Origin of the sequence: Ureibacillus sp. GCM10028918, assembly GCF_042666115.1 — a bacterium.
Classification (GTDB): domain Bacteria; phylum Bacillota; class Bacilli; order Bacillales_A; family Planococcaceae; genus Ureibacillus.
The window spans coordinates 1-46,314 of the sequence record NZ_JBHTFK010000013.1; the positions used below are offsets into that span (position 1 = coordinate 1).

The 46,314-nt window shown below is 37.2% G+C and carries 32 protein-coding genes, 15 tRNA genes, 1 rRNA gene and 1 riboswitch; of the genes, 42 read left to right on the plus strand and 6 right to left on the minus strand.

Translation table 11 applies throughout. The features are described 5' to 3' along the window. The first annotated feature begins 195 nt into the window (after positions 1–195). The 37 genes from rrf to ACFQU5_RS12430 all read left to right on the plus strand — a co-directional run bounded on the left by rrf (position 196) and on the right by ACFQU5_RS12430 (position 31,879). Positions 196–309 (plus strand): 5S ribosomal RNA (rrf, locus tag ACFQU5_RS12250). Beyond that, a tRNA-Asn gene (locus tag ACFQU5_RS12255) sits at positions 310–384 on the plus strand. A gap of 8 nt (positions 385–392) precedes the next feature. After that, positions 393–484: transfer RNA gene (locus ACFQU5_RS12260), tRNA-Ser, on the plus strand. 15 nt (positions 485–499) lie between these two features. After that, positions 500–574: transfer RNA gene (locus ACFQU5_RS12265), tRNA-Glu, on the plus strand. A 24-nt stretch (positions 575–598) separates the two neighbouring features. Beyond that, positions 599–674, plus strand: a tRNA-Val gene (locus tag ACFQU5_RS12270). Between the two features lie 42 nt (positions 675–716). Next, positions 717–791, plus strand: a tRNA-Met gene (locus tag ACFQU5_RS12275). A gap of 3 nt (positions 792–794) precedes the next feature. Beyond that, positions 795–870 (plus strand) — tRNA-Asp (locus tag ACFQU5_RS12280). Between the two features lie 24 nt (positions 871–894). Continuing rightward, a tRNA-Phe gene (locus ACFQU5_RS12285) sits at positions 895–970 on the plus strand. Between the two features lie 11 nt (positions 971–981). Continuing rightward, positions 982–1,054 (plus strand) — tRNA-Thr (locus tag ACFQU5_RS12290). Between the two features lie 10 nt (positions 1,055–1,064). After that, positions 1,065–1,148: transfer RNA gene (locus ACFQU5_RS12295), tRNA-Tyr, on the plus strand. Positions 1,149–1,158: 10 nt separating this feature from the next. Continuing rightward, positions 1,159–1,232 (plus strand) — tRNA-Trp (locus ACFQU5_RS12300). A gap of 26 nt (positions 1,233–1,258) precedes the next feature. Beyond that, positions 1,259–1,334, plus strand: a tRNA-His gene (locus ACFQU5_RS12305). Between the two features lie 30 nt (positions 1,335–1,364). After that, a tRNA-His gene (locus ACFQU5_RS12310) sits at positions 1,365–1,440 on the plus strand. Between the two features lie 37 nt (positions 1,441–1,477). After that, positions 1,478–1,552, plus strand: a tRNA-Gln gene (locus tag ACFQU5_RS12315). An 83-nt stretch (positions 1,553–1,635) separates the two neighbouring features. Continuing rightward, positions 1,636–1,709: transfer RNA gene (locus ACFQU5_RS12320), tRNA-Cys, on the plus strand. A gap of 41 nt (positions 1,710–1,750) precedes the next feature. Next, positions 1,751–1,831 (plus strand) — tRNA-Leu (locus ACFQU5_RS12325). A gap of 608 nt (positions 1,832–2,439) precedes the next feature. Further along, positions 2,440–3,480, plus strand: a complete 1,041-nt coding sequence (locus ACFQU5_RS12330) for an autoinducer 2 ABC transporter substrate-binding protein (protein WP_390288157.1) — start codon at positions 2,440–2,442, stop codon at positions 3,478–3,480. Continuing rightward, positions 3,440–5,299 (plus strand): cache domain-containing sensor histidine kinase, encoded by a 1,860-nt coding sequence (locus tag ACFQU5_RS12335; RefSeq protein WP_390288159.1) that lies wholly within the window; start codon positions 3,440–3,442, stop codon positions 5,297–5,299. The genes ACFQU5_RS12330 and ACFQU5_RS12335 overlap by 41 nt, the downstream gene beginning before the upstream one ends. Continuing rightward, a complete protein-coding gene (locus tag ACFQU5_RS12340) occupies positions 5,280–6,917 on the plus strand; it encodes a response regulator transcription factor (RefSeq protein ID WP_390288161.1) in 1,638 nt (545 codons plus the stop codon). The genes ACFQU5_RS12335 and ACFQU5_RS12340 overlap by 20 nt, the downstream gene beginning before the upstream one ends. Before the next feature lie 316 nt (positions 6,918–7,233). After that, the gene (locus tag ACFQU5_RS12345; protein ID WP_390288163.1) at positions 7,234–8,745 is read left to right on the plus strand and encodes a sugar ABC transporter ATP-binding protein; all 1,512 of its coding nucleotides are present in this window, start codon (positions 7,234–7,236) and stop codon (positions 8,743–8,745) included. Positions 8,746–8,775: 30 nt separating this feature from the next. After that, positions 8,776–9,810: an ABC transporter permease gene (locus ACFQU5_RS12350; protein ID WP_390288165.1), complete on the plus strand. Its 1,035-nt coding sequence runs from the start codon at positions 8,776–8,778 to the stop codon at positions 9,808–9,810. A 3-nt stretch (positions 9,811–9,813) separates the two neighbouring features. Beyond that, positions 9,814–10,854: an ABC transporter permease gene (locus tag ACFQU5_RS12355; protein WP_390288167.1), complete on the plus strand. Its 1,041-nt coding sequence runs from the start codon at positions 9,814–9,816 to the stop codon at positions 10,852–10,854. Between the two features lie 73 nt (positions 10,855–10,927). Continuing rightward, positions 10,928–11,983 (plus strand): rhamnose ABC transporter substrate-binding protein, encoded by a 1,056-nt coding sequence (gene rhaS / locus ACFQU5_RS12360; protein ID WP_390288169.1) that lies wholly within the window; start codon positions 10,928–10,930, stop codon positions 11,981–11,983. A gap of 148 nt (positions 11,984–12,131) precedes the next feature. Next, on the plus strand, positions 12,132–12,458 hold the full coding sequence (locus ACFQU5_RS12365) for an L-rhamnose mutarotase (protein ID WP_390288171.1): 327 nt from the start codon (positions 12,132–12,134) through the stop codon (positions 12,456–12,458). A 53-nt stretch (positions 12,459–12,511) separates the two neighbouring features. After that, positions 12,512–14,014 carry an L-arabinose isomerase family protein gene (locus ACFQU5_RS12370; RefSeq protein ID WP_390288173.1) on the plus strand — a complete coding sequence of 501 codons (1,503 nt, stop codon included), beginning with the start codon at positions 12,512–12,514 and terminating at the stop codon, positions 14,012–14,014. Between the two features lie 336 nt (positions 14,015–14,350). Then, a complete protein-coding gene (locus ACFQU5_RS12375) occupies positions 14,351–16,420 on the plus strand; it encodes a bifunctional aldolase/short-chain dehydrogenase (RefSeq protein ID WP_390288175.1) in 2,070 nt (689 codons plus the stop codon). Positions 16,421–16,530: 110 nt separating this feature from the next. Further along, positions 16,531–17,943 carry a rhamnulokinase gene (rhaB, locus tag ACFQU5_RS12380; protein ID WP_390288177.1) on the plus strand — a complete coding sequence of 471 codons (1,413 nt, stop codon included), beginning with the start codon at positions 16,531–16,533 and terminating at the stop codon, positions 17,941–17,943. A gap of 78 nt (positions 17,944–18,021) precedes the next feature. Next, positions 18,022–19,278 (plus strand): L-rhamnose isomerase, encoded by a 1,257-nt coding sequence (gene rhaA / locus ACFQU5_RS12385; RefSeq protein WP_390288179.1) that lies wholly within the window; start codon positions 18,022–18,024, stop codon positions 19,276–19,278. Positions 19,279–19,436: 158 nt separating this feature from the next. Further along, on the plus strand, positions 19,437–20,195 hold the full coding sequence (locus tag ACFQU5_RS12390) for a DeoR/GlpR family DNA-binding transcription regulator (RefSeq protein ID WP_390288181.1): 759 nt from the start codon (positions 19,437–19,439) through the stop codon (positions 20,193–20,195). A gap of 27 nt (positions 20,196–20,222) precedes the next feature. Further along, positions 20,223–20,978 (plus strand): (Fe-S)-binding protein, encoded by a 756-nt coding sequence (locus tag ACFQU5_RS12395; protein WP_390288183.1) that lies wholly within the window; start codon positions 20,223–20,225, stop codon positions 20,976–20,978. Then, positions 20,959–22,386, plus strand: coding sequence for a LutB/LldF family L-lactate oxidation iron-sulfur protein (locus ACFQU5_RS12400; protein WP_390288185.1), 1,428 nt, complete (start codon positions 20,959–20,961; stop codon positions 22,384–22,386). Before ACFQU5_RS12395 ends, ACFQU5_RS12400 begins: the two co-directional genes overlap by 20 nt. Beyond that, a complete protein-coding gene (locus tag ACFQU5_RS12405) occupies positions 22,386–23,105 on the plus strand; it encodes a LutC/YkgG family protein (RefSeq protein ID WP_390288187.1) in 720 nt (239 codons plus the stop codon). The genes ACFQU5_RS12400 and ACFQU5_RS12405 overlap by 1 nt, the downstream gene beginning before the upstream one ends. 38 nt (positions 23,106–23,143) lie before the next feature. Next, the gene (locus tag ACFQU5_RS12410) at positions 23,144–23,422 is read left to right on the plus strand and encodes a phosphocarrier protein HPr (protein WP_390288189.1); all 279 of its coding nucleotides are present in this window, start codon (positions 23,144–23,146) and stop codon (positions 23,420–23,422) included. 1,009 nt (positions 23,423–24,431) lie between these two features. Next, positions 24,432–25,490, plus strand: coding sequence for an LLM class flavin-dependent oxidoreductase (locus tag ACFQU5_RS12415; protein WP_390288191.1), 1,059 nt, complete (start codon positions 24,432–24,434; stop codon positions 25,488–25,490). A 158-nt stretch (positions 25,491–25,648) separates the two neighbouring features. Then, entirely contained in the window at positions 25,649–26,242 is a 594-nt protein-coding gene (locus tag ACFQU5_RS12420; protein ID WP_390288193.1) for a nitroreductase family protein, read from the plus strand. 291 nt (positions 26,243–26,533) lie between these two features. Continuing rightward, positions 26,534–29,743: a DEAD/DEAH box helicase gene (locus ACFQU5_RS12425; RefSeq protein WP_390288195.1), complete on the plus strand. Its 3,210-nt coding sequence runs from the start codon at positions 26,534–26,536 to the stop codon at positions 29,741–29,743. Positions 29,744–30,193: 450 nt separating this feature from the next. Next, positions 30,194–31,879 carry a methyl-accepting chemotaxis protein gene (locus ACFQU5_RS12430; protein WP_390288197.1) on the plus strand — a complete coding sequence of 562 codons (1,686 nt, stop codon included), beginning with the start codon at positions 30,194–30,196 and terminating at the stop codon, positions 31,877–31,879. 286 nt (positions 31,880–32,165) lie between these two features. Here the strand turns inward: ACFQU5_RS12430 and ACFQU5_RS12435 are convergent, their stop codons facing one another. Further along, complete coding sequence (locus tag ACFQU5_RS12435) at positions 32,166–33,740, minus strand: sensor domain-containing diguanylate cyclase (RefSeq protein ID WP_390288199.1); 1,575 nt, start codon at positions 33,738–33,740, stop codon at positions 32,166–32,168. Positions 33,741–34,042: 302 nt separating this feature from the next. Continuing rightward, a riboswitch (cyclic di-GMP riboswitch) is annotated at positions 34,043–34,124 on the plus strand. Between the two features lie 69 nt (positions 34,125–34,193). On the opposite strand from ACFQU5_RS12435, the gene ACFQU5_RS12440 reads away from it, so the two are divergent. Together ACFQU5_RS12440 and ACFQU5_RS12445 are read left to right on the plus strand one after the other, a co-directional pair. After that, positions 34,194–35,591, plus strand: coding sequence for a DUF5667 domain-containing protein (locus tag ACFQU5_RS12440; RefSeq protein WP_390288201.1), 1,398 nt, complete (start codon positions 34,194–34,196; stop codon positions 35,589–35,591). A 291-nt stretch (positions 35,592–35,882) separates the two neighbouring features. Then, positions 35,883–37,022, plus strand: coding sequence for a SpoIIE family protein phosphatase (locus tag ACFQU5_RS12445; RefSeq protein ID WP_390288203.1), 1,140 nt, complete (start codon positions 35,883–35,885; stop codon positions 37,020–37,022). Between the two features lie 146 nt (positions 37,023–37,168). Here the strand turns inward: ACFQU5_RS12445 and ACFQU5_RS12450 are convergent, their stop codons facing one another. Together ACFQU5_RS12450 and ACFQU5_RS12455 are read right to left on the minus strand one after the other, a co-directional pair. Next, positions 37,169–38,026, minus strand: coding sequence for a CheR family methyltransferase (locus ACFQU5_RS12450; protein WP_390288205.1), 858 nt, complete (start codon positions 38,024–38,026; stop codon positions 37,169–37,171). After that, entirely contained in the window at positions 38,023–40,845 is a 2,823-nt protein-coding gene (locus ACFQU5_RS12455) for an ATP-binding protein (RefSeq protein WP_390288207.1), read from the minus strand. Before ACFQU5_RS12455 ends, ACFQU5_RS12450 begins: the two co-directional genes overlap by 4 nt. A gap of 248 nt (positions 40,846–41,093) precedes the next feature. On the opposite strand from ACFQU5_RS12455, the gene ACFQU5_RS12460 reads away from it, so the two are divergent. Further along, on the plus strand, positions 41,094–42,005 hold the full coding sequence (locus ACFQU5_RS12460; protein ID WP_390288209.1) for a S66 peptidase family protein: 912 nt from the start codon (positions 41,094–41,096) through the stop codon (positions 42,003–42,005). A 254-nt stretch (positions 42,006–42,259) separates the two neighbouring features. Here ACFQU5_RS12460 and ACFQU5_RS12465 read toward each other — a convergent pair whose 3' ends face one another. Further along, positions 42,260–42,775, minus strand: coding sequence for a DIP1984 family protein (locus ACFQU5_RS12465; RefSeq protein ID WP_390288211.1), 516 nt, complete (start codon positions 42,773–42,775; stop codon positions 42,260–42,262). An 11-nt stretch (positions 42,776–42,786) separates the two neighbouring features. After that, positions 42,787–43,476 (minus strand): B3/B4 domain-containing protein, encoded by a 690-nt coding sequence (locus ACFQU5_RS12470; protein ID WP_390288213.1) that lies wholly within the window; start codon positions 43,474–43,476, stop codon positions 42,787–42,789. Between the two features lie 80 nt (positions 43,477–43,556). Here ACFQU5_RS12470 and queG point away from each other — a divergent pair, with 80 nt between their 5' ends. Next, positions 43,557–44,690: a tRNA epoxyqueuosine(34) reductase QueG gene (gene queG / locus ACFQU5_RS12475; RefSeq protein ID WP_390288215.1), complete on the plus strand. Its 1,134-nt coding sequence runs from the start codon at positions 43,557–43,559 to the stop codon at positions 44,688–44,690. A 94-nt stretch (positions 44,691–44,784) separates the two neighbouring features. Beyond that, positions 44,785–45,258 carry a tRNA (uridine(34)/cytosine(34)/5-carboxymethylaminomethyluridine(34)-2'-O)-methyltransferase TrmL gene (trmL, locus tag ACFQU5_RS12480; RefSeq protein ID WP_390288217.1) on the plus strand — a complete coding sequence of 158 codons (474 nt, stop codon included), beginning with the start codon at positions 44,785–44,787 and terminating at the stop codon, positions 45,256–45,258. A gap of 47 nt (positions 45,259–45,305) precedes the next feature. Here the strand turns inward: trmL and ACFQU5_RS12485 are convergent, their stop codons facing one another. Then, the gene (locus tag ACFQU5_RS12485) at positions 45,306–45,719 is read right to left on the minus strand and encodes a VOC family protein (protein ID WP_390288219.1); all 414 of its coding nucleotides are present in this window, start codon (positions 45,717–45,719) and stop codon (positions 45,306–45,308) included. Between the last annotated feature and the right edge of the window lie 595 nt (positions 45,720–46,314).

Here is a 46,314-nt window from a genome sequence, read left to right on the forward strand (position 1 = left end):
GGTGGAAGTGTGGTGACACATGGAGCTGACGAATACTAATCGATCGAGGACTTAACCAAATAGATTTAAATCTTGAACGCATTCAATGTCTTTATCCAGTTTTGAAAGAATAAGAAATTCGAAGAAATTATTACTAAAATAGTATTGACTTTCACATCGAATATGGTATAATAAATCTTGTCTTTCGATAAAGTCTAGTGATGATGGCAAAGAGGTCACACCCGTTCCCATACCGAACACGGAAGTTAAGCTCTTTAGCGCCGATGGTAGTTGGGGGCTTCCCCCTGTGAGAGTAGNCCATAAAATTATTCCGAAGTAGCTCAGTGGTAGAGCAATCGGCTGTTAACCGATCGGTCGTAGGTTCGAGTCCTACCTTCGGAGCCATGCTTCTTGGAGAGTTGTCCGAGTGGCCGAAGGAGCACGATTGGAAATCGTGTAGGCGGTTAACACTGTCTCAAGGGTTCAAATCCCTTACTCTCCGCCAGATACATAATTAATTGGCCCGTTGGTCAAGTGGTTAAGACACCGCCCTTTCACGGCGGTAACACGGGTTCGAATCCCGTACGGGTCACCATTTGAATTTATAAGATATCCAGTCGGAGGATTAGCTCAGCTGGGAGAGCACCTGCCTTACAAGCAGGGGGTCGGCGGTTCGAGCCCGTCATCCTCCACCATATCAATTTTATGGTACAATAGAGGAAATACAATATTATTATCGCGGGGTGGAGCAGTGGTAGCTCGTCGGGCTCATAACCCGAAGGTCGCAGGTTCAAATCCTGTCCCCGCAACCAAATGGTCCCGTGGTGTAGCGGTTAACATGCCTGCCTGTCACGCAGGAGATCGCCGGTTCGATCCCGGTCGGGACCGCCATTTTTATGAATAGATAATGTATATGGGTCAGTAGCTCAGTTGGTAGAGCATTAGATTGAAGCTCTAAGTGTCGGCGGTTCGATTCCGTCCTGACCCACCATATAGATAAATGCCGGTGTAGCTCAGTTGGTAGAGCAACTGACTTGTAATCAGTAGGTCGAGGGTTCGACTCCTTTCGCCGGCATCATTTATCTGGAGGGGTAGCGAAGTGGCTAAACGCGGCGGACTGTAAATCCGCTCCTTCGGGTTCGGCGGTTCGAATCCGTCCCCCTCCACCATTCCTTTTATAGGGGCATAGTTTAAAGGTAGAACTACGGTCTCCAAAACCGTCAGTGTGGGTTCGATTCCTACTGCCCCTGCCAATTTTTAAATAAATATTAACATTATGGCGGTTGTGGCGAAGTGGTTAACGCACCTGATTGTGGTTCAGGCATTCGTGGGTTCGATTCCCATCAGTCGCCCCATTTTTTCTTGAAATTATATATAATATTATGGCGGTTGTGGCGAAGTGGTTAACGCACCTGATTGTGGTTCAGGCATTCGTGGGTTCGATTCCCATCAGTCGCCCCATTTTTAATATAATAAATCACAATAGTCTTAATAATATTGGGGTATAGCCAAGCGGTAAGGCAACGGATTTTGATTCCGTCATGCCCTGGTTCGAATCCAGGTACCCCAGCCATTTTAAGTAGTGTTCAGCGGTAGAATTCCATCTACAGATGGGGATTGCAGTTTAGAACACAATCTTTCGCTCTAAAAGATAATGGCGGCATAGCCAAGTGGTAAGGCACAGGTCTGCAACACCTTTATCACCGGTTCAAATCCGGTTGCCGCCTCCAATTTTTTGATCGGGATAACCGATTTTTTTTATATTTAATATGCCGAAGTGGTGGAATGGCAGACACGCCGCACTCAAAATGCGGTGCCGCGAGGCGTGTGGGTTCGAGTCCCACCTTCGGTATCATTAAAAAAGGCTTCTCACTTTGTGAGAAGCTTTTTTTATGTTTTTTTTAGATAACAAAATTAAAATACTCTACTATGTACATTGTCGCTGCTTAGTCTGAATTCACTATAATTAAAACGCAATTATCCCCTTTTACGGATAGTGTATTCATTTACCGTTAGCTGGAAAAATATAGGGAAATCAAGGGATGTCATAGTAATATGAGAAAAGCAAACTTCTAGCAAATTAGCGATGACTTTTTGCATCTTAAAAACGGGTTCTACTGGCGTATCTATTCGACTCCGACCCGGTATTAAATTTTAAGAAATTCTATTATCATCAATAACAGTAGAATTGAATAATATCAACTATTGAACATCTAATTAAAGTAATATAATTAGACGTTTTTTTTTATTTGTTTTCAATTTACCGAAACTGTAATCAGGAATGGCACTCCTTTTATTTGAAAGCTATAATAGGTCACGATCAGGATTGAGCATCAGAAAGATGATAAAATAGTAACGCTTTTTTTGGAATAATCTGATAAACTAGAGAATAAATATTAGCGTTTTCGAAGTTTTACATTCTTTATACCTACTAAGAACTGAAAGGAGAGTGAATAGAATATGAGATTGTGTTTCACTCTTTTTTGTTTAGTATTACTTGTAAGCGGTTGCAATATAGATGGTACAGAAAAAGGAAAATTTGAAGTTGTTTATACGATTGACGATAACCAGTTGGAAGAGACGGAGAAAAGCAAAACTCAACAAATGACGGTAGCTATTGTACCTAAACAGATTAATATACCCTATTTTAATGCAGTTGAGGAAGGAGCTCTCGAAGCAGGGAAGGATCTAGACGTTAATGTCATATATACTGGACCAACTTTTACTGATGCATCTCAACAAATAATAATTATAGAAGAGTTGATAGCACAAGATGTTGACGTAATTGCTGTCTCAGCTAATGACCCTAAAAAGCTTGCTCCAATATTATTGGAAGCAAAAGAGAAAGGTATTAAGGTGATTACATGGGATGCTGATACGCTCCCAGAAGCAAGAGATTTTTTTATAAATATGGTTGATCCTGAGACGCTTGGAAGACATTTAATGGATATTCTTGCTTGGAACACAAATGAAGAAGGAGAATTTGCTGTTTTAACTGGACCTCTATCGGCAGCAAATCTAAATGAATGGCTCCATTGGATTAAAGTTCAGCAACAAGAATATTATCCTAATATAAAACTGGTTGATATAGTCACACATGATGATGATCCACATCGAGCGTATATGTTAGCAAAAGAATTATTAATATCACATCCAAACTTGAACGGGATTATTGGGAGTTCATCCGAAGGTCCTCCTGCTGCTGCACAAGCGGTTAAGGAAGCAGAGAAGGAGGGACAAGTGGCAGTTGTTGGATTATCGCCTCCCAATCAGATGAATGAATACTTGAAAGATGGCTCTGCCCAAATCGTGACATTATGGAGTCCGAAAAAATTGGGTTACTTAACGGTTGCCCTTGCCAAAAATGCCCTTAACAATATTGCCCCTTATGATCACCAAGAGGTTGCTAAAGTAGGGAAAATTCGAGTGAATGGTGACATGGTAATTATGGGAGAACCGATTGATTTTACGAAAGATAATGTGGATCAATATGATTTTTAAAAAGCTAAATTTTAAAAACTACCGTCTTAGATCTAAATTGATTGTATCCTATGTTTTACTAACAGTAATTCCAATGTCTTTGTTAGGGTATATTGCCTATAGCCAATATACGAAATCAATTGAGGAACAAGTGGGAGAGTATATTCCCAAACTATTGGAACAAGCGAACGAAAACATAGCCAATCAAGTTAATGAAATAAATCATCTACCAGATTTACTTTACAATTCAAGTCAAGTAATTGGTGTTTTAAGAAAAGATGCCCACCAAAATCGTTCGTCACTATTACAAGACGAGTTTGCGATCAATAGTTATTTGTCCAGGACATATATTAATGGGGGGAATCTCGATATTTTAGGGGTATTTGTTCTGTCGAAGAACCGTATTTATGAAAGTGTGAAAATACCCTATAAAAATTTTGACCTTACCAATTATTCTATACCTTATGGTCAAAATATTGAGTTGCAAGGGACAGAGGGAATGTACATTCTTCCTAAACAAACAACTCTTCAGTTTGAAGGAAATCCACCTTTTATCCTGCTTATGAGACAATTGACCGACCTTGAAAACCGTACGAATTTAGGAACAATTCTGATTGCTGTTGAAGTAACATTTTTGGAAGATGTTATTACAAAACTTACTGATAAAGGCGAAGCCAATTTATGGTTGATGGATTATAAGGGACATATTATTTATCATACAGATCCGAACTTGATTGGAACAATTGATAACGAGGTTAATAACTACCCAATATTAAAAGGTAGTTTTCGAACGACAAGTGAAGAAAAGAATAAATTAATAAGCATACATCATATAGAAGAAACTGGATGGACTTTAGTACATAGTATCGAAGCGAAAAATTTAACGGAACGAACAGATCTAGTTCGAACCGCAACAATTATTGTCTTTTTGGGTTTTGTAGTTTTCAGCACCATCATATCCATTTTCTTAGCTTGGAATGTATCCAGTCCTCTAAATCGTTTAATTAAGTTAATGAAGCATGTTGAAAAAGGAAATTTTAATGTAGATTTACCAATAGAAACGAAAGATGAAGTAGGTATGCTTGCGAATAGCTTTAATTCAATGGTAATTGAAATTAAAGACTTGATACGCGATAAATACCAGATTGAATTGAAGCAAAAAGAAGCCGAATTATACGCTCTTCAATCACAAATAAACCCTCATTTCATGTACAACACACTTGAGACAATTGCCATGGCTGTTGAAGATGATGAGAAGGAAACAGTTGTACAAATGGTTACTTTATTAGGCAGGATGCTCAGATTTTCTATTAGTAATAGGGAGTCGCTTGTTTCAATTTCGGAAGAACTTATGCATACGGAGGATTACTTAACTATCCAAAAGATTCGCTTCGAGGATAAATTTGACTTTGTCGTTCATGAAGAGATCGATACAAAAAAATATTATACTCCAAAGTTTATTCTACAACCCATTGTTGAAAATGCAATTAAGTATGCTTTTGTATATGGACGTATCACGACTGTCGAAATTACCATAAAGATGGTTGAAAATCCAGAAACAAGGGCGGAAGAGATAGTGTTTCTCTTAAAGGATAACGGTCCTGGCATAAAAAAAGAAGTTCTAGATAAAATTCAGTTATTGCTCCAATCAGATCCGATGGCCAAGCGTGATTCGCGTTTTGGTTTAAGTAATGTACATGCACGTATCACAATGAATTTTGGAAATGGATTCGGTCTCCGAGTTTCAAGTATTACTGACCAAGGGACTGAAGTAGAAATTAGGATTCCTATTCTTAAAGCTGGAAATGAGGGAGATAACAATGAGCTTAAAACAAATTAAGACAATCATTGTTGATGATGAGAATCGAATTCGTCGGGGAATTGAGAAGTTGGTTCTCTCATGTGGTGAAGAGTGGAATGTTGTAGCTACATTTGGTGATGGTCAAGAATTATTGGATTCTTATCAGGCAGAGCCAATTGAGTTTGATATTCTAATAACTGATGTAAGAATGCCTATAATGGACGGCCTTACGCTTATCAAGGAAATGAAAAAGCTTACTTCTTTTAGTCCGATGGTTATTAGTGGCTTCGATGATTTTTCTTATCTTCAAACAGCACTACGTGAAGGGGCGCTTGATTATTTGATCAAACCCATCGATCGAGAAGAATTTAGAATTCAATTAGAGACTTTAAAAGAAAAGATAATGATTAAATGGCAGAATCAAGAAGAGCTTGAAATCATGGAGAAACAATCTTCGGAACTAGCGTATATGAAGCAAGTCAAAATACTTAATGAGATTACAAATGGATATGAAATTGATGTTTCGATAATGGATTGGACAAATGACTTCCCAGCAGGAATATATACATTAATGTATATTACAATTGACCAAGTATTAAGTCACTCTCGGTCAATGGAAAAGAATGAGTGGAAAACATGGATACTTGCTCATGAAAATATTTTTAATGAAATGCTCAGTGAGTATAAACATAAATATTGGAAATGGAAAGGGGAAGGAGCTGCATTTTGGATTCTAATCTGTAGTTCTAACGATAATAGTAATAATTTCAAGAATGAAGTGTATGAATTTGCTATTTCACTTAAGAATAATGTAGAAAAGTATACACTTTTTTCTAATACTATAGCGATTAGTCATGTTTTTACTGATTTATCTCTTTTATCAACCGTTACCAAAGACGTCTTAGCTCTTATGCAATACCGTCTTATTTACGGGGAAAATCAGATATTGCAGCAAGACATGGAACAACAATTAATACTTGAAAAAAGTGAAACAAAACATGCAAACGAATTACAACAAGCAATTCATAGGATCATTCAGTCATTAGAGCGTATGAACGAGGGAGAGTTAATAAAAAACGTGACAATGTTTGCAAAAGAACTTCAAACCCTTCGTGTACCTAGTGAAATTAAACTTTTTGTGCAGTCACTAAGCATTCAAATGATTAATTATCTTATTAAGCATACACCACGATTGAGTAATGATCTTTTGGATATTCAAGATACTTCTAGACTATTAAAAAATATAGGGAACTTTGCGGAATTGAATGAAGAGATTAAAGAATGGGTTATGGCTGTTTTCAATAAACTTGTAATTGTTAACGAGGAGAAAGTTCTTAATCAAGTTGAAGTAGCTCGATCATGGATTGTTGAAAATATGAAAGAAAGTATTACAATTGAAAAAATTGCGAGACAAGTCTATATGAATCCGACGTATTTTTGTGAATACTTCAAAAATCAAACTGGTGAGACAGTCCACGAGTTTGTTACAAGTACTCGAATAAGCAAGGCAAGAGAGCTATTACTTACAACAAACTTAAAAGTCTATGAAATTTCTGAACTAGTCGGCTATGCTGATACAAAGTACTTTAGTAAACTCTTTAAAAAGTATTACGGAGAACTTCCATCAAAATACAAAGAAAAAGTTAAAGCCAAATAACGCAGAAGATTAAACCTCCATCTAGATGGAGGTTTTTTTAAATTACGAAAACTGTAACGAACCCCCTATTGATAAATTCAAATCTTAAAACAAGTAGAGACTCTTTTAAGAAGTAATAAAGTTCTCTGCCTAATGGTGAAAAAGTTGTTGAAAAGGTCAGATTCTTCTTTAACAATATTTTGCATAACAGAAAAATCACCCCCCATAACCGAAAGTTCTCTCCTTTTTGATAAAAGGGAAAAAACGTAAACTTAGTGTAAGCGTTACCAACACCGAACGGAAATTTGTTGAAAGATTATAAGTTAGGAGTGAGGATATGTCAGAGTATGTTCTTGAGTTAAAGGGGATTACGAAAAGGTTCCCAGGCGTTACAGCTCTAGACAATGTACATTTTAAACTAAGACCTGGTGAGATTCATGCATTAATGGGGGAAAATGGAGCAGGAAAATCGACATTTATAAAAGTTATTACAGGCGTCCACTCTCCAAATGAGGGAGAAATGATTTTAAATGGTCAAAAAGTAGAATTTACAAACCCAAAAGAAGCACAAGCAATGGGAATAGCGGCCATTTATCAGCATGTGACAAATTATCCCGATTTAACTGTTACAGAGAACATATTTATGGGTCATGAAAAGGTCCAAAAAATAACAGGGCGTCTACTTTGGAAACAAATGCATGAAGAAGCGAAGGAAATCCTTCAATCACTTGGATCTTCACTGGATCCGAAAACTGAAATGGGATCCCTAAGTGTAGCGCAACAACAAATTGTAGAAATAGCAAAGGCAATCTCTACAAACGCCAAAATCATCATTATGGATGAACCAACAGCAGCACTAACTGCCAGAGAGAGTGAAGAGCTATATAAAATAGCTGAAAGTTTAAGAGACCAAGGAGCATCTATTATTTTTATTTCACACCGTTTTGAGGATATGTATCGATTGGCAAGTCAGGTGACGGTGTTAAGAGATGCAAAGTACATTGGGTCTTGGGGCGTCAACGAAATATCAAATGATGACCTGATCGTTGCAATGGTAGGAAGAGAAATTACGCAAGTCTTTCCTGAAAAGAAGGGCAAAATCGGTGAAAAGATATTACAAGTTGAAGGTTTGGGGAAAATCGGGTTTTTCGCTGATATTTCCTTTACTCTTCATAGAGGAGAAATATTAGGCCTAACTGGTCTTGTCGGTGCAGGTAGAACAGAAGTTTGTCAGTCGCTTTTTGGAATCATGCCTTACGACAAAGGGAAAATCAAAGTGAATGGTCAAGAGGTTAGTATTCGAGACCCTAAGGAAGCAATGAAACTTGGAATTGGATATTTGCCTGAAGACAGACAGCTGCAAGGTCTTGTCCTGCAATGGGGGATAGGGAGAAATATCACTTTACCAACATTGACAAGTATCGGTAAAAAGGGTTGGCTAGATGACAGGAAAGAAGCAGATCTAGCAAAGAAATTAGCTGAAAAGGTCCATGTGAAAGCAAATAGTATCTTTGACTTAGTTAGTTCTTTGTCTGGAGGTAATCAACAAAAAGTTGCTGTTGCAAAATTACTAACAGCTGACCTTGATATTATTATCCTTGATGAACCAACAAAAGGCGTAGATGTTGGCGCTAAATCAGCTATTTATGAAATTATTAACGATTTAGCATCTCAAGGATATGGAATTATTATGATTTCATCAGAAATGCCAGAGATTATAGGTATGAGTGATCGGATTGCGGTTATGCGTTCGGGTAGAATAACAAAGTTCCTTGATAGAGAAGGCGTAACACAAGAGGCGATACTCGAAGCATCAATGTCCGACCTTTCAAAGAAAGATGCAGGGTGAGAGCCGGGAAAGGAAATGAGGTGAACTAATATGGCTGAAAGTGCATTAGGAAATTCAACCAGTGTACAAGTGGAAAAAAAATCTTCGAAACTTGCAACAGTTTCAAAGTTTCGTGAATTAGGATTGTTAGCTTTTATTATTCTTTTATGTGTTGTAGTGCAAGCTCGAAACTCAAGCTTCTTAACAATGGAAAATATTAATGACATGGTAACTAATACAGCAATTTTAAGTATTCTTGCACTCGGGATGATGCTTGTATTAATAACTCGAGGGATTGATTTATCAATAGGGGCTACGTTAGCCCTTTCTGGTATGATTGCAGCTCAAACGGTTAGTGCGAATCAAGGGCTGCATCCCATTCTTGCTATATTGCTAGGTACCATCATTGGTATTGTTTGCGGGATTATTATTGGTTTCCTTGTTTCTAGGCTTGGAATTCTCCCGATTATTGCAACACTTGCTATGATGAATATTTTTAGAGGCTTAACGTTTACTGTAAGTGATGGACAGTGGATTAGTTCCTATCAAATGCCTGAAAGTTTTGTTTCAATTGCAACAAGCAAGATCCTTGGGATAAATACGCTCATAGTTATAGCGGTAGTCATCTATCTAATAGCATTCTATTTCATTAATCACACTAGAACAGGCAGACAAATTTATGCAGTTGGCAGTAATCCTGATTCTGCTAAGGTAAGTGGAATCAGTCAAACGAAAATCTTGATGCTAGTTTATACGATCATGGGTGGATTAGCTGGGCTATCAGGTGTTTTATGGGTTTCAAAATTCGCTTCTGCCCAAGGAGATACAGCTTCTGGCTACGAGTTAACGGTCATTGCAGCATGTATTCTTGGGGGCGTGAGTATTGCAGGGGGGGCAGGGAAACTCTCTGGTGTCATTCTTGGCTCTTTGCTTCTGGGGCTATTGAACAATGCATTACCGCTATTAAACGTATCACCGTTTTGGCAAATGGCAATACAGGGTTCAATTATTTTAATTGCCGTCATTATTAACACACTTGTTAAGCGAGGTGTGGTTCGAAATAACCTGCTGAGGAGGAAAATTTAAACGATGGAACAGAGAGTGGTTAATCAAAATGAATATGTTCAAAGAACACTGACCAATAAACAAGAATTCTCTCTGAAGAAATTTTTCCTTCAGTGGGAATGGCTGTTAATCTTAGTATTTTTACTAGTGTTGATCATTAATACGAATCTATCTCCCTACTTTTTAAATGGTGCTGGATTACGAGATGCAACAATGATTTTTTTAGATAAAGCGTTCATCGTATTTCCAATGGTCATGATTATGATCCTCCGGGATATTGATATTTCTGTAGGTTCAACAGTTGCACTATCATCAGTTGTCATGGCAACGCTATATAACAACCTTGGTGTGCCAATGGAAGCAGCGATAATAATTTGTCTCTTAGTGGGCGCATTGTGTGGATTGATTAACGGTTTATTGATCATCAAGTTTAAGGAGTTATCCGCTGTAATCGTGACACTTGGAACAATGATTCTATATCGCGGTCTTGCCTATGTTATTTTGGAGGATCAAGCATCCGGTAATTTTCCAGAGTGGTTTAGTTTCTTCGGTTGGGGACATGTAGCTGGTATTCCGTTTATCTTAATTATCTTCGCTCTATTTGCAGTAGGGTTTACTTTACTACTTCATAAAACGACTTTTGGAAGGCAAATTTTTGCCATGGGGAACAATCCAACAGCCAGCCGCTTTTCAGGAGTTCAAGTTGATAAAATAAAAATCATTGTCTTCGTTCTCGCAGGTTTAATGGCAGCAATTACAGCAATCTTCCTAGCTTCTAGAATGGGAAGCACTAGACCCAACATTGCAACCAGCTATGAGTTAGATGTAATAGCGATGGTAGCACTAGGTGGAATTAGTACAGCTGGAGGAAAGGGCAGAATGCTGGGAGCAATTATAGCTATTTTCATCATCGGCTATCTTCAGTACGGCTTAGGTTTAATAAACATTGCATCACAAACAATGCTTGTCATCGTTGGGATTCTGTTAATTGTTTCAGTCGCAATTCCAAGATTGAATTTAAAGGGATTATTTAGTAGGTTCACAAAAAAGAGGAGTACGAACTAATTACTAACAGGTGAATACACACTATTCAACCTACAATGTATATAAATTTATTCATGAAAAGGGGAGAAAGAGAATGAAAAAGTTTTTATCTAAATGGGCTGTAGTAGGACTAACGTTGACAATGCTAGCTGCATGTGGGGATCAAGAAACAAATCAAAGTGCAGAGGCAGAGGGTGGCGAAGCAGGTACTGATGGCGGAACTCCAAAATATGCGATGGTTTTTAAGAACACTGGTAACCCATATGGTGAAAAAATGATGGATGGTTTTCAAGAAGCAATTGAAGAAGTTGGAGGAGAAGTCATTCTTCGATCTCCTGACCAACCAACTGCGGAAGGACAAATTCAAATTATCGAACAGCTTATTACACAACAGGTTGACGCTATTGCAATTGCTGGAAATGATCAAGATGCATTAGAGCCAGTTCTGAAAAAAGCAATGGATCAAGGTATCAAAGTTCTTTCTGTTGATTCTGCCGTAAACACTAACAGCCGTATTGTGCACATCAACCAAGCGGATCCTGAGCGTATCGGACGCAGTCAAATTGAAGCTGTTTCGGAGATGATTAATGGAGAAGGTCAAATTGCCATCCTAAGTGCAACGTCTCAAGCTACGAACCAAAACCTTTGGATTGAATGGATGAAAAAAGAACTTGAAGAGCCAGGCTATGAAAATATTGAACTTGTAAAAGTAGCATATGGTGATGATTTAAGAGATAAGAGTGTATCAGAGACAGAAGCGTTATTAAAATCTTATCCTGATTTAAAGGCGATTATTGCACCTACAACAGTAGGGATTGCAGCGGCAGGTAAAGTAATTACTGATAAAGGGCTAAATGGTCAAGTTATTGTTACGGGTCTTGGACTTCCAAGCGAAATGGCTAGCTATATTGAAAGTGGTGTATCTCCGGCAATGTTCTTATGGAACCCAATTGATGTTGGATACGGTGCAGGTATGGCTTCATACGCACTTGTCCAAGAGGAAATCACGGGTAAAGTTGGCGAATCCTTTGAAGCAGGTAGACTTGGTGAGAAAGAAGTAGTTGAAGATGGCGATGGAACACAAATTATGTTAGGCGACCCATTCCGCTTTGATGCTGAAAATATTGATGAATGGAAAGAAGTTTACTAAATAAATAGAAGCATAGCAAGGGTCTGCCCTATCAAAAAAATGTTGAATGGTGAGAGGATAATCACATCATTAACATTGAAATCAAGGTAGGGACAGATCCTTTTGCAAACTAATTTCGGTGACCCTAATAATTGGAGGTTTATTTATTATGAACAATAGCAATAAATTCGCCTGGACGTGGACGATAAAAAAAGAATGTCTGGATGAGTATGTCAAGATGCACGAAGAACCATGGCAAGATATGTTAGCGGAACATTCAAAAGCTGGAATAAGAAATTACTCAATCTTTCAAAATGGAACTCAATTCTTTTATTGCTTTGAATGTGATGATGTTGATCAAGCTTTTTCCTATATCGCAAAAAGTGATGCTTGTAATAAGTGGAATGCTCTTACTTCGAATATGGTAGAAGGGTCATTTGACTTTAATGAAGTAGAGCCGATTAAACCGTTACGAGAAGTGTTTTATTTAAAATAACCAACATTTGAATTAGGAATTATTTTCATATTTATATAAGTGAGGTGGAAAGAATGAATAAACTATTACCACTTAAAGATACTGTAAAACCTAGAATAGGCTTGTACACAATTGGGTTACAAGCCTATTGGAATCAGTTCCCTGGACTAAGAGAAAGACTTATAGAATATGGGGAATTTATTGAAAAGAAAATGTCTGCATGGGGTGAAATCTATAATTATGGATTAGTAGACACCGTAGGAGAAGGTCGTAATGTGGGGGAATGGCTAAATAGTAATAATGTAGATTTAGTCTTCTGTCATGCAGCCACGTATAGTACTAGCTCAACAGTTCTGCCAATCCATCAGATTTGTAAAGCACCTGTGATTTTCTTGAATTTGCAGCCGTCAGCACGGATCAATTATGATCAAACCACAACTGGAGAATGGCTAGCACATTGTGGAGCATGTCCAATTCCAGAATTTTCGAATGCGTTCAATCGAGCTGAAATTCCATTTCATGTGGTGAATGGCTTATTAGGGTTAAATTACACACCTGCTATTTCTTTAACGAATGAAATAACTCATGAAAGGAAAGAAGCGATTCGTGCTTGGAAGGAGATAAGCGAATGGATTCGAGCGGCAGCTGTTTCCCGTACGCTACAATCTAGCCGTTTTGGATTTCTTGGGAATACTTATAGTGGCATGCTCGATATGTATAGTGATTTTACTATGCTTCAAGCACAAACGGGTATTCATATTGAAGTTTTAGAAATGTGCGAATTGAATCAGTTAGTAAGTGAAGTTTCAGAGTCAGAAATTAGTGAGAAAATGGATGAAATATTTGAGATGTTTGAAATTAGTGGCGATTCACCTTCAGATCCGATTGCTAAAAAACCATCCCAGGATCAAATGGAGTGGTCTTGTAAAGTAGCCGCAGCGCAGGAGAAATTAGTCCGAGAGTGTAATTTAGATGCCCTTTCCTATTATTATCACGGGTCACCTGGTGGGGAATATGAAAAACTTCAAAGTGGTTTTATCGTGGGACATTCACTTTTGACAGCACGAGGTATACCATGCGCTGGAGAAGGTGATTTGAAAACGGCCTTAGCTATGAAAATTTGTGACATTTTGGGAGTAGGGGGAAGCTTTTCAGAAATTGTAGTCGTAGATTATGAGGATGAAACGATTCTTTTAGGTCATGATGGTCCGTTTCATATTGCAATCTCTGAAGGAAAACCAATTCTTAGAGGAATGGGATTATATCATGGCAAACAGGGGACGGGTGTTTCGGTAGAGGCTAAGGTGAAATCGGGCCCACTCACTACTTTAAACGTTACACAAACGGGGAATGGAAAACTAAAGCTCATCATTAGTGAAGCTGAGTCTACAAACGGCCCTACGATGAAAATCGGGAATACACAAACACCAGTGAAGTTCAAAAAGCACCCGGATGAATATATGACACAATGGTTTGCGGAAGCTCCTACTCATCATTGTGCAATATCTATTGGTCATAATGCCTCACTGTTTGAAAAAGTAGGGAAATTATTGAACATACCTACAGTTACTTTATAAGATTTATAGCAAAAATTAATAATTTATTACTAAAACAACGCTAATGTCTCACAAGTGATTTCTGAATCTTCAGTTTTAGTTATCTTCTTTTTTAGTTGCGAAAAAGTCAGAGTTAAAATTTGTGTTGAATTATTTTAATGCGACACAAGTGAAATAATCGAATTTCATACTAGTAACAATGGCACTTTGATTTCGAAACGGAAAGATATTATATGACATAAAACAAACAGAAATAAAACAAAAAAATATAAAACAAAACATTTTACTGTATATACAAAAATAAACAAAGATGATATTCTGAAAACAGAAGTAAATAAAAGTAAAATGGAGGTAAATATGGTAATGAATCTATGGGATATCGAAAAAGCAAATACATTAACTGCAGGTCTTGGTGAACTTGTTTATCGTTCTAATTTAATAGGGGCGAATCGTGCTGTTTGTAACTGGGGTGGCGGAAATACATCGATGAAAACAGTTGAAAAAGACTTTCGTGGCCGTGATATAGAAGTGATGTGGGTAAAAGGAAGCGGCTCGGATCTTGCGACAATGACGTCGGGAAATTTCACCGGTTTAAATCTTGAAGATATCCTTCCTCTTATCGAACGTGATGAAATGCCAGATGAAGAGATGGTAGAATACTTATCTCATTGCATGATTAATAGCAAACATCCACGTGCTTCCATCGAAACATTGCTTCATGCATTCTTGCCATTTAAACATGTTGATCATACTCACCCAGACGCAATTATCAGTATTTGTTGTGCAGACAACGGAAAGGAAATAGCAAGAGAAATTTTCGGGGATCGTTTTGTATGGGTACCTTACGTTCGCCCAGGGTTTACTCTATCCAAGATGATAGCTGAAGGTGTACGGAACAACCCTCAAGCTGATCTAGTTTTAATGGAAAAGCATGGCTTGGTTGTCTGGGGAGAAACAGCAAAAGAAAGTTACGATAAAACGATCTCTGTTATTAATGAAGCTGAAGAATATATCAATGCTCGTATTGATGAAAATGCGACTTTCGGTGGGAAGAAATATGACTCTTTAAATGAAGCAGATCAAAAAAGCATTTTAGCTAAAGTATTGCCTGTTATTCGTGGGGCAGTTAGTGATGAAAAGAAGATGCTGTTAGCCTATGACAATGCTGACGATGTACTAGAGTTTGTGAATAGCAATGACGCAGCTGAACTTTCTCAAGTCGGTGCTGCTTGCCCAGATCACTTGGTACACACGAAGATGAAGCCTTTATACATCGATTGGGATCCTTCTACAAAAGATGTTGATCAGTTGGTCGAAGCCATCAAGAGAGACGTTGAGAGCTTTAAAGAAGATTATAGAGCATACTTCCAAAGGAACAAAAATGAAGGGGATGTGATGTTCGAACCTGCTCCGCGCGTCATTTTGATTCCAGGAATCGGTATGGTCAACTCGGGTAAAAATACCGCCATGGCCAAAGTAAGTGGTGCTCTCTATCACCGTGCGATTGCAGTTATGAAGGGATCGACAGCTCTTGGACGATTTGTTTCATTAAGTGAAAATGAATCTTACAATATTGAGTACTGGCCACTTGAGCTTTATAAACTATCATTGGCACCAGCTGAAGCGGAGTTTTCTAGAAAGGTGGCATTTGTGACAGGTGGAGCAGGTGGTATAGGAAGCGAGACTTGCCGTCAATTTGTTGCAGAAGGTGCACATGTCGTTCTAGCTGACCTGAACCTTGAAGGTGCTGAAAAAGTAGCTGCAGAAATCAACGAGCAGTACGGTGAGGATCGGGCAATTGCTCTGAAAATGGATGTAACAAGTGAGGAGCAAGTGCAGGCTGCGTTTGAACAAACCGCTTTAACCTACGGTGGGGTGGATATTATCGTCAACAACGCAGGACTAGCAACGTCAAGTCCATTCGATGAAACGACTTTAAAAGAATGGAACTTGAATATGAATGTACTTGGAACAGGCTATTTCCTAGTTGCGCGTGAAGCGTTTAAGCTAATGAAGAATCAAGCAATCGGTGGAAGTATGGTCTTTATTGGATCTAAGAACTCACTATATGCTGGTAAAAATGCAGCTGCTTATAGCTCTGTAAAAGCGCTAGAAACACACTTAGCTAGATGTATAGCGGCTGAAGGTGGAGAATACGGTATCCGAGTAAACTCAGTTCTTCCTGATGCTGTTCTTCAAGGCTCTGCTATATGGGGATCTAGGTGGCGTGAAGAACGTGCAGCTGCTTATGGAATTGAACCAGACCAATTAGAAGAGCATTATCGTAAACGAACAACGCTATTGGTAAATATATATCCTAAAGATATTGCGGAGTCTATTTTATTCTTTTCTTCTTCAAAAGCCGAGAAGACAACAGGCTGTATGATTACAGTTGATGGTGGGGTTCCTGCAGCTTTCACCCGTTAACTTTTTGCAATAGTTAAACTCCTGACCCTTATTAAACAGCTTAATAATATAGGGGTCAGATAATTAATTTAGTTAGTGAGAAGTGCTTACGTTGTTTTAGGAGGTTCTAAATGGAAAAGAATTGTCTAGCTGTTGATATAGGAGCTTCAAGTGGCAGACTCATTCTGGGAAATCTTAAAGAGGGCAAATTAAACTTAGAAGAGATACATCGCTTTGAAAACTGCATCATTGAGAAGAATGGTCACTTTTGCTGGGACATAGATGCTTTATTTAATGAAATTAAAGTCGGCATTAAAAAGTGTTATAACAGGGGAATTGAACCTGTTAGCATCGGAATTGACACGTGGGCAGTTGATTTTGTTTTACTCGATGAGAACGATCTACTATTAACTGATGCAGTTGCTTATCGTGACCCTCGTACAGATGGAATAATGGAAGAAGTAGCTGAACTCTTCTTGAAGGAACGTTTATATCTAGAAACCGGAATTCAATTTCAAAAATTTAATACAATTTACCAGCTATATGCATTAAAGAAGCAAAATCCGGAAGTATTAAAAAAAGCAAAGACGTTTCTGATGATTCCTGATTATCTACATTATTTATTAACAGGTAAGAAAGCAAACGAATATACAAATGCAACATCAACCCAATTAATTAATGCATTTACAAAAAAATGGGATAAAGATATTATCTGTAAGTTGGGGTTGAACATGGAAATCTTCCAAGAAATAAAGATGCCTAAACAAACTTTGGGAAATTTAAGAGAAGAGCTTGTAAAGGAACTCGGATTTGATATGGAAGTTATTTTGCCAGCAACACATGATACAGGTTCGGCTGTATTATCTGTACCTGAATTAGAAGATACCATCTATATCAGTTCAGGAACGTGGTCTTTGATCGGTGTAGAAAATCACTTTCCGATTTGTGTGACGAAAGCTTTAGATTACAATTTCACAAATGAAGGTGGAATGGATTATCAATTTCGTTTTCTGAAAAATATCATGGGACTTTGGATGCTTCAAGAGGTGAGACGAAATTACAATAATAAGTATTCTTTTGCCCAACTAGCAGATCTGTCGCGGGACTTCCCTCAGTTTATGTCGACTGTAAATGTAGATGATCAACGTTTTTTGAAACCGGATAATATGATTGAAGAAATTCAAAAGTATTGCTTGGAGACAAATCAAATTATACCTAAGCACCCTGGAGAAATTGCAAAATGTGTATTTCATAGTCTTGCAAATAGTTATAAAAAGGCAGTCTCTGAAATAGAAGATATTTTTGAAAAAGAATTTAGCAAAATCAATGTTATTGGTGGTGGTTCCCAAAACGAATTACTAAATCAATTAATTTCGGATATAACGAAAAAAGAAGTGTATGCAGGTCCAGTGGAAGCAACAGCTATTGGAAATCTGGTTGCACAGTTTATTGCATTAGATGAAATTGAAGATATCAAGAGTGCCCGGAACATTATCAAGCAGTCTTTTGAAGTCAAAAAGTATGTCTATAATTCTAGTGATTGATTCCTAATTTAGATTTCTAGAAGTAATATTCCATAAGGGTTCTGAAAATTGAAATAAATGATTTGAGGAGGCAAAGCTATGAGTTTAAAAAGTCAATTTGATCTAGCAAAGAATGAATATGAGCAATGGGGCATTAATGTAGAGGCTGTCCTTGAAAAATTGAAGAATATCCCAATCTCTATACATTGTTGGCAAGGTGATGATATTGGAGGATTTGAGGTTAATAAAGCCGAATTATCAGGTGGAATAGATGTTACTGGCAACTATCCCGGCAAAGCTGCAACACCAGAGGAATTGCGTATGGATCTCGAGAAAACGCTTTCTCTTATCCCCGGAAAACATCGTATAAATCTGCACGCACTTTATGCTGAAACTGATGGTGAGGTAGTAGATAGAGATAAGTTAGAGCCAAAACATTTTATGAAGTGGGTAAACTGGGCAAAGGAACAAGGACTTGGCCTAGATTTCAATCCAACGGTTTTCTCACACGAGAAAGCTGCGGATGGGTTAACTTTAAGCCATCCAGATCCAGAAATCCGTAAGTTTTGGATTGACCACTGTATTGCTAGTAGAAAAATTGGTGAATACTTTGGAAAAGAATTAGGAACACCATGCTTAACAAATATTTGGATTCCAGATGGCTATAAAGATGTTCCAAGTGATCGACTGACACCCAGAAAACGATTAAAGGAGTCTCTCGATGAAATTTTTGCAGTAGAAGTCGATGATACTTACAATATCGATTCAGTAGAAAGCAAGCTCTTTGGTATTGGTTCAGAGTCATATGTCGTTGGCTCCCACGAATTTTACTTGAGCTATGCACTAAAAAATAACAAGCTTTGCTTACTTGATACGGGACATTTTCATCCAACAGAGACGGTTTCAAATAAAATTTCCTCTATGCTATTGTTTAATGAAAAATTGGCTCTTCATGTATCGAGACCTGTTCGTTGGGACAGCGATCATGTCGTTACTTTTGACGAGGAACTAAAGGAGATTGCTTTAGAGATTGTTCGGAATGATGCGATTGATAAAGTAATGATTGGTCTTGATTTTTTTGATGCAAGTATAAACCGTATTGCAGCATGGACAATTGGTACACGTAACATGGTGAAAGCATTACTTTATGCAATGTTGATGCCGAATGAGCAGTTGAAAGAGCTACAGGAGAACGGAGATTATACTAGGAGACTTGCTCTACTTGAAGAGTTTAAGACATATCCCTTTGGAGCAATTTGGAATTATTACTGTGAACAAATGAATGTACCTGTAAAGGAACATTGGTTGGCAGATGTTGCCAAATATGAAAAAACGGTTTTATCTCATCGGAAATAAATCAGGCCAAAAGAAGAACAGGGACTGACTGAATTTACTTCCTATTATTGTATTTGATGCTACATTTATTTGTCAGGTAATGTTAATATTTACAGACAAACAAACATAAACAAAAATATGAAAATAGTTAATAGATAAAGATTATCAGAGGTGACAAAATGCTTGTAGCAGAAAGACACGAAAAAATTACGGCACTAGTGAATGAAAAAGGAAGCATTCGGGTTTCCGAATTAAGCCAAATCTTTAAAGTAACAGAAGAGACGATTCGTCGTGATTTAGAAAAATTGGAGAATGATGGGAAACTCCAAAGGAGCCATGGCGGTGCTGTAAGTATAAAGGAACATGATTTTGAGACTCCATACTTCGAAAGAGAAATTAGAAATGTTAAGGAAAAAATGACAGTAGCAGAGGAAGCAATTAAATATGTATCAACAAATGATCGTATAATTTTGGATGCTAGCACTACTGCCTGGTATATGGCGAAAAAACTGCCGGATATCCCTTTAACTGTATTAACTAACTCGATGAAAGTAGCGATGGAGTTAGTTAATAGAGAAAAAATTTCCGTAATTACTGTAGGTGGCTCCCTCCTCCACAAATCATTATCATTTGTCGGTCCACAAACAAATAAAGCCTTGGAATATTATCATGTTAATAAAGCATTTATTTCATGCCAAGGGATTCATGTAGAGCGGGGCATTAGTGATTCGAATGAGATGCAGGCTCAGGTCAAAAAGAAGATGATTGAAATATCGGATGAAGTGTACTTGCTGGCAGATTATACAAAATTCGGGGTACAGGCTTTTTCGCGTGTAGCTACTATGGATGCAATTCATTTTGTTATTACGGACTCAAAAACAAATCAGGAACAAATTCAACAGTTTATAGATTTGCCAATAAAGGTTATTCGATCATAGTGCATTAATTTTAAAATGGGGGATGTTATGAAAGTTTCTTTATTTATTACATGCTTGGCTGATGTATTTTATCCGGGTGTTGGAAAAGACGTTGTTGAGATTCTTGAACGGAATGGTTGCGAAGTGAGTTTCCCGGAGAATCAGACTTGCTGCGGGCAGCCGGCTTACAACAGTGGTTATCACAAAGAAACGAAAAACGTTGCAAAACATATGATCAAAACGTTTGAATCAGCTGATTATGTCGTTACCCCTTCAGGTTCATGCGGTGCAATGATTCATGAATATGTGCATTTGTTCGAGAATGATAGAGAATGGCAGAAAAAAGCACAGGCTTTAGCAGGAAAGACATTTGAGTTTACCCAATTTCTAGTAGATGTTTTAAAGGTTGAGAATTTAGGAGCAGCATTTCCTAAAAAAGCAACGTTTCACACATCTTGTCATATGACACGTTTATTAGGAGTAAAAGAAGCACCTATTAAACTATTGGAAAATGTAGAAGGTTTAGAGTTTGAAAGTCTTCCAGGTAAAGAAACCTGTTGTGGTTTCGGTGGAACTTTTTCGGTCAAGATGGTACCAATTTCAGAACAAATGGTAAATGAAAAAATTGAACATATTGAGGAGACGCAGGCAGAGGTGTTAATTGGCGCTGATTGTGGGTGTCTAATGAATATTGGCGGGCGAATTGAACGGCAAGGAAAACCAATCAAAGTGATGCATATCGCACAAGTATTAAATAGTAAAGAATCCAAGGGGGTGACGCAAAATGGCAATGAAAATAGGTGATGATAAGTTTTTTGGCCGTGTGGAAAAAGGGTTGAAAAATGACTTTATGAGACAAGCGGTCAGCTCTGCTCAAGAAAGGTTAAGAGGTCGTAAGCTAGTTGCTCAAGAAGAACTTGGTAATTGGGAGGAGTGGCGAAATTTATCTGAAGAAATTCGTCAACATACTTTAGAAAACCTAGATTACTATCTAGAGCAGTTTGCAGAAAACGTTACTAAACGAGGGGGACATGTCTTCTTTGCAAAAACTGCAGAAGAAGCTAACGAATACGTTGCAAAGATTGTGCAAAAAAAGGAAGCAAAAAAGATCATAAAAGCGAAGTCTATGGTAACAGAAGAGATTAGCTTGAACGAAAACCTTGAAGGACTTGGCTGTGAAGTTATTGAATCGGACTTAGGGGAGTATATTCTACAATTAGATGATCACGACCCACCTTCCCATATTGTTGCTCCTGCCTTACACAAAAACAAAGAACAAATTCGCGACACATTTCAAGAAAAGCGGGGGTATACTAAGTCCTCAAAACCTGAAGAACTCGCATTATTTGCAAGAGAGCAATTACGGGAGGAATTTTTAAGTGCCGATATTGGCATTACTGGCTGTAATTTTGCCATAGCTGAATCAGGAGCCATCTCTCTTGTGACGAATGAAGGAAATGCAGGACTTGCAACGACTCTCCCGAAGACGCAGATTACATTTATGGGGATGGAGAGAATTGTACCCACTTGGGAAGAGCTTGATATATTAGTAGGTATGCTTTGCCGAAGTGCAGTCGGCCAAAAATTGACTAGCTATATAACTGGCTTAACAGGTCCAAAGGAAGAAGGGGATGTGGATGGACCTGAAGAATTTCATGTTGTAATTATAGATAACGGGCGCTCCAATATTTTAGGAACGGAATTTCAATCTGTTCTCCAATGTATCCGTTGTGCTGCCTGTATTAATGTGTGTCCGATCTATCGCCATGTTGGTGGTCATTCGTATGGTTCGATCTATCCAGGGCCAATCGGTGCGGTACTTTCACCGCTACTTGGTGGATACGATGATTATAAGGAGCTGCCATATGCGTCTAGCCTATGTGGAGCGTGTACAGAAGCATGTCCTGTTAAAATTCCTTTGCATGATTTACTGATTAAGCATCGTCGAAATATTGTTGAGGAACAAGGGAAAGCGGGATTTGGCGAGAAACTTGCAATGAAAGGCTTTTCTATTGCTGCTAGCTCACCCAAGTTATACAGCATGGGATCAAAGGCTGCACCTACAATGATGAGTCCTCTAGTTACGGAAGGTAAGGTCAAAAAGGGACCAGGTCCAATCAAGCCATGGACCGATATCCGTGATTTTCCAGAACCTAGCAAACAAAGTTTCAGGGAATGGTATAAACAACGGCAGAAGGGCGGAGACAGCTAATGGCGACTGGAAGCATTCAAAATAAAGAGAGTTTTTTAAATCAAGTTGCAAAAAATTTGGGTAGAGAGCGAAGAACAGAACCTGTAACCCGCCCCATCTGGAAGCATCAACCCCAACATGAAGTGTTTAAAGGGTTTAGCCAAGATCAATTAGTCGATATTTTAAAAGAACAATGTACGAGAATTCATACATCAGTAGAAGAGGTCACATCCAGCTCGTTAAATGAAGCATTGGAAAAGGTGATCGGACTACTGGGTGGAACATCCGTAATAAGTTCTGATGACCCACGCTTTGAAGAATACGGAATTAATAACTATTTACAACAAGCAGCCTCAAAAGGGATTGATGTTCATACATGGGATTCAAGTTATGGAACCGATAATATTCACAAAGCTGAGAAAGCAGATATCGGCATTACATTTTCTGATATAACTTTAGCAGAATCAGGAACTGTTGTTTTGTTTAGCGATAAAGGGAAAGGGCGTTCTGTAAGTCTGCTTCCAACTAATTATATAGCAATCATACCGAAAAGTACGATCGTACCGCGGATGACACAGGCTACGACCTTTATTCACAAAATGCAGCAAGAACAAGGAAAAGTTCCCTCCTGTATAAATTTCATATCTGGCCCAAGCAATAGTGCTGACATTGAAATGAACCTGGTAGTTGGTGTCCATGGACCGGTAAGAGCACACTATTTAATTGTTGAAGATAGATAATTTTTATTAAATGCATTATCTGTAGAAAGGGTGAATCTATGGTGAAGAAAACGTTCATTATCACTTCGGAATTAGGTGTGCAGGCTCGACCGGCTGCCCAACTAGTTAATTTAGCAAGCCAGTTTTCAGCCAATATCTCAATAGAATATAAGGGGAAAAATGTTAATCTTAAATCCATTATGGGTGTAATGTCCCTAGCTGTTGTTGAAGGGTCCGAAATTACAATTACAGCTGAGGGCAAGGATGAACAAGAGGCTTTACAACAAATCGAAGTTCTCATAGAGGAAGAAATAGGCGGGGCATTACTAGGGAATTAAACATTGGCAGAAAGTGAGTCCAGCTAGCCAATTATAAGATTATCTTCCTTAGTGAATCGATTGTTGGAACAATTATTCCTTCTAATCATATTATTGAAGCTTAAATTACCAAGGATAATCAAAATCCTGGTTTTTTTTATACAAAAATATATTGGCAATAGTTTAGAAACATCGTAGATAAAAACCTATCTGCTTATCAAAGAATAATTCCCCTCGTTCCGGTTAATCTAAGATTGGCTATAGTTGTGATGCTTGTTGTGGAAAATTCTTTTAAGGATTAGGACATTGAGTATTACATCAGCAGTTGTATAGTAGCCAAAAAAACAATACTTATACTGGAGGGGAAATTATGGTTAAAAATTCACGTCCTGATAGTAAGAGAAAGATCAAAGAGCAGCCGAAAGTACCGGATGAACAAAGACGAAATAAAGGTTCATCAACTGCTCGCCATAAAAATTAAACCTTCATATAAGTAATGAGACAGGGTTATTGCACCCTGTCTCAAAATTTATGCCTCACAAGAGTTTTATCCTTCAAATCTCTTCAACTTAACCTTTATAGCCATATATATTGATGCAAAATATTTATACTATCGTGACTTTATCCTTTAATATTTTGGCACCGCTCATTGTAATGACTGTTATTAATGGGATAGAGCTTCCTTTTATTGAAATATAATAATGATTTAATATGAGATGTCAGGAGTTCTCTTTTAGTTGAGGACTCCTTTTGGTTTGTTTAAATAAAATTCATCAAAATCCCTCACCAATCAAATGGATTGCGATAAGAAAATCCCTATTTTATCATTTAACTACAATTTATATGAAAAGGGTTAAAAAGAGAAGTTTACTTTTCATTTGGAGCTTGATTAGTATGTAATGATTAAACAAGTATTCGTATTATTTTCTAATACCATCTTAAAATACTAGAATAAATGATTTTACTCATACCATCTTGGGAAATTAATACTTAACGCGCGGAAAAAATTATATAAAGGTTGGTTTATCATATGGAAAAATATCGAATTGATACAAGCAAAGGTCTTGAATTTGGACTTTTTACATTAGGCGATCATATCCCGGATCCGCATACTAGTGAGCGGATTTCTGCCCAGCAACGAGTAAATGAAATCGTGGAATTGGCAAAGCTTGCAGATCAAGCGGGTCTTGACTTTTTTGGAGTCGGGGAAAGTCATCAAGAGTATTTTACTAAACAGGCACATACAGTCATTTTATCAGCTATTGCTCAAGCTACAGAAAACATTAAAATAGGAAGCAGCTCAACAATCATTAGTACGTCAGATCCTGTTCGCGTATATGAGGACTTTGCAACTATCGACATTATCTCGGATGGACGTGCGGAAATTATTGCCGGACGTGCATCGCGTGTGGGACTTTATAAGCTATTAGGCTATAGTCTCCGTGATTATGAGGCATTATTTGAGGAAAGATTCGATTTGTTGCGAAAGATTAATGAAGAAGAAGTAGTGAATTGGAGCGGCGAATACCGTGAACCGTTAAGAAATGCGAAAGTTTTGCCTAGACCTAAACATGGATTTCTTCCAATTTGGCGAGCTGTTGGTGGCACACCTGCAAGTGCGATGAAAGCTGGTTATGCAGGGGTTCCGATGGTGCTTGCCACATTAGGCGGCCCAGTAAGTACTTTTAAAAATACAATTGGTGCTTATAGGGAAGCAGCAGAGCGTAGCGGTTTTGATTCAGCAGCATTACCTGTAGGAACAACAGGATTTTTCTTTGCGGCAAAAACTACACAAGAAGCAATGCGAGAGATGTACCCATATATTAATGAAGGCATGAAGCTTACAAACGGGCAAGGCTTCCCGAAACAAGCATTTGCCCACGGAGCTGACAAACGTAGTGTTATCAATGTCGGTAGTCCACAAGAAATCATTGAAAAAATTCTGTATCAGCATGAACTATATGGTCATCAACGTTATCTAGCTCAAATGGATTTTGGTGGAATGCCGTTTGATCGACTGATGAAGAATGTTGAGATTATAGGAAATGAAATATTACCAGCTATTCGAAAATATACTGCTAAAAAGTAGGAGGCAATCAGCTGATGTATTCTTCAGAATTGAGCGTCTAGTGGAAGATGCGATTTTGCTAACAGAGACCTACAAGAAAATAAGGAAAAAAGAGAAGCGAAGTATGATTTTTAAGCTTTTTTAGTCCCGAATTTTTAATTCAATGGAGGGGTATGAAAATGAATATATTTGAAGCTATTAAATCTAGAAGAAGTATTGGATTCGTTTCAGATGAACCCGTTTCAAAAGAATTAATTGATAGTATTCTAGAGGCAGGAACTTGGGCCCCAAGTCATTATCGAACAGAGCCATGGAAGTTTTTTGTCTTAACAGGTGATAGCCGAATTCGGTTAGGGAAAACACTTGCTAAAATTGAAGAGCAACAAATGGAAGATCCCGAAAGCGAATCAAACCAAAAGAAATTAATTAAAATTCAGGAAAAACCGTTTCGAGCACCTTTAATCATTGCAGTTGCAGTGGAGCCAAGCGAAAATCCTAGAGTGTTACTTCAAGAAGAACATGGGGCAGTATATGCAGCAATTCAAAATATGCTGCTAGCAGCACATGGATTAGGGTTGGCAGGATATTGGAGAACGGGTAAATCAGCTTATCATCCTGAAATGAAGAAATTATTCAATCTTACTGATAATGGAGAAATTTTGGGCTTTCTATATTTTGGTCATCCTAAAAGAGCTGTACCGGAAGGAAAAAGAAAACATCTTGATGAAGTAACTACATGGTTAGCAAGCGAAAGTGATTTTGATGATTTATAGTTTATACTCCATTGGTATCAATAAGGCACAAATGCTGATAATTCAACATTTGTGCTTTTTGTTCCACATAGTTGATTTTTTTAACTAGTTTTTAAGGTAATTTACTTTCACTTTTTTGTACTATAATAAAATCAAGGTATGGTAATGATTATATACTCAATCTAACCTTCATCCCAATTCTCGAACACAATCCGATTCCGTGATAAAATGAAAGTTAGAAAACAAATTGAACGTAAAACGAAAAAAGTTAAATCTCAATCCTCATGACTAAAGATAAAGGAGCTGCCAAACATGGATATCAAATTAAATATAAAAACTATCAAAGACATGTGTGGGATGGTCTCCTTTAAGAGAGGAGACTCTTTTTATCGTGCGGGTAAAGTATCGCTCCACAAGCATACTTCACAAACATGTGAAGCAATTGTTAAGGGCACTGAAGAATTCCATGTCACAATTCAGCGTTTAAAAAATGGCGAATTTCAATCTTCTTGCAGCTGCCCATCTTTACCGAATTTCAAGCACAGTTGCCAACATACGGCAGCGGTGCTCATTGCATTATATGAATTAAATAAACAAGGGATTTCTTATAACAATGTACATAATGATCAAACTCAAGAACGCGGACTAACTGATGACTTTTTGACATTATTTACGGAAAAAGCCGCTCGGAAAAGTGGTCATCAGCTCCATTTCGAGAAAAGAGATGTAGTAGATGCTCGTTTTAATGTTAAACCAATTCAGATCCATAAAGATGAATATTTGTTCGGCATAAAAGCAGAAATTGCATTTGCAAAGGTACATAATATTCGACAGTTTTTACAGGATATTCGAGAAGGAGATGTCAGTGATATTTCGTCATCAGTTCAATTTGATCCAACCTTACATTGTTTTTCAACTGATGTCGATGCACTGATTCACCAGCTCATTCATGTTGCACAAGATGAAAGAGTTTATCTAGAAGTAAAATCTAATGAGAGCAAATATATAGTTAGTAATGAAATTTTGTTTATTCCACCATCCGCGTGGCCAGGTCTCAAAACATTATTAATAAATGCACCATTTGTAACACTTGAACAGGAGGACTATTCTTATACAAATCTACAATTCCAAGATGGAACACCTCCTATTCAATTTTATCTAGTGGAAGACAGTCAACACTATCAGCTCCATATGAAGGGATTTAGTCAATTAACAATTCTGGATGCCTATAATGTAGTGATTAGTGGAGGGAAAATCTATCAATTAGAAGGTCAGGACTGTGAACGGTTAGTTCAATTAAAGCAAATGCTCGTAACCCCATCGACGAATTCAATACCTATAAATAACGATCAAATTGATTTTTTTATGAAAAAAGTGGTGCCAGGTTTGAAAAGAATCGGCAATTTACAATTATCTAAAGGGGTTACAGAACGATTTTTGAAAACACCCCTTGTTGTTAAAGTTTACTTGGATCGTTTAAGAAATCGTCTACTTGCAGGACTTGAATTCCATTATGAAAATGTGGTAATTCAACCATTGGAAAATAGAGATACTCCTATTGGGCCTATGATTATCAGGGATTTAAGCAAAGAAGAAGAAATCTTAGAGCTAATGGAGGACAGTGGTTTTACGATTACTGAAGGCGGCTATTATATGCAAAACGAGGAATTGGAGTATGAGTTTCTTTATCATACAGTTGCAAAGCTACAAAGCCTTGCACAAGTTTATGCCACTACTGCTGTCCGCATTCGGATTGTAAGGGAAAATGCGTTTCCGAAAATAAGGGTGAAAGTTCCAAAAGAACGAACGGACTGGCTTGAGTTTAAGTTTGAAATGGATGGCATAGCAGATAAGCATATAAAAGAAATATTGAAAGCACTAGAAATTAAGCAAAAATATTACCGTCTTCCTGGTGGGTCATTGCTTTCTCTAGAAACAAGAGAAATGGAAGAGATTCGTCGCTTCCTTTCTGCCGTACCGGCTCAAGAAGATGATTATGAAGCCAGTTTAAATATGCCTATTCTAGAAGGGCTGAAATTTCTTGATTTAATCGATGAAAGTGAAGTGTTTTCCCCCGAAGATTCCTTCCGTCAGTTTGTCGATCAATTAATGCGACCAGCTAGTTTAGAGTTCGACATCCCGAATAGCTTAGATCCTATTCTAAGGGATTATCAAAAGCAAGGCTTCAAATGGATGAAGGCACTTGCGAGCTACGGATTTGGCGGTGTATTGGCGGATGATATGGGCCTTGGGAAAACGCTGCAAAGTATTACCTTTATTGTTTCGGAGCTAGAAAGTATTCGGGATCAAAAGTGTCCAGTTTTAATCGTTTGTCCTTCTTCTTTAACTTATAATTGGCTACATGAAATCATCACATTTGCACCGCAACTACAAGCAATTATTATAGATGGGAAAAAGGGAGAAAGAGAAAAGCTATTACAAGAAGTGCATGAGATGGATGTCATCATCACATCATATCCACTGTTAAGAAGGGACCGCGTGTGGTATGAGAAGCAATCCTTTCATACCATTTTCTTTGACGAGGCGCAAAGTTTTAAAAATCCATATACACAAACAGCACGCACAGTAAAAAAATTAAAGGCGAAAAATCGTTTTGGGTTGTCGGGGACACCTATAGAAAATTCACTTGAAGAGTTATGGTCCATCTATCATGTTGTATTCCCGCAGCTTTTCCAAGGCCTAGAGGAATATAGTCATCTACCTCGTAAGTCAATTGCCCGCCGAGTACGGCCATTCCTGCTCCGCCGTGTAAAATTTGACGTCCTGCCAGAGTTGCCTGAGAAACATGAAGCATTGGAAATTTCTGAATTGCTACCTGAACAAAAAAAGCTTTATACAGCCTTACTGGCAAAACTGCGGCACGATACATTAAAACATCTCGATAAAGCGACTTTCCAAAAGAATCGCATCCGGATTTTAGCGGGTTTGACGAGATTACGCCAAATTTGCTGTCATCCAGCTTTATTTGTTGATGGTTATGAAGGCAGCTCAGCAAAATTTGAACAACTCATGAGAATTTTGGAGGAATCTAAAGCGTCTGGTCGAAGAGTATTGATCTTTTCACAGTTTACGAAAATGCTGCAGCTTATTGGAAAGAAATTGACAATGCTTGGTCAATCCTATTTCTATCTCGACGGACAAACGCCTTCAGAAGAAAGAGTGGAACTTTGTCATCGATTTAATGATGGGGAACAAGAGCTATTTTTAATTTCACTAAAAGCTGGGGGAACTGGTTTGAATTTAACTGGAGCAGATACTGTTATCTTGTACGATCTCTGGTGGAATCCAGCTGTAGAGGATCAAGCAGCCGACCGGGCGTATCGAATGGGGCAGAAAAATGATGTTCAGGTTATTAAAATGGTGGCAAAGGGTACAATCGAAGAGAAGATGAATGTACTCCAAGCGAAAAAGAGAGACCTCATTTCTGAGATTATCGATTCCGATGCGAAAACCTCAACCTCTTTAACGGAAGAAGATATTAGAGAAATATTAATGATCTAAAATTAAATAGACTGTTTTAAAGGTCAGACTATAATCCATGAACCGAAAAAAGGAGGTGTTTCTATACGAAACATCTCTTTTTACTTATGGCAAAGTTTCTCCCGTATTTTCCTTTTTTAGGGTTATGAAAACTCCCGTGAAGGTTTAAAAGCTTTTGAAACATTAATCTTTTTTATATTTAAACTGATAGAAAATGAACCAAGTTGCATCTTACATCCTACTATTTAAATAGTAATTATTACTTAAAGTATAAGTGATTTAATTGCAAATATTTACAACTATTTATGAAATAACATCATATTGAGTTAATAAAAGGAGATAATCTAGGGCTAATTACTTTATTTTAAGTAGATTAATAGATACAATGGAGCAGAAAAGTTGATTGTATACAAAAATAATTATGGGAAGGTATGTATTTTAGTAATAAACTAGTAATTGGAGGAAAATAATATGAGTATTGCAAAAAAAATGCTAGCTTCATTTTCAGCCGTTATTATTTTAATGATAATTATCGGTGGAACTAGTATTTATAGTTTAAACAATTTAAATAATGAATATGAAAATATTATCGAGAAGAATATTAAACAACTTGCTGTCATTAATGATGTTCGACGCTATGTACCCCTGCAACAGTTACAAATGCGCTCATATATACTGGAAGATTCAACAAAACAGTTGGAGTTATTAGAACAGCGTCTGGATGAGGTATCAGGTTTCCTAGATGAGCTTAAAGAAATTAATGCTCATGAGGAATTTAATGTTAAGATTCAATCAGCAATTGAGTATGAAAATCAGTTGATAGAATTAGGAAATGAATTAGTTGCAGCAGTCCAAAATGGTGACACTGCAAGAGGTACAGAGATTGTTTTAGTAGAAGCATACGATGCAAGTACATTACTTGTAAACACAATCGAAGAAATACAAGTAAGAGAATATGAGATTATTAATTCCGTAAAAGATGAGGCAGCTAAACAGGCGAAAAAGGGGACTACGATAATTATTGCAGTTATTTTTATTGCAATTCTCGTAAGTGTTGGTATCGTATTACTTTTAAACCGTATGATTACATACCCGATAAAACGTGTCTCAGAAGCGGCTAAAGTTGTTGCTGAAGGGAATCTATCCAAAGAGGAAATTAAAGTTCATTCAAAAGATGAAATTAAAACATTAGTTGATTCATTTAACGAAATGAAGGCTTCATTACGATCAATCATTCAAAATACAAATCATAATGCGAATTTACTTGCTTCTAGTGCGGAGGAATTATTAGCAAGTACAGATGAAGTAAATAACCTATCTCAGTCTGTTTCTAAAAATATTGAGATTACAGCACAAGCAGTTGAAGAAAATGCTTACTCTTCTAATGAAAGTGCATCTGCTATGGCTGAGACAGCAAGTGGAGTCCAACGCATTGCAGAGTCAACAACATCTTTACAAGAAAAAGCAATCGATACAAAAGCTGTTGCGAAATCCGGTGGACAAACTGTTGATGATGCACAAAATCAGATGCAAGTTATTTACCAATCTTCAGAGCAAGTCACAAAGTTAATCAACAAGCTGACAATTCAAATTAATGAAATAAGTAATATTTCAGCAGTCATTACTGGAATCACAGAGCAAACGAATCTTTTAGCATTAAATGCAGCAATTGAAGCGGCACGTGCCGGAGAGCATGGAAAAGGCTTTGCTGTCGTTGCAGATGAGGTTCGTAAACTAGCTGAGGAATCAAAAGCATCAGCTACTCAAATTGTTAGCCTAACTCAAGAAATTGTCGGAGATGCAAAAACAGTTCAACAAGCTGTTGGCTATAGTTTAGCGAATGCACAAGATGGTGTAGAGCTTATTAAAGAAGCAGGCGCCGCATTTGATCAAATCCATCTGGCCATTAACGAAATCACAGATCAAGTAACGGATATCTCTTCTGTTACAGAAGAGATATCAGCAGCAGCTGAACAAGTTGCTGCATCTGTAAGCCAAGTGTCAACTAATTCCCAGAGCACGGCTGCTATTGCTGCAGAAGTAAGCGGAGCAGTTCAAGAACAAGTAGCGACAATCGAAGAGATCAATAGTGTGTCTAAGGATTTAGGGGGAAAAGCAGTAATACTGCAACAAAGCATTCAGCATTTTAAACTATAAATTATGAAGGGCAGTCACCATACGTGGCTGCTTTTTTACATTGTAAAGAACAAGGGAATATCTATTCTAAATTAACAGGTTTAATGTTAGGATTAATAACTAAAAAAAAGCAATTCCATTTTTTAAAGTGTACCTTTAATCCGAGGTTTTTAACGAGTTTCTTAAACTCCGTCTTCAAGATGTGGGTTTAATAGATTTGCTTATCAAGAAAAATGTAAACTTTGCCAGACAAGGCAACCAACGCAGTATGAGCGCGTTGGTTCCTTATCTGAAGCCGCTCCAGTAACTAATCCTGTCCCCATAACGTAGTTTGATTTCGTCCATTTTCTTTTGATCTGTACAACGCTTTATCAGCAAATAAAAATAAATCATCTAAGGAATCAGAATGGGTAGGGAATTCTGAAACCCCGAGTGAAATGTTTATGGGTTTGCCCACCGGACTTATTGTATTCGCTATTGTAGTTCGAATCTTTTCTGAAAGAGAATAGGCTTCTGAAGAGTTAGTATCCGGTAGTAATAAAATAAATTCTTCTCCACCATAACGGAAAAATCCATCTTTCGTTCTAATTGCTGATCGAACGGTTTGAGCTAAAAACTTTAAAACCTCATCCCCCATTTGATGTCCATAACTATCATTAATCAATTTAAATCGATCGATATCGATTGCAACTAAAGAAAACAACTGTCCCTCACCTGCTAAATAAGATATCACTTTATTAAGTTTTTTTCGATTTGACAAACCTGTAAGGGCATCCGTCATAGCTTCTTCTTTCAATAAGGTGTTATTATTTTCAACCGCCTCAATGGCAATAATCAAGCTTTTCGTTAAAAGATCAGCTTCCCGATTCCAGTGTGAATTAAAAACAGGGGGATGAATTTGCTTGTCTGTACCAAATTGATTCACGACATCCGCTAAGTCAATAAACGGTTTAGCCAGCTTTCTAGCAAAGCTTAAAGAAACTATAAGTAAAATGATAAAAGGTAAAAGAAAGATCAATAGAAGATTTTGTATATGTTTTTGTAACAGTCCATCGACATAGGAAACAGGTGTCTGCTGTACAACTCCCCAACCTATTTCAGAAAGATAGTTATATGCTGCTAGCATTGGCACACCTTCAGAGTTTGTAACACGTTCCATCCCACTTTGTCCCTGTACAAGCTTTGGAATGATTGGATTGTCTATTACACCTTCTCCAATACGATTTGTTTTAGGGTGAAATAATAAAGTACCATTTGGCCCGACTACATAGTAATAAGAACCGTTCTGGTCAATAATATCGTTACCTAGTATTTCATTAAGAACATTTTTTTCTTGTAAGTAAATAGAGCCACCAATAATGCCCTTATAATTTCCTTTATTATCATAATAAGGTTCACTCATCAAAACGAGTATACGGCCTGTAGGTGCCTTATACGGCGCTGTCAGCATTGGCTTTTTTGCATCTACTACATCTTTTGTAACCCCGGTAATATAATTTCCTTTTATACCCACACTGATAGGGGCTATATCTCGAACAAATCCCGTTTCATCAACCCATGCTAAAGAATTGAAGTATCGACTATTATTCCGCAGCAGCTCTAGATGTTCTTGAATCTCTTCATCTGTCATATTAGGATTATTTGAGAGAAATTGTGTGGTTTCTTGTAAACTTATTCTCATAGATTTAAATAAGGAATTTACTGAACTACTTAATTTCTCTGATTTTGATGAGTTAAGAGTTAAATAAGTATCAGTTAAGGATTTCTTTTCAGACTGATAAGATGCGAACAAGAGAATGAAAGTAGTAGATAGCACGGATGCTATTATAAGAAACATTAATAAACTTGTTAGTTTGAATTTTCGATTTGATAGATTCTTCATATAAAATACCAATCCTGATTATGTAAATTAATTTTAGAACAACTTATTAAGTTTAACATAAATGTTATGAGAGTTTGCTTATATTTCAAAAGGAAAATAACGAACCAGTTATAAGAGAATACAAATGAGTTCTCTATTCGGGATTGCCCTTATGTGATGAAAATAAATCTAAACAACATGTAAATCTATATCTACATGTAATGAATTAGATAGTAAAACTATTGGGAAATATTATATATAGTATTTTTGACGCTAATGGACTATATTTAATATAAATGAAGTGAACGATAACTTTGTTCCTCATTTGAAAAAGGCAAATCTATTGAAAGATAGAGACGCAAAGTCACAGATCTAAGGGGTAACTAGGATGGCTGGGCTACCAAATGAAGAATGTGAATCTACTTCAAAAAAGAGTGATTTATTTTCTTCCAAAAATTATTGGAGGGACTTTTAATGTCTAGATTAAATGTGAAAGTAAGAAATGTTTTTACAACAGGTGTAGTAGCCGCAACCTTGGCTATAGGCTCAACTCAAGTATTTGCAAATGAGGAGACTCAAGAGGAAGTACAAGGAGTAGTTCAAGAGGAAGTTACTGAGAAAGAAACAACTGTTTCTATCGAGGAAGAAACTACAACTGATGATGTGGCAACAGATGCTCCAACAATTGAGAATCCTGAAGTTGCATCAGAGGAAACTGCATCTACGACTGAAGAAAATTCCGATGAAGTACAGGAAACTGAAACTACAGTAAATGAACCGGTTGAAGAAGAGACGGTTGTAGAGGAACCGTCATTATTACCAGGAGACTTTTTCTATTTCTTCAAACAGTTTACTGAAAATATTAAGCTAGCACTAACTTTTGATGACCAAAAAGAGGCGGAATTGCTAGTATCTTTAACAGAAGAACGTATAGCTGAAGCAGAGGCATTGTTTGCTGCGGGTGAAGAGGATTTAGCGAAGGAAGCTTTAGAAAAGGCTATAGAACAACAAGTTTTAGCACTAAATCAAGTAGAGGATGTTGAAGCATCAGAAGAAATAGAAACAGAAGTACCGACTGAAGCGACTGAAGAATCAGAGGAAACAGTCCAGGTAGATGGTACAGAAGAAGCTGAGGGAAATGAAGAAGCAGCGACAGAAGAAGATGCAGACCGTGCTGCTCTGATTGCCAAGTTTTCAGCGAATATTTTAGCACTGCAAGCGGTTCTTGAAAAAGTTGGAAATCCAACTGCGAAAGAAGCAATTGCTAAAAATATCGAAAAAGCCCAAGAAAAGCTAGACAAGAAAGTAACGAAAAAGTTAGCTCAATTAGAGAAAAAACAAAAAAAGACTCAAGCGGAAACGATAGGTTCGAATGATGCAACAAATACAGAAATAAATGAAGAAACAAAAAACGATGCTACAGCTGCAACTGCTGCTGAGCAGATTGAAAATGACAATATTGCTGTAGAGGAAGTAACAAACAGTAAAACACTTTCTGTGACACCAGCAGTTATTGATACAAAAGAACAAAAAACTTCAGCTACTCCAGTGAAAAAAGCTGAAGTAAAACAGACTCAAACGCCAGCAACAAAACAAGTAGAAAAAGTGAACAAGAACGTAGAACAAAAGCCTGAGCAAGCTGTGGAACAACAAGAAAAAGCAGCAGAGAAACAATTACAAGCTGTGGAAAAACAAGCCAAAGCGCAGGAAAACAGTGCGCAAAAACAGCAACAGCAAGCAGAAAAACAAGCGGTTAAGCAACAGCAACAAGAGCAAAAACAAGAGCAAAAACAAGAGCAAAAACAAGATGCAAAACAGCAAAACGATCAAAATAAATCCCAGGAAAAAGGAAACAAAGGAAACAAAGAGTAACTTTTAATTAGCTGCAAAGGCATAATAATAGGGATTGTTTTACTAAACCACTTTTCCAATTTTTTTGGCAAAAGTGGTTTTTTTTTATTTATATAGGGTAATAGAATATGAGGAAGAAGATTATCTAACTGATTGAATGTTCAGATAAAAGTAATGTATCTATATTCTTGTATAATAAAAGAAATAAGATTAGTTTACTAGCGATAAAATATATTCAGGTCTGTCTCATTACTCTGAATGGAGGATTTTGAATATTTTATACCAATATAACTAGAATAGGGGAAATAAAAAGTGACAATTCTTCTAGTCGATGATAATAAAGTAAATTTATTTGTCATTGAAAAAATATTAAATAATGTAGGTTATAATGACTGTGTTTCCTTAACTTCTGCACAGGAGCTTTTTGACTATCTACAACTTGATGCTCCAAATTCAATTTCCAAGAATGTAGACTTAATATTGCTTGATATCATGATGCCTGAAATTGATGGAATCGAGGCATGTAGAATTATTAAAGCGAATAATCGTTATAAAGATATCCCGATAATTTTTGTTACAGCGTTAGATGATAAAAATAAATTAGCAGAAGCGCTTGATATGGGTGGCATGGACTATATAACAAAGCCTATTGATAAAGTGGAGCTGCTTGCACGAATTCGAGCAGCGTTACGCTTGAAGGCGGAATTAGATTGGCATACACAACACGAAAAGAAAATCCAATATGAATTAGATCTTGCAACAAATGTTCAAAGGAGTCTGCTTAGTCCACCTTTAAAGGAAAAAAACATACAACTGGAGGTATCCTATTTACCATCATTCAACTTAGCCGGGGACATGTATTATTGGCATAAAATAAGTGAACATCGCTATGCAGTTATCCTATTAGATATGATGGGTCATGGAATTTCCGCTTCACTGCTTTGTATGTTTATCTCCTCTGTATTAAGAGAAGCAATCAAACAAATTGTAGATCCAGTCGATGTGGTAAAGGAGCTTAACCGATATATGGCTCAATTACATAATGAAAAAGAATCCATACCATATTATTTTACCGCGATTTATTTAGTAATAGATACAGAGGCAAAAACAATAGAATATGTAAATGCAGGACATCCACATGGTTATGTATATCTTGATGAAGAACATATTATTCCGTTAAATCAAGGTAGTTGCGCCATTGGATTCTTTGACGAAATCAAAGTAGAAAAACAAATCATTCACTATCAAAAAGAAGCTCAAATTATTTTATTCACGGATGGTTTACTCGAAGCAATCGCACCAGATGAATTTGAAGCGGAAGAACGAATTAAAAATTTAACACAGCAAACATGGAGTGGGTCGGAAATGCTGTTAGATGAACTTCTGCCAAAGGAAAAGCAACAGAACCAACCGGATGATATGTGTCTTGTTCTTTTGAAAGTTCAAGACTAGAGAAAAGAGATTTGGACATAAATAAAAGCTTAAACGAAAAATCAATTTCTACTACATCAATAAAAACGATTTTTCTACATCAAAAAAAACCATTTTTCTATTGAAGAAAAATGGTTTTTTTTTGTCTTTTGACTGGCCGTTTTATATTATTCTATTTTTTCATAAATACGTTCATTTCCATTTACTTCGTTATAACTTGGCATGATATCGATAAAGCGAAGCGTTTCTTTATCTCCAAGACCGAGATAGCCGCCTTGCACTAAGCTTTCATAAAATAAATGATGTACTTGATTTTGTAGCCTCTGTGTAAAGTAGATAAGAACGTTACGGCAAATGATAATATGAAATTCATTAAATGATTGATCTGTAACTAAGTTATGTTGTGCAAAGATGATATTCTTTAATAGTGATTTATGAAAGTAAGCATACTGTCTATCAGTATTATAGTACTGAGAAAAGGACTCTTTTCCTCCAGCAAGCTGATAATTTTTTGTATAAGCCTGCATTTTATGGATTGGGAATACGCCATTCTTTGCCTTTTCCAGGACATCTTCATTCATATCGGTAGCATAAATTACCGTTTTCTCCATTAAGCCTTCTTCTTCCATCAAAATAGCCATTGAAAATACTTCTTCGCCAGTTGCACACCCTGCATGCCAAATACGAATTTCAGCATTATCACGCAGTTTCGGAATTACTTCATTTCTAAAGGCTTTGAAGAAAGAAGGATTTCGAAACATTTCGGTCACGTTAATTGAAAAATCATTTAAAATCTGATGTAAATAGTCTTCGTCATGAATAATCATATTTGTTAACTCAGTAATGGTAGAAAGATTGCTTACCTTCATTCGATTCTGAATTCTTCGTGATATAGAAGAACGATTATATAAACGAAAATCATAGCCAGACAAACGAAAAACTGCTTTTAGTAGTAGGTCGATTTCCAGGTCTGTAAGTTCAGTTGTTCGATCAAGATTCGAATTGAAATCAGATTGATGAGTCATCGTTGTTCAATACTCCCTTGTGAAACTAACCATACACGCAGAACAGAGAATAACTGTTCCAAGTTAATAGGTTTACTGATGTAATCTGAAGCACCAGCCTCGATACATTTATCGCGGTCGGTTTTCATTGCCTTTGCAGTAATGGCAATAATCGGAATTTCAGTCAATTGTAAATCTTTTCGGATCCTAGTCATTGTTTCATAACCATCCATCACAGGCATCATAATATCCATTAATACTAGGTCTATCTCGGTATTGGATTGCATGATTTCTAAACATTCCAAGCCGTGTTTTGCAACAAATATATTGATGCCATTGTGTTCAAGTGCAGTTTTAAGAGCAAATATATTTCGATTATCGTCATCAACAATCAGAACATTCTTTCCTTCAAAAATATCGCATTCTGCATTTAGAGAAGGGAGATTAGTAATTACATCTGGTTCTTTCATCTCTTCAAGTTCTCTTTGTGCAGGAAAGTCTTCAATTACTTGAGTAGCTGCAACTTCTTCATGAGATTTTTTGGATTGATCTTTATTTATTTCTTGCTGACATTCTTCACTTATACCATTTGGCAGGCTTGGAAGTGTAAGTGTAAAGGTACTACCTTTACCTTCTTCGCTTTTAAGCTCAATCCAACCTCCCAGCAGTTTTGAAAATTCTTTGCTAATGGATAATCCAAGACCTGTACCACCGTATTTACGAACAGTTGCACCATCTGCCTGTTGGAATGATTCGAAAATCAGCTGATGCTTATCTTTTGATATACCAATTCCAGTATCTATTATGGATATTTCCAACCAATCCTTACTCAAATGCTGCATATCCGTAGATAATTGTTGTTCAGCTAATTTAGTAATTGTTAATGAAACAGATCCGTGGTCCGTAAATTTAAAAGCATTAGATAATAGATTCTTCAAGATTTGATTAAAACGTTTTTCATCTGTATGGAAAATATCTTCCACATTTGGAGATTTCATAATATTAAACTCAATCTCTTTCTGCTTAGCAACTGGTGTAAAGGTTTGTTGCAGTAAATGTGGTAGTTCGTCCATATTCACTTCTCCAAATAAAATATCTAATTTACCAGCTTCAACCTTTGATAAATCTAAAATATCATTAATCAATGACAATAAATCCTGTCCAGAAGAGTTAATGACTTTTGCAAATTCAGCTTGCTCTTCGGTCAGGTTGTTGTTGTCATTCTCTCCCAGCATCTCCGATAAAATTAAGATGCTGTTAAGAGGAGTCCGTAATTCATGTGACATATTGGCAAGAAACTCGGATTTATAATTTGAGCTTAGGATGAGTTGTCCAGCAGTTGCTTCAAGCTCTTTCTTGGCCACCTCTAGTTCTCTCGATTTTGCTTCTGCTTCTTTCGATCTTTCCTCTAGCTGTTCGTTTATTATCGTTAATTCTTCTGTTTGCATTTGCAATTCTTCTGATTGAGATTGTAATTCTTCAGATTGAGATTGTAATTCTTCAGATTGAGCTTGTAGCTCTTCGGTCATTGCTCTGGATTCATTTAATAGTCGGACAATCTCCATGCGATCCATAATACTGTTTACCGTTATTCCAAATGAATCCACTACATTTTCAACTAGTTCAATTTCTAGCGATTTAAAGTCCTCTATTGAAGCAAGTTCAATTATGGCAATAACTTTATCTTCGAATTTCACCGGGACGATTAAAATACTTTTTGGTGCTGTTTCGCCAAGTCCTGTTTGAATAAGCGTATAATCTTTTGGAACATTATTAGAATGGAAAACTTCTTGTCTTACCGCTACTTGTCCTATTAGTCCTTCACCCAGTTTAAATGAATCACGTCCAATGTCTTGACTAGACCCAGAAAATGAAGCTGTTTTTATGTACTCTGTTTCATCAAGATTTTTATTTGCCACATAAAACGCACCATATGTTGCCCTTGTGCTCTTCGTTATTTCTGAAAGGAAGATTTCCGACAACTTATTAAGTGAGGAAACACCTTGATATTTGGTCAAAAGTGTAGCGAGATTAGATTGTAGCCATTCTCGACTCTCCATGTTATCTAGTAAATCATTTGTCGCGATTGCCAATTCTTTTATTTCATCATTTGTGTATACTTTAACGCGTTCTCCATAATCTCCTTCATATGCATTAATTCTGCGTATTGAATTTGTAACATTATGGACAGTCTTGATAATTGAGTTTGACACTGTTGTTGCGGAAGTGACAGCAATCAAGGTAACAAGGATAAGAAACACAGTAATAGCAATACTAACTGTATTATTTCGCTGATCCAATTCCGCTGTATTCGCTAAGATTGCTTCACTTTCAGCAATTCTAAATTCTTCAAACTGCTGTTCCATCAACGCAAGTTCGGAACTGCCTTCATCAGCAGTGAAATGCTCATTAAGCTCTTCTGTTCTTCCTTCGCGTTTCATGTCGATAACAGGGTCACCCGAAGTAACAATCCAATGTTCGATTGCAGAGTTGATAGTGGATAGTCTTTCCAGTTGTTCAGGATTATTTTTTAACAGGGAATATAATTCATGGTAATCTTGCTCCCAATTTTCAGTTGCTGCATAATAATTGTCTAAATAACGATCATTACCAGTAATAATATATCCTCGTTTTCCAGCTTGCATTTCTAATAAACTTTTTTCAATATTATTAGAAAGCGTCAGAATTTGTGAGTCATACTTAATAATTTGGTTTCTTTCTTCTTGTAATGATCGCACCTGGTTATTCAAATAAAATGCAGAAACGATTAGAGCAAGAACGATTATTACATAGCCAAAGGTAATTTTCGAACGTATGCCCAGTTTTAATTTACTTTTCATTCCGTTTCCTACCTTTTCCAATTATTATTGTTTATTTTAATATTATTATAAATGTTGCATAATTTAAATAGAATACGTTAAAAAAACAAGCATTTTATCAGAATTCACTAGTAAAGCTGCTTGCATTCTTTTCTATTACCCTCTACTTCAAAGCTCTAAACATCTCTTTTGAAAATAATTTTATAAATATACTTATTAATTGATAGAATCTATGTATAAGCATGAAAAATAATAGAGAGGATGATTATATGAAAATTAGACCACAAAGATTAATGGCGGGAGATACGGTAGGCGCTGTAGCACTAGGCGGGCCATTTGCAATGGAGTATTTACCCGAAAAATTAACGCTGCTAGAAAGCCTTGGCTTGAAAGTTAAACTAGGTGAAACTGTAGGGCTTACAGGTAAATATTTAGCAGGAACAGATGAAGAGCGATTAAATGATTTACATAACATGATTCAAAATCCAGAGATAAAAGCAATATTCAATTTAAGAGGTGGTTATGGAGCAGCTCGAATCCTTGACCGCATTGATTATCAATTGCTAACTGAAAACCCAAAAATTTTCTGGGGTTTCTCAGATGTAACATGCTTTCATACTGCTTTTCAGAAGTATTCAGATATCGTAACATTCCACGGACCAATGCTTTCTTCTGTTGGGGCGAACGAACTTTCCGATCTTTCGAAAAGAATGTTCCAACAGATATTTACACCTTTTGAAATCCAATACGATGAAAATTTAACTCCTCTACAAACCTTGGTACCAGGTAGTGTACGTGGCGAAATAACAGGCGGGAATCTAACTCGTTTGGTGAATACATTAGGAACGAAATTTGAATTTGATGTAAATGGTAAAATCTTGTTGCTCGAGGATATTGGAGAGTCTTTGGAAAATATCGATAGCATGCTGAATCAGCTACGTCTTGCACGAAAATTAGAAGGGGCAGCTGGATTTGTCATTGGAAACTTTACCGATATTAATGATGGGACATTGAAGGAAGTATGGACACTGTTTGAAGAGTATCTAAAACCACTGGGGAAACCAGCTGTTTCTGGATTTATGATCGGACACTGTGAACCGAATATTGCAATCCCATTAGGTGTCGAAGCAATTTTGGATGCGGATCTAAAAGTACTCCGAATTTTACCAGGAGTTCAATAATACAAGAGGTTGTTCTATTGATTAGAAGAAAAACCACGATTTACGCTAAAGTAGCGGAAAATCGTGGTTTTCTAACGTAAGTACTGTCCAATTCAAGATCACTGTAAAAGAGTTTTGTAACTTTGACTATGGTTGGTTATTAGTTAAAGGTCACAAGGTAACAGGTTACAGGTAATCGGTTTGCGGACTATTGTATTTTAAAAAGCAAGGTGACAGTACATTACGCCTCGGTTTGGAGTCTCACCGCCCCGAGATTAGACATAATTCGAATCATCAAATTCAATTTCTACCTGATAATTCTTGGCATTGATTGAATTAGATAATCGGTGCGCCTCTTTTTCAAGTTCGATTGCACGTTTTCGGTATTCCGCCGGGTCATACATGGCAACATTATAGAAAATGACAGAATCACTGGCACTATGGTAGAGCGATTCTTTTTCGGATTGGCCAAGATGTTTATATAGACTAGCTTCTGCACGTAATTGGGATGCCAGTTCAATGGCCTCAACAATGGCTAAGTCCTCGCCCTTAAAAGATACCGAGTTATCAATATTTGCACGGTAAATAAGCTTGTCCAGTATGCGGGAATCTTTTCGTACTTGTGCAAGTTCGGTTTCGACTTCGGGAATTGTTCGACCGGATGATTTTGGTTCTTGTCCTTTTTCCACAACAGTGTGTGAAACATGATGGATTTCGCCAATAAGTTCCTGGATTTTTTTCGTTAAAATACTTTTTAGCTTAACCCCTTCTGCCAGTGGTATCTTTTTCATAGCATTCACCCCTATATTGAAATTACAAGATTATTTTTGTTTAATAAGAAGCTACGGGAGTCGCCGCCATTAACCTGAGTAAACATATTTCCTGCAGTTGCTAATAGCTGATTGCATTCCGATTCATCTAAAGATGGTCTTAGATAAAAAATTTGGATTGCTTCCGAAGTTTCCTCTGTAACTGCCGTTCGAATCGAATCAACAAATGGGCTGCCAAATGCACCTTCTTGGTCTTTACTATATAAAATATTAGTCAGTGAATTAAATCGGCCGTTTAACCCTTCATATCCAGTTTGTTCATCACCCAAGGATATTTCAACATCTCCTGCTAGTTTCTCGATGTCATAGATGCCAATTGGAATCTCGTATTGAAGGGAGAAAAAATTATTGAGGTCTACTGCTGAATGGAAAGGTGCTAAATAGTTTTGTTTCGCTATACGGCGCATCAGACTTTCCGCCGAGTGTCGATAGCGGTTTGGATCTGCACCAAACGACTTCCAAACAGTACGCCATTCTGCAATTCCTTCTCTTTGGGTAACGGGATTTTCTTGTAGTTCCAAATACAGGTTTTCCTGATAAAGTTGTGTGCGACCTTTTATCATTTGAGGAGATTCTGACACAACAATTTTGGTATAATGGATAATGCCGATTTTTAATTGGTCGTTCGTTTGTAGAAGTTCTTTGTCTAATGAGATGTTCAAGCAAATCACCTACATTTATAAAATTTCGCATTACTAGCGTATATTATATATTTTACCAAATAAAGGAGTTGAATGCGAAGATGAAAATCGAACAATTGCAAACAGAGCTAATTGAATACGCAAAATCCATTGGCGTGGACAAAATCGGTTTTACGCATGCCTCTCCCTTTCATGAAATGAAAAATCGATTAAAACGGCAGCAGCAGTTAGGCTATCAATCGGGATTTGAAGAATCGGATATCGAAAAAAGAACAGAGCCCCTGCTTCTATTAGATAGTGCGGAAAGTATAATTGCCATTGCACTTGCATATCCTTCCAAAATGGAAGAAGCCCCTGCAGGAAAAAAGGGAGCACGTCGCGGTATTTTTGCACGGGCTTCATGGGGAGTGGATTACCATGTTGCTGTGCGGGAACGTTTAAATTTAATAGAAGAGTGGTTGAAGGAACGCGTTCAACATGTACAAATTAAATCGATGGTTGACACTGGGGAACTTGTAGACCGTGCTGTAGCTGAACGAGCGGGAATAGGGTGGAGTGGCAAGAACTGTTCCATCATTACTCCGGAGTTTGGTTCGTACGTTTACCTTGGGGAAATGATTACGAATATTCCCTTTAAACCAGATACACCGATTGAAGATGAATGTGGGGATTGCCGACTCTGTTTGGATGTGTGTCCAACGGGTGCTTTAGTCGCTGGGGGACAGTTAAATTCACAACGTTGTGTAGCTTTCCTAACGCAAACGAAGGATTTTCTACCAGACGAGTTTCGGAAAGAACTGGGGAATCGCATCTATGGCTGTGATACTTGCCAAACCGTTTGCCCAAAAAATAAAGGGAAAAGCAACTGGATTCATGAAGAATTCAAACCTGATCCTGAATTAGCTAAACCCCTATTACAACCATTGCTTCAAATGTCCAATAAAGAGTTTAAATCCAGATTTGGCTATATGTCAGGTTCATGGAGAGGGAAAAAGCCAATTCAGCGTAATGCCATTATTGCACTAGCTCATTTTAAAGAACAATCAGCAATACCAGACTTAATCACAATCATGAATAAAGATGAGCGTCCGGTTATGCGTGGAACAGCTGCATGGGCGATAGGGAAAATTGGCGGTCCTGATGCGCAACAGGCATTGCAGAGAGCATTCGATGTCGAGAAGGATGAAGAAGTACTTCGCGAAATTGAAAAGGGGCTAACATTATTAACAATTTAAGGGAATCACTAATTGTGGTTGCCCCTTTACAAAATAACCTGGATAATAATTACAAAAAGCAGTAGAAATAGAGTAATAAAGGGAAGTGTCTGATTTGCCATTGCATATTGTTTTATATCAACCTGAAATTCCAGCCAATACGGGAAACATTGCTCGTACATGTGCAGGAACAAATACATCTTTACATTTAATCCGGCCACTCGGTTTTTCGACGGATGATAAAATGCTAAAACGCGCGGGATTAGATTATTGGCACTCAGTCAATATTGTATATCACGAAAGTTTGGAAGATTTTATTGAGTATTCAAAAGATGGAGAGCTTTTCCTCATTGAAACTTATAGCGATGAGCCGTATTCCAACCACGACTTCAGTGACCAAGAAAAAGATATCTATTTTATGTTCGGTAAAGAGACAACCGGATTGCCCAAAGAATTTGCTTATGAGCGTCGCGACAAATGTTTACGTATTCCGCAAAGCGATCATATACGTTCATTAAATTTGTCGAACACAGCAGCCATCATCATTTATGAGGCACTGCGTCAGCAAAATTTCCCAGGATTAAAATAAAAGAAAGCTCCATTTTTGTAGTTTATTACAAAAATGGAGCTTTCTATTTATATCCCTTCAGTGTTCATTAAGACGATTCGCCAGCCATCGGGATCCTCAATCGTAACTCCTTTTTCTTCCCAATATGGATTTTCAGGTGCTGCTTCTGGATATCCCATTTCCATTAATCTTTGTGCAATGTTTTCAATGGATTGTAGATTTGGCATATAAAATACAAGAAGGTTGTCCTTACTTGGTACGGGACTTGGGCTGCCTTCAATATGTTGAGTAAATTCGAGATGGTAACTTGCATCCGGCATTCCTACTAATAGACCGGTATATCCTCTGTGTCCAGCAAAGGAGCCAATTTTATCCAAGCCCAGCCCTTCACAATAAAACCTTTCCAGTTCTTCGATTTGATCAGTAGGACGTGCAACGCGTACTTGTACTACCGGTAATTTATCTGGCCAATGTTTATTCACAAGTATCCCCCCTTTTTTCTATTTTAATAGGGTGACATAAGGCAATATATTCGTCTTTTGACTGAAATTGGTTAGGGAACAGTGAAGTTGATGTTGAAAATAAGGATTATATACAGGACGTGTCATGGACAAGTTAGGAGAAAATGGGCAAAGGTTGTCCATGAGTAGCAATCTTGCAGACAACTTTTCGGAAAATGGGCAAAAGTTGTCCATGAGAAGCGGTCTCGCAGACAACTTTTCGGAAAATGAGCAAAACTTGTCCATGAGAGGCAGTCTCGCAGACAACTTTTCGGAAAATGGGCAGAAGTTGTCCATGAGAAGCGGTCTCGCAGACAAGTTTTTAGCAAATGAGCAAAAGTTGTCCAAGAGAAGCGGTCTCGTAAACAAGTAAAAAGTGGTGAAAACTTGTCCATAAGAAGCGGCACCGTATTTAAATAAAAAGAAAATCAGATAAGAAAGTACCTAAAATAAAAAGGCAACTCAGGTAAGACTGAACTGCGCCCTAAATTTTGGACAGTTTAATAAAAGCAACCTTGCTATTTAAGCAGCGATTAGATGATTCCGGTATTCTACCGGAGTCATCTTTTTTAAATTC

Bases quoted from the DNA above. Each gene is read 5' to 3' on its own strand.
- ACFQU5_RS12330 (WP_390288157.1), top strand. From the start codon at position 2,440: ATGAGATTGTGTTTCACTCTTTTTTGTTTAGTATTACTTGTAAGCGGT.
- ACFQU5_RS12340 (WP_390288161.1), top strand. From the start codon at position 5,280: ATGAGCTTAAAACAAATTAAGACAATCATTGTTGATGATGAGAATCGA.
- ACFQU5_RS12345 (WP_390288163.1), top strand. From the start codon at position 7,234: ATGTCAGAGTATGTTCTTGAGTTAAAGGGGATTACGAAAAGGTTCCCA.
- ACFQU5_RS12350 (WP_390288165.1), top strand. From the start codon at position 8,776: ATGGCTGAAAGTGCATTAGGAAATTCAACCAGTGTACAAGTGGAAAAA.
- ACFQU5_RS12355 (WP_390288167.1), top strand. From the start codon at position 9,814: ATGGAACAGAGAGTGGTTAATCAAAATGAATATGTTCAAAGAACACTG.
- rhaS (WP_390288169.1), top strand. From the start codon at position 10,928: ATGAAAAAGTTTTTATCTAAATGGGCTGTAGTAGGACTAACGTTGACA.
- ACFQU5_RS12365 (WP_390288171.1), top strand. From the start codon at position 12,132: ATGAACAATAGCAATAAATTCGCCTGGACGTGGACGATAAAAAAAGAA.
- ACFQU5_RS12370 (WP_390288173.1), top strand. From the start codon at position 12,512: ATGAATAAACTATTACCACTTAAAGATACTGTAAAACCTAGAATAGGC.
- ACFQU5_RS12375 (WP_390288175.1), top strand. From the start codon at position 14,351: ATGGTAATGAATCTATGGGATATCGAAAAAGCAAATACATTAACTGCA.
- rhaB (WP_390288177.1), top strand. From the start codon at position 16,531: ATGGAAAAGAATTGTCTAGCTGTTGATATAGGAGCTTCAAGTGGCAGA.
- rhaA (WP_390288179.1), top strand. From the start codon at position 18,022: ATGAGTTTAAAAAGTCAATTTGATCTAGCAAAGAATGAATATGAGCAA.
- ACFQU5_RS12390 (WP_390288181.1), top strand. From the start codon at position 19,437: ATGCTTGTAGCAGAAAGACACGAAAAAATTACGGCACTAGTGAATGAA.
- ACFQU5_RS12395 (WP_390288183.1), top strand. From the start codon at position 20,223: ATGAAAGTTTCTTTATTTATTACATGCTTGGCTGATGTATTTTATCCG.
- ACFQU5_RS12400 (WP_390288185.1), top strand. From the start codon at position 20,959: ATGGCAATGAAAATAGGTGATGATAAGTTTTTTGGCCGTGTGGAAAAA.
- ACFQU5_RS12405 (WP_390288187.1), top strand. From the start codon at position 22,386: ATGGCGACTGGAAGCATTCAAAATAAAGAGAGTTTTTTAAATCAAGTT.
- ACFQU5_RS12410 (WP_390288189.1), top strand. From the start codon at position 23,144: ATGGTGAAGAAAACGTTCATTATCACTTCGGAATTAGGTGTGCAGGCT.
- ACFQU5_RS12415 (WP_390288191.1), top strand. From the start codon at position 24,432: ATGGAAAAATATCGAATTGATACAAGCAAAGGTCTTGAATTTGGACTT.
- ACFQU5_RS12420 (WP_390288193.1), top strand. From the start codon at position 25,649: ATGAATATATTTGAAGCTATTAAATCTAGAAGAAGTATTGGATTCGTT.
- ACFQU5_RS12425 (WP_390288195.1), top strand. From the start codon at position 26,534: ATGGATATCAAATTAAATATAAAAACTATCAAAGACATGTGTGGGATG.
- ACFQU5_RS12430 (WP_390288197.1), top strand. From the start codon at position 30,194: ATGAGTATTGCAAAAAAAATGCTAGCTTCATTTTCAGCCGTTATTATT.
- ACFQU5_RS12435 (WP_390288199.1), bottom strand. From the start codon at position 33,740: ATGAAGAATCTATCAAATCGAAAATTCAAACTAACAAGTTTATTAATG.
- ACFQU5_RS12440 (WP_390288201.1), top strand. From the start codon at position 34,194: ATGTCTAGATTAAATGTGAAAGTAAGAAATGTTTTTACAACAGGTGTA.
- ACFQU5_RS12450 (WP_390288205.1), bottom strand. From the start codon at position 38,026: ATGACTCATCAATCTGATTTCAATTCGAATCTTGATCGAACAACTGAA.
- ACFQU5_RS12455 (WP_390288207.1), bottom strand. From the start codon at position 40,845: ATGAAAAGTAAATTAAAACTGGGCATACGTTCGAAAATTACCTTTGGC.
- ACFQU5_RS12460 (WP_390288209.1), top strand. From the start codon at position 41,094: ATGAAAATTAGACCACAAAGATTAATGGCGGGAGATACGGTAGGCGCT.
- ACFQU5_RS12465 (WP_390288211.1), bottom strand. From the start codon at position 42,775: ATGAAAAAGATACCACTGGCAGAAGGGGTTAAGCTAAAAAGTATTTTA.
- queG (WP_390288215.1), top strand. From the start codon at position 43,557: ATGAAAATCGAACAATTGCAAACAGAGCTAATTGAATACGCAAAATCC.